Origin of the sequence: Kribbella koreensis, from assembly GCF_039525325.1 — a bacterium.
In the GTDB taxonomy this organism is placed as follows: domain Bacteria; phylum Actinomycetota; class Actinomycetes; order Propionibacteriales; family Kribbellaceae; genus Kribbella; species Kribbella koreensis.
In genome coordinates this window covers 55,537-112,425 of record NZ_BAAAHK010000017.1, presented here as the reverse complement: position 1 = coordinate 112,425, position 56,889 = coordinate 55,537, and the positions used below count along the sequence as shown (strand labels likewise).

Below are 56,889 nucleotides of genomic sequence, written 5' to 3'. Positions count from 1 at the left end.
CTCGCGAACCGCAGTACGCCGGCCTGCCCCAACCCCAGTCGGGCAAGGAACCTGTTCGCCTCGCGGGCGACCGGCGGAGCGACAACGGCGAGATGCGGGCAGTTCTCGTGCTCGGCCCACGCCGCCGCCTCGGCGATCAGCGCCTTGCCCAGGCCGTGCCGGCGGGCGTGGTCGCTGACGTGTAAGTACTCGACCGTCACGGTGACCTCGTCGTGCAGCGGGCTGATCGGGGTCTGGCGCAGGTACGCCATCCCGCCCAGCTCACCGTCGATCTCGCCGACCACCAGCCGGCCCGACGGGTCGTCGGCGTGCTTGGCCACGGACGCCTGCGCGGACTCCACGGACGGCGCGGTCAGCAAGCGGGCCTGATGCCCGGCTCCGACCGCCATCTCGCTCCACAGGGTCACCAAAGCGCCGGCGTCGTCCGGACGGGCGTCGCGCACCTCGATGGCTGGTGCCACGTGGCCCTCCTAGATTCTGATCCACCCCCGAGGTGAACAGATATGAGCGGATACGCTCATCCCCCGCGCAACAGTAGGGCTTCGAGGGTCCGATGCAAAGCTGACGCGAAGCGAAACGGGAGACCAGGTTTGTTCATCGGAATCGGTACTGTCGTGAACGTCGCGGCAGTGCTCGTCGGCTCGGTCCTCGGCGTCCTGATCGGTCACCGGCTGCAGCACCGGACCCGCGATCTGGTCACCGACGCCCTCGGCCTGGTCACGCTGCTGATCGCGATCAGTTCGGCACTGACCGTGGGCGACGACGTGCTGAGCGATGCCGTCGGAGACAGCGCTCCGGTACTGATCGTGCTCGGCGCGATGCTGATCGGCGGCATCACCGGCTCGCTGCTGCGGATCGAGCAGCGGCTGGAGGGATTCGGCGCCTGGATGCAGCACCGGTTCAGCCGGGGTGACAGCGAAAGCACTTTCGTCGAAGGCTTCGTGTCGGCGTCGATGGTGTTCTGTGTCGGGCCGTTGACCTTCCTGGGCGCGCTGTCCGACGGGCTGGGGCGAGGCGCCGATCAGCTGTTGCTCAAGTCGGTGCTGGACGGCTTCGCCTCGATCGCCTTCGCCGCGTCGCTGGGGTGGGGTGTGGCGGCATCGGCGGTCGTCGTACTGGTCATCCAGGGGCTGATGACGGCCGTAGGCGCCGTACTGGGCGACATCCTTCCCGACGCCCACGTGACCGCCCTGGGCGCCACTGGCGGCCTGCTGCTGGTCGGTGTGGCTCTACGGCTGCTCAAGATCAAGCAGATCGCCGTCGCGGACCTGCTGCCGGCGTTGATCGTCGCGCCGCTGCTGGTCCAGCTCCTCGTTGTCATCCGCAACTGACCAACAGTTGTTGCCTCAGACACCAAACGGGGACCTTGAACAAGTTATTACCTGTTCAAGGTCCCCATTGGGTGTTCAAGGCAACCAGTACTGCCGGGTGCTAGTCCTCGCCGAGGTACGCCTTGCGGACGTCGTCGTTGACGAGCAGCTCGCGACCGGAGCCGGACAGCACGATCTGGCCGACCTCGAGCACGTAGCCGTAGTCGGCCCGCTTGAGCGCCGCCTGGGCGTTCTGCTCGACCAGCAGGATCGTCGTACCCTGCCGCTGCAGCTCGGTGACCGTCGACATGATCCGCTTCATCATGATCGGCGACAGCCCCATCGACGGCTCGTCCAGCATCAGCAGCTTGGGCTTGCTCATCATCGCGCGGCCCATCGCGAGCATCTGCTGCTCACCGCCCGAGAACGTACCGGCCGGCTGCTTGCGCCGCTCCCCCAGGATCGGGAACAACTCGTACGCCGCGTCCAGGTCCTTGCGGATCGCGCCGTGGTCGTTGCGCGCGAACGCGCCGAGCAGCAGGTTCTCCTCCACCGACAGCCGGGGGAAGATCCGCCGGCCCTCGGGTGAGTGCGCCAGCCCCATCGTGACGATGTCGTGGGCCGGCACCTTGTCGATCCGCTGGCCCATGAAGGTGATCTCGCCACCACTGGGCCGGAGCAGGCCGGAGATGGTCCGCAGCGTCGTCGTCTTGCCGGCGCCGTTGGTGCCGATCAGCGAGACGACCTGGCCCTGCTCGACCGAGAAGCTGATCCCCTTCACGGCGACGATCTTGCCGTAGGAGACTTCCAGGTCCTTGACCTCGAGCATCGCGGTCATGCTTTGCCCTCCTCACCGGTCATGGGCGTGTCGTCCTCGTCGTCGTCCTCACCGGTGCCGATGTAGGCCTCGATCACCCGCGGGTCGGACTGCACCTCACCCGGGGTTCCCTCGACCAGCGCCTCGCCGCGGACCAGGCACAGCACCCGGTCGCACAGGTTGAAGATGAAGCGCATGTCGTGCTCGATGACGACGACGGACAGGCCCGAGTCCCGGATCTTGAAGATCAGGTCGCTGGCCTGCCGGGTCTCCTGCGGGTTCATACCGGCCGTCGGCTCGTCGAGCAGGATGAGCTTCGGGTCGGTGGCCAGCGCGCGGGCGATCTCGAGCCGGCGCTGGTCGCCGTACGGCATGTTGCGGGCCAGGTGCTCGGCCGACTTGCCGAGGCCGACGAACTCGAGCAGCTCCTGGGCACGGGCCCGGGTGGCGCGCTCCTCGCGACGGAACTTCGGCCCCCGCAGTACCGCGGTGAGCGCGCCCGCGCTGGTCCGGCAGTAGCGCCCGACCATCACGTTCTCCAGCGCGGTCATGTTCGCGAACAGCCGGATGTTCTGGAACGTGCGGGCCATCCCGGCCTTGACCACCGCGGTGGGCTTGGGCGCCAACGGCTTGCCGGCGAACCGGACCTGGCCGCTGGTCGGCTTGTAGAGCCCGGTCAGGCAGTTGAAGAAGGTCGTCTTGCCGGCCCCGTTCGGGCCGATCAGACCGACGATCTCGCCCTCGCGGACGGTCAGGTTGACGTCGTTGACCGCCAGCAGACCACCGAACCGCATGGTCACGCCGGAGGCCTCCAGGACCACCTGCGGACTGGCCGGTACGGCGTTGCTCACTTCCTCCGTGACGGTCATTTCGCCTCCTCGACCAGCTCGTGCTCGATCGCCACCGCGAGTTCCTCGTCCTCTTCGTGGAACTCCAGCTGCCGCCGTCTGCTCGCGACCAGCCCCTCCGGACGGAACCGCATCATCAGCACCAGCAGCAGACCGAACAGCAGCAGCCGGTACTCCGAGAAGAACCGCAGCTTCTCCGGCAGCAGCTTCAGGATCGTTGCTCCCAGCAACACACCGGCGATGGTACCCATACCGCCCAGGACGATCGCCGCGAGCAGGAACGCCGACTCGAGGAAGACGTACTGGTCCGGGCTGACCGCACCGTCCTGGTGGGCCTTGATGGTGCCGGCCAGGCCGGCCAGGAAGGCGCCGACCGAGAACGCCAGCAGCTTCAGGCCGAAGACGTTGACACCCATCGCCTCGGCGGCCTTCTCGTCCTCGCGGATGGCCACCCAGCCGCGGCCGATCCGGCTGTCGTTGAGCCGGGCGAAGACCAGGATGACGCCGCCGATCAGGATCAGCAGCAGGAAGTAGTAGTTCGAGAACCTGCCCAGATCGATCCCGGCGATGGTGTGCGTCGCGCCGAAGTTGAAGCTGCCGATCTCCAGGTCCGGGATGCCGGGGACACCGTTCGGGCCGTTGGTCAGGTTCGGGCCGTTGTTGCCGTCCAGGTTGAACATCGAGAACCGGAAGATCTCACCGAAGCCCAGCGTCACGATCGCCAGGTAGTCACCCGAGACCCGCAGCGTCGGCGAACCGATGATCAGGCCCAGCACCGCCGCCACGCTCGCACCGAGCAGGACGACCACCAGGAACGGCGGCTTCCAGCCGATGGTGGCGAACGCCGACTGCGACATCGTCGCCGCGACGTAGGCGCCGGAACCGAGGAAGGCGATGTACCCGAGGTCGAGCAGGCCGGCCAGGCCGACCACGATGTTCAGACCCATGGCGGTGGCGGCGAACACCAGCACCTGGGTGGCGATCGACATGTTCGCGTCCGACCCGTTCTGGGTGAACGGGAACAGGAACGCGACCAGGAAGGCCGACAGGGTGAGGATCTTCTTCTGCCGCTGGGCGACGTGACCGAACCAGGTCAGGATGCCGGTCCGCACCATCATCGCGATCACGCCGGCGGCGAAGACCAGGAACAGCACGAACGACCAGGCGTCGTCGCGGCCCAGCGCGTAGGCCGCACCGAACAGGACACCCGCCATCACGACGGCGATCGCGAGTACCTCGGCCCAGCCCGGCGCCCTGGCCGCGGCCAGGTCACGGTGCTCGCGCAACGGAACGACCCGCGCGCCCAGGAACAGCAGCAGCGCGCCCACGAAGGACACCCAGCCACCCGGGTTGACGTTGATCAGGCCGTCGGAATCGGTGGTGATGGCAACGAGCACCAGCACCATGTAGATCAGCATCCACAGACCGAGGGCGCGCAGTCCGAGCGCCGCGTCGAGCCATGGCCCGATGCGGGACTCGAGCGGTCCCTTGGCGGTGAGCAGCAGCAACAGGCCGATGACCGCGCCGATGATGGCCAGGATCTGCAGGCCGCCGGGGTAGAAGTTCAGCGACAGGTTGCCCAGGATCGACTTGTCGTAGCTCCAGGACAGGAAGGAGCCGATGATCAGCAGCGCCACCCCGGCCAGGCCGAGCGGCCAGCCCTTGGCCGCGTGCTTGGACGTGAAGCTCTCGGGCAGGTTGGGAATTCTCATGCGCGATCCACCACCCTCGCTCCGAGCAGACCCTGCGGCCGGAAGACCAGCACCAGGATCAGGATCACGAACGCCCAGACGTCCTTCCAGGTACTGCCGCCGAGGCCGAACTGGGTCGCCATCGCCTCGACCACGCCGAGCACCAGGCCACCGACCACGGCGCCCTGGATGTTGCCGATACCGCCCAGCACCGCGGCGGTGAACGCCTTCAGACCGGCCAGGAAGCCCATCCGGAAGTCGATGTTGTTGTTCTGCAGTCCCTGCGACACACCGGCGACGGCGGCCAGGACGGCGCCGAGCGCGAACGCCACGACGATGATCCGGTCGACGTTGATACCCATCAGCCGGGCGGTGTCCGGGTCCTGCGAGACGGCCTGCATGCCGCGGCCCAGGCGGGTCCGCGTGATGAAGTACCAGAGAAGTACCGAACAGATGATGAGCGCCGCGACGGTGAAGATCGCCGACCGCTGGATCGTCACGCTGCCGACCTCGACGGCCGTACCGCTGACCAGGTCGAGCTGCGGGAACGGGATCCGCTGCTTGGCGCTCGGGAAGTCCGGGATCTTCTCGTAGAAGAGCCGGATGAACTCCTGCAGGAAGACCGAGATGCCGATCGCCGTGATCAGGGGTGCCAGGCGGGGCGCGTTCCGCAGGGGACGGTACGCGATCCGCTCCATCAGCACCGCGGTGCCGACCGAGGCGATCATGGCGCCGATGATCATGATCGGCAGGATCCACACGCCGGTCTGACCGTCGAAGAACAACAGGTACGTCGTCAGTGCGCCGAACGCACCGATCATGAAGACCTCGCCGTGGGCGAAGTTGATGAGCTGAACGATGCCGTAGACGACGGTGTACCCGACCGCGATCAGGGCGTACAGCGATCCAAGGGTCAGCCCGTTCACGAGCTGCTGAAAGAACAGGTCCACGTCGACCTCCCAACTGGCTTGAGTTTGCGGCATGCCACGGGGGTGGGACGACGTGTGGCGTCCCACCCCCGGGTCATGGGTCGACTACTTGCTCTCGAAGTCCTTGGTCTCCACGGTGGCCCACTTGCCGGCATCCACCTTGTAGACGGTCAGGACCTTGGACGTGGTGTCGCCGTACTGGTCGAACGCGACCTTGCCGGTGACGCCGTCGAAGCTGACCTTGCTCATCGCGTCGATGGTCGCCTGACGGGCCGACTCGACGTCCTTGGCGTCCTTCAGCGAGACCTTCAGCGCGTTGATGATCGCGTTGGCCGCGTCGTAGGAGTAACCGCCGTAGGCCGCGTAGGGCTCCGGGTACTTCTGCTCGGCGTAGTCGGCGACGAACTTCTTCGCCGAGTCCAGCGCCTCGACCGGCGCGCCGACCGAGGTGGCCAGGTCACCGTTGGAGGTCTTGCCCGCCAGGGTGATGTACTTCGGGTCGAAGATGCCGTCGCCGCCCATCAGCGGGACGTTCAGGCCGGCGGCCTTCATCTGCTGCGACAGCGGTCCGGCGGCCGGGTACTCGCCACCGTAGTAGATCGCCTGCGGCGCGCTCGGCTTGATCGCGGTCACGACGGCCTGGTAGTTCGAGTCGTCCGGGTTGATGGTCTCGGCCTCGACGACCGTACCGCCCAGCTTCTTGAACTCCTCGGTGAAGGTGCCGACCAGGCCCTGGCCGTACGCCTTCTTGTCGTGCACCGTGGCGACCTTGGTGATCTTGGCCGTCTCGTACAGGTACCGGGCCGCGAACGGGCCCTGGACCGCGTCCGTGGTGCAGGTGCGGAAGTACGAGGCGTACGGACGCTTCGGGTCCTTCTGCCAGTCGACGCCCTGGGTCAGGCCCGGGCCGGTGTTGGCCGGCGAGACCTGGACGATCTTGGCGGTCGACAGGACCGGCTGGACCTGCTGGCTGACGCTGGTGTTCAGCGTGCCGACGACGCCGATGACGTCCTTGTCGCCGGCCAGCGACGTGGCGGCGTTCTTACCCGGGTCCGGCTTGGCCTCGTCGTCCTTCGCGTCGACCTCGAGCTTCCAGCCCGGGATCGCGTTGGAGTCGTTGGCCTGCTTGACGGCCAGCTCGACCGAGTGCTGGATACCCAGACCCAGCGCCGACAGGTCGCCTGACAGAGGTGCGATGACGCCGATCTTGGCGGTCTTGGTCGCACTGCCGCCGCCCCCGGCGTTGTCGTCCTTGCTGCGTGAACCGCAGGCAGTCAGGGCCAACGACGCCACGATCAGCGTCGCGCCGACCCGTACTACGGAACGCTGCTGCACTGTTCCTCCCATGTCTGGATAGTCCGAGCAAACCCTCGGACTCCCGCGATTGCCGCGAGCACCCGCAGGTTAGACCTCCGGAAGCGTCACAAGCGAACGTCACGGAGCGTGTGTTGTGAGGTCGTTACAGCGGTAAGCAGCATGAGCATCAGTGACGACTGTTAATGCCGTCTGCAGGGCGCTTTCCGGTGAGCGGAGAGTGACTCAGTCGTCACTGCCCGCCTCGTCAACGACCAACTCGGCGACCTGACGCATCGAAACTCTTTTATCCATGGCGGTTTTCTGGATCCAGCGGAACGAGTCCGGCTCGGTCAGCCCGAACTTGGTCTGCAGCACCGACTTGGCCCGGTCGACCAGCTTGCGGGTCTCCAGCCGCTCGGCCAGATCCGCCACCTCACGCTCGAGCTCGGCCAGTTCGACGTACCGCGAGGCGGCGATCTCGATGGCCGGCAACAGATCCGCCTTGGAGAACGGCTTCACCAGGTACGCCATCGCGCCGGCGTCCCGCGCCCGCTCCACCAACTCCCGCTGCGAGAACGCCGTCAACATCAGCACCGGAGCGATCCGCTCCCCCGCGATCTTCTCCGCCGCGCTGAGCCCGTCGAGCTTGGGCATCTTCACATCCAAGATCACCAGATCAGGCCGATGCTCGGTCGCCAGCCGAATGGCCTCCTCCCCATCCCCCGCCTGCCCGACGACGTCATACCCCTCCTCCTCGAGCATCTCCGCCAGATCCATCCGGATCAGCGCCTCATCCTCCGCAATCACCACCCGCTTAGCATTCACAAGGACCACCCTATCGATCCCCTCTCGCGCCGCCCGGGCGCAACCGCAGTTCGGGCGAATCGATTTGCCAGCAGGTCACCAAAACAAGGAAGATAGGTCTTGCTCGACCGCGTGCCCCTGCCGTGTCGCAACCTGCTCCGTGGGTTAGGATCTTGGGCGCAAAGCCCTGGTACTCCAACGGCAGAGAGAGCGCACTCAAACTGCGTACAGTGTGGGTTCGAATCCCACCCAGGGCACCGGATCAGCCTCGAATCCCCTTGGGTTCGAGGCTTTTGTCTGTCCCGGATGTGTCGGTGGCCGCTGGCACGCTGGGGTCATGTACGACCGGCGGACAAGAGAGCTGGCGCGAGACGCCGTGGCCTCAGGCGAGAGCCTGAGTTCCGTGAGTAGGCGGCTCGGAATGAGTCGCGCTACTCTCCGTGACTGGCGGGACCGGGTGGGCTCGGAGAGTGACCCGGTCGACTGCCCGCTCTGCACCAACGGGAAGCCACCGGCCGGACCATACGCGCATCTCCTGGGCCTCTACCTCGGCGACGGCTGCCTGTCTGCCGGGAAGAAGCAGGTGTATGCCCTCAGAGTTGCCTGCGACAACAAATACCCTCGCCTGATCCACGAGGCCGAGGCATCCATCCGAGCCGTCCACCCATTCCGCCCGGTCCATCGCGCCCAAGCAGTCGGCTACATCTCGGTCGTCTCCTACTGGAAGCACTGGCCGTGCCTCTTCCCCCAGCACGGGCCTGGACCCAAGCACCTCCGCCAAATCAAACTGGCTGCGTGGCAGCGTGATCTGGTCACCGAAGAGCCTGGAGGGTTCCTCAGAGGCCTCTTCCACTCCGACGGCTGCCGCGTGGCGAACTGGGCGACCCGTCGCGTAGCCGGCGAACTCAAACGCTACGAATACCCGCGCTACCAGTTCTCCAATGAATCTTCCGACATCATGGCGCTCTGCCAATGGGCCCTCGACCTATTGGCTATTCCTTGGCGAATGCCTCGCCCCAATGCGCTATCAGTGGCCAAACGCCAGGCCGTCGCTTCGCTCGACCAGCACGTCGGTCCAAAGTCCTGAGCACTTGACCGGATCGCTGGCCGCGCAGGCGGACTCTCGGGCCCGTCGCTCTCGCAGCCGAACCCGTAGACCTGCTGGCCCGCACCCCAAGGTAGGCAAACTGAAGCGGACGGCCACTTGACCGCCCGCCTCAACCACTACTCATGTATTTCTTTGTTCTTGCCCGGCTCTGGTTCGAGGTCAGTCGCGGTAGGCGGGGGCGGCGCCGCCGATGGCGTCGCCCATGCGGTGGACTCGGAGGGCGTTGGTGGAGCCGGGGATCGAGGGTGGGGAGCCGGCGACGATGACGACCAGGTCGCCCTTTTGGAGTTTGCCCAGTTCGAGGAGGCGTTGGTCTACCTGGCGGACCATGTCATCGGTGTGCTGGACGGTGGGGACGATGTGGGTTTCGATGCCCCAGACGACGGAGAGCCAGGCGCTGACCGACGGGACCGGCGTGAAGGCCAGGACCGGGATCTCGGTGCGGTAGCGGGCCAGGCGAAGCGCCGTGTCGCCGCTTTGGGTGAAGGCGACCAGGTACTTGGCCTCCATCCGCTCGGCGACGTCAGCAGCCGCCTTGGCGATGACGCCGCCCTTGGTGCGGGGTTCCCAGTCGATCTCGGCGACGCGGCCGAGGCCGTGCTGTTCGGTCGACGCGACGATGCGGGCCATCGTCTTGACCGTCTCGATCGGGAACCGGCCGACGCTGGTCTCGCCGGACAGCATCACCGCGTCGGCGCCGTCGAGCACCGCGTTGGCGACGTCGGACGCCTCGGCCCGGGTCGGGCGCGGGGCCGAGATCATCGACTCCAGCATCTGGGTGGCGACGATCACCGGCTTCGCGTTCAGCCGGGCCTGGTCGATGATCAGCTTCTGGACCAGCGGGACCTCCTCCAGCGGGAGTTCCACGCCGAGGTCACCGCGGGCGACCATGAAGCCGTCGAAGGCCTCGATGATCTCGTCCAGGTTGGCGACCGCCTGCGGCTTCTCGATCTTGGCGATGACGGGGATCCGCAGACCCTCTTCTTCCATGATCTTGTGCACGATCTGGATGTCGGCCGCGCGCTGGACGAAGGACAGCGCGATCATGTCGGCCGGCAGGTGCAGGGCCCAGCGCAGGTCCTCCGCGTCCTTCTCGGACATGGCCGGCACGCTCACCGTGACACCGGGCAGGTTGATGCCCTTGTGGTTCGACACCGGTCCGCCCACGACCACCCGGCAGATCACGTCGGTCTCGGTCACCTCCTCGGCGACCAGTGCGATGCGGCCGTCGTCGATGAGCAGCTGATCACCCGGATTGACGTCACCGGGCAGCCCGTCGTACGTCGTACCGCAGATGGTCACGTCCCCGGGGACCTCCCGGGTGGTGATGGTGAAGCGCTCGCCGTAGGTCAAGGTGACCTTGCCTTCGGCGAACTCCGCCAGCCGGATCTTCGGGCCCTGCAGGTCGACGAGGATGCCGACGTTTTTGCCGGTCTCCTCCGCTGCAGCGCGAATCCGGTGATAGATGCGCTCATGCTCGGCGTGGGCGCCGTGGCTCAGGTTCAGCCTTGCGACGTCCATGCCTGCTTGGACGAGTTCCAGGATGCGCTCAGGGGCGGCCGTAGCCGGGCCGAGCGTACAAACGATCTTTGCGCGACGCACGTCACAAAACCCTACTCCTACAAGACCACTGCGCCGCTGGTCCGCCCCCGTTACTGGGCGGTTAACAACTTGTGTCAGTTGGCCAGCGGCTTGTACGTACCGACCGTGATCTCCCCCGTCAGCTCGGCCGTGACGGTCTGCAGGCCGGTCGGCTGACCCTTCACATAAGTGATCAGAGTGACCTCGCCCGGACGCCGCAGGGTGTACCCGAGGGCGAACGCGTACGCCGCTCCGCCGGTCGTCCCGTTGGTGAAGGTGGTGACCGCTTTGCCGCCGAGGATCTTGGTGTCCGGCCCCACCTGGCGATGCAGGTGACCGGACAGCAGCAGCGACGCACAGCCACGATTGGCCGTGTCCTGGAAGGACGCCGGATCGTGGACGACGAAGGTCGAGATCCGCTTGTCCTCGGGCTGCTCACAGGCGACGTCGGCAAGGCGCTTCGACTGCTCCACCGTCGTTTCGTCGCCAGGCGTGTCCGCGCTGCCGAGACCGGTCTTGGTCGGGTCGCTGTCACCGAGGAACCGGATCCCCTCGACCTCGACCGGCTTGCTGTCGAGCACGGTGAACTTGTTCTTCCGCATCGCGTCCTCGATGTGCCCGCCGGCGTCGTGGTTGCCCGCGACCGCGACCACCTTGAGATCCTTGAAGTGCTGAGCGAGCGAGTTGATGCTGAACACCTCCCACGCCTGCCCCGAGGACGAGTCGTCGCCGGCGTCGATCAGTACCTTCGCCCCGGCGACCTTGGCGACCTCGGCCGCGAACGGGTCCATCCCGATGTTGTCGTGCCGGTCCGACACGAGCAGCGCGACGGTCTCCCCCTCGGCCGGCTGGTGGATCCGGCCGCCGACCCGGCTGACGCGATCGCGGAGCTGACCGTAGAACTCGGTCGACCGCTCGTACGTCTCGACCGCCGTACGGATCACCCCGACCCCGCCGGTGGTGGAGAAGCCCGAGGCGACCTCCACGTTCTTCAGCCGATCGTCGAAGGACAGCTCGGGGAGCAGCTTGGAGAGTGGTTGCCAGGTGGTCGGCGCCGCCTCGGGCGCGCGCATCGCGGCCGGGCCGAAGATCGACGCGATCGTGGTCAGCATGGCGACCAGTACGACGATCGCGCGGTGCTGCACCCGGCGCTCGGAGTTGTGCAAGGCCGCCCAGAGCTCCCGCCGTCGGCGGGGGCCGACCATCGCCCAGGTGGTGGCGACGACGACGGCCACCAGCAGGCCCGAGCCGGCGCCGGCGACCGCGTTGTCGACGGCCATCTCGCGGACCACCTGGCGGATCCGGGCGATCTCACCGTCGGGCTGGGAGGCGATCAAGGCGTCGCGGTTGAGCAGCTCGGTCAGGTTGTCGGCGTCGGTTTCCTGGATGTCGATGTTGAGACCGAGGTCCGCGGGCAGATCGGTCTGCAGGCGGAGGCGTGGCAGGACGGCGCCGAGGTCGAGGGTGGCGTGGTTGTCGAAGGTCGGGGACACGTTGGCGGCGTGTGCGCCGATGGTGACGCGCTCGGAGTCGTTGGCGAAGCCGAGCAGCCCGATCGACACCGACACCACCAGCCAGAGCAGCACCAGCGCGACCCATGGCGCCGCTTTGCGGAGCCGGGCCTTCGTCACCAGCCGTCGAAACACGGTCCCCAACCTATTGCCCAAGTTCAAACACCGCACGACACCCACGCCGTTTCAGGGGTCAACCCCTGAGATGGTGGGTTGCCTGGCCAGAATCTGGCGAGGCAACCCACCATCTGCGGGGTTAACCCCTCAGACGTGTCAGACCACCAGGGGGCGGGCTGTGGGTGGGATGGGGGTGGGGAGGGTGGAGGAGCCGGTGAGGTGGGTGTCGACGCCGGCGGCGCAGGAGCGGCCTTCGGCGATGGCCCAGACGATCAGGGACTGGCCGCGGCCGGCGTCGCCGCAGGCGAAGACGCCCTCGACCGAGGTCTGGTACGACTTGTCGCGCTTCACGTTGCCGCGCTCATCCAGTTCGACGCCCAGCTGCTCCAGGAAGCCCTCACGCTCCGGGCCGAGGAAGCCCATTGCGAGCAGGACGAGCTGGGCCGGGATAGTGCGCTCACTGCCCGGTACCGGGGTGAAGCGACCCTCGACGAGCTCGACCTCGACCAGGTCCAGACCAGAAACGTTGCCGTCGGCATCCGCCACGAAGTTGTTGGTGGAGACCGCGTAGACGCGCTCGCCGCCCTCCTCGTGGGCCGAGGCGACCCGGTAGATCATCGGGTACGTCGGCCAGGGCTGCCCCTCCGGCCGCTCGTCCGACGGCCGCGGCATGATCTCCAGCTGGGTGACGCTGCGGGCACCCTGGCGGTGTGCGGTACCGAGGCAGTCGGCCCCCGTGTCGCCACCACCGATGATCACCACGTCCTTGCCAGTGGCAACGATCTGGTCCTCGACCGTCTCCCCCAGCGCGACCTTGTTGGCCTGCGGCAGGTACTCCATCGCCTGGTGGATGCCGCCGAACTCGCGACCCGGTACCGGCAGATCGCGCGCCGCCGTCGCACCGGTCGCGATCACGACCGCGTCGTACCGCTGCTTGAGCTGCGTCCCGGTGACGTCGACGCCGACGTTGACGCCGGAGCGGAAGACGGTGCCCTCTTCCTTCATCTGCTGGATCCGGCGCTCGACCTGCACCTTCTCCATCTTGAACTCGGGGATGCCGAACCGCAGCAGCCCACCCGGCGCCGAGGCGCGTTCGTAGACGGCGACGGTGTGACCTGCCCGGGTCAGCTGCTGAGCCACAGCCAGACCGGCCGGCCCGGAGCCGACGACCGCGATCGTCTTGCCGGTCAGCCACTCCGGCGGCTGGGGCCGGACGTCGCCGGACTCCCAGGCCTTGTCGATGATCGCGACCTCGACGTTCTTGATCGTGACCGGCTCCTGGTTGATGCCCAGCACGCAGGCCGGCTCACAGGGAGCCGGGCACAGCCGCCCGGTGAACTCCGGGAAGTTGTTGGTCGCGTGCAGCCGCTCGATCGCGCCGGTCCAGTCGTCGCGCCAGACCAGGTCGTTCCACTCCGGGATCAGGTTGCCCAGCGGGCAGCCGGAGTGGCAGAACGGGATGCCGCAGTCCATGCAGCGGCCCGCCTGCTTGGTGATGATCGGCAGCAGCGCCTTGCCGGGCCCACCGGGGTAGACCTCTTTCCAGTCCTGCTTGCGTTCCTCGACCGGGCGGCGGTCGGCGACCTCGCGCGGGGTGGTCAGGAATCCCTTCGGGTCAGCCATCAGATGGCCTCCATCATCGCTCGCGTGGTGGCGTCCTCGTCCAGCCCGTCGCGTTCGGCAGCCGCCTTGGCTGCCAGTACGCGGGCGTAGTCACGAGGCATCACCGTGGTGAAGCGGGCAGCCGAGGCGGTCCAGTCGCCGAGCAGCTTTTCCGCCCGCTCCGAACCGGTCTCCTCGTGGTGCCTGCGGACCAGGTCGTGCAACAGCTCGGACTCCGCCTCGGTGAGCGGGAGCAGGTCGACCAGCTCCGGGTTCACCAGCGCGGGGTCCAGATCCAGCACGTGGGCCACGCCGCCCGACATGCCCGCCGCGAAGTTCCGGCCGGTGGCGCCGATGACGACGACGCGACCACCCGTCATGTACTCGCAGGCGTGGTCGCCGACGGCTTCGACGACCGCGGTGGCACCGGAGTTCCGGACACAGAACCGTTGCCCTGCGCCACCGTTGATGAACAGCTCACCGGACGTCGCGCCGTAGGCGATCACGTTGCCGGCGATGATCTGGTCGGCCGCGTCGAACCGCGCCTCGCGGTCCGGGCGGATGACCACCCGTCCACCGGACAGGCCCTTGCCGACGTAGTCGTTGGCGTCGCCCTCCAGCCGGAGCGTGACACCACGCGGCACGAAGGCCGCGAACGAGTTGCCGGCCGACCCGGTGAAGGTCAGGTCGATCGTGCCGTCGGGCAGTCCGGCCGCGCGGTACTTCTTGGTGATCGCGTTGCCGAGCATGGTGCCGACGGTCCGGTTGACGTTCCGGATCGCCAGCTGCGCCCGGACCGGCTCGCCGTTGTCGATGGCCGGCGCGCAGATCCGGATCAGCTCGTTGTCGAGCGCCTTGTCGAGCCCGTGGTCCTGGGTGACGGTCTGGTGCCGCGAAGCACCCTCCGGCAACGAGGGCACGTGCAGGATCGGCGACAGGTCGAGCCCGTCGGCCTTCCAGTGGTCGACCGCGCGCTTGATGTCCAGTACTTCGGCATGCCCGATCGCCTCGTCGAGCGTGCGGAAGCCGAGCTCGGCGAGGTACTCCCGGACCTCCTCCGCGATGAACTCGAAGAAGTTGACGACGAACTCCGGCTTGCCCGCGAAGCGCTCACGCAGTACCGGGTTCTGCGTCGCGACGCCGACCGGACAGGTGTCCAGGTGGCAGACGCGCATCATGATGCAGCCCGAGACGACCAGCGGAGCCGTGGCGAACCCGTACTCCTCCGCGCCGAGCAGTGCCGCGACGACCACGTCCCGGCCGGTCTTGAGCTGGCCGTCGGTCTGTACGACGATCCGGTCGCGCAGTCCGTTGAGCAGCAGGGTCTGCTGAGTCTCAGCCAGCCCGAGCTCCCAAGGCCCACCAGCGTGCTTCAGCGAGGTCAGCGGTGCCGCACCGGTACCACCGTCGTGCCCGGAGATCAGTACGACGTCCGCGTGCGCCTTGCTCACGCCGGCCGCGATGGTGCCGACGCCGACCTCGGAGACCAGCTTCACGTGGACCCGGGCCAGCGGGTTCGCGTTCTTCAGGTCGTGGATCAGCTGGGCCAGGTCCTCGATCGAGTAGATGTCGTGGTGCGGCGGCGGCGAGATCAGGCCGACGCCCGGCGTGGAGTGCCGGGTGCTGGCGACCCACGGGTACACCTTGTGTCCCGGCAGCTGGCCGCCTTCGCCGGGCTTCGCGCCCTGCGCCATCTTGATCTGGATGTCGTCGGAGTTCGTCAGGTACTCCGACGTGACGCCGAAGCGCCCCGACGCGACCTGCTTGATCGAGCTCCGCCGGGCCGGATCGTGCAGCCGGTCGGAGTCCTCGCCGCCCTCACCGGTGTTCGACTTGCCGCCGAGCCGGTTCATCGCGATCGCGAGCGTGGTGTGCGCCTCGGCGCTGATCGAGCCGTAGCTCATCGCACCCGTCGAGAACCGCTTGACGATCGCCGACACCGGCTCGACCTCGTCGACGCTGATCGGCTCGCGATCGGACTTGAAGCCGAACAGGCCGCGCAGCGTCATCAGCCGCTCCGACTGCTCGTCGACGCGGGCCGTGTACTGCTTGAAGATGTCGTACCGGCCCGTGCGGGTCGAGTGCTGCAACCGGAACACCGTCTCCGGGTCGAACAGGTGCGGCTCGCCCTCACGCCGCCACTGGTACTCGCCACCGACGTCGAGCTTGCGGTGGGCGCTGAGGATGCCGTCGGCCGGGTACGCCCGCAGGTGCCGGCGCCTGACCTCCTCGGCGATGACATCGAGACCGATGCCGCCGAGCTTGGACGAAGTACCGGTGAAGTACTCATCGACCAGGTCCGGGGACAGGCCGTTGGCCTCGAAGATCTGCGCGCCCGTGTACGACGCGACGGTGGAGACGCCCATCTTGGACATCACCTTGAGCACGCCCTTGCCCAGCGACTTCACCAGGTTGCGGACAGCCTGCTCGGGCTCGATGCCGGGCAGGTACGTGCCACGGCGGCAGAGGTCCTCGACGGACTCCAGCGCCAGGTACGGGTTGACGCCGGCGGCGCCGTAGCCCATCAGCAGGGCGACGTGGTGCACCTCGCGGACGTCACCGGCCTCGACGACCAGCCCGACCTGCGTACGGGTCTTCTCCCTCACCAGGTGGTGATGAACCGCGGCGGTCAGCAGCAGCGACGGGATCGGCGCGTTCTCGGCGTTCGAGTGGCGGTCGGACAGGACCAGGATGCGGGCGCCCTGGGCGATCGCCGCGTCGGCTTCGGCGCAGATCTCGTCGAGCCGGGCCTTGAGCGACGCGCCGCCGCCCTCGACCTCGTAGTGACCGCGCAACACGGTCGTCGCGAGGCCGGGCAGATCCCCGTCCAGGTTGATGTGGCGGAGCTTGGCCAGCTCGTCGTTGGTGAGCACCGGGAAGGGCAGCACCACCTGACGGCAGGACGCAGGACCCGGGTTGAGCAGGTTCGCCTCCGGCCCCAGGGACGAGGACAACGAGGTGACGAGCTCCTCGCGGATCGCGTCCAGCGGCGGGTTGGTGACCTGTGCGAACAGCTGCGCGAAGTAGTCGAACAGCAGCCGCGGCCGGTCGCTCAGGACGGCGATCGGGGTGTCGGTACCCATCGAGCCGATCGGCTCGGCACCCGACTTGGCCATCGGGGTGAGCAGGATGCGCAGCTCCTCCTCGGTGTACCCGAAGACCTGCTGGCGGCGGGTGACCGAGGCGTGGCTGTGGACGACGTGCTCGCGCTCGTGCAGGTCCTCGAACCGGATCAGGCCGGCGTGCAGCCATTCGTCGTACGGGTTCTCGCCGGCCAGCGCCGACTTGACCTCGTTGTCGGTGATGATCCGGTGGCCCTCGACGTCGACCAGGAAGATCTTGCCCGGCTCGAGCCGGCCCTTCTGGACCACGGTCGCCGGGTCGATGTCGAGGACGCCGGCCTCGGAGGCCAGCACGACGAGTCCTTCGTCGGTGACCCAGTACCGCGAGGGGCGCAGGCCGTTGCGGTCGAGGACCGCGCCGACCTTCGTACCGTCGGAGAAGACGACCGAGGCCGGTCCGTCCCACGGCTCCATCAGGGTCGAGTGGAACTCGTAGAACGCGCGGCGCTTGGGATCCATCGTGGTGGCGTTCTCCCACGCCTCCGGGATCATCATCAGCATCGCGTGCGGCAGCGAGCGGCCGCCGAGGTGGAGGAGCTCCAGGACCTCGTCGAACGAGGCGGAGTCGGAGGCTCCCGGAGTACAGATCGGGTAGAGCTGCTCCAGGTCGCCCGGGATCAGGTCGCTGGCGAGCAGCGCCTCGCGGGCCCGCATCCAGTTCCGGTTGCCCTGCACGGTGTTGATCTCGCCGTTGTGGGCGATGTACCGGTACGGGTGGGCCAGCGGCCAGGACGGGAACGTGTTGGTGGAGAACCGGCTGTGCACGACACCGATCGCCGAGGCGAGGTCGGGGTCGGTCAGCTCGGGGAAGAACTTGTCGAGCTGGTCGGTGGTCAGCATCCCCTTGTAGGTGATGGTGCGACCCGACAACGACGGGAAGTAGGTCTCCGTCTCCTTCTCGGCGCGCTTGCGCAGCCGGAACGCCATCCGCTCCAGCGCCAGGCCGAGCACGCGACCGGCCTTGGCCGCCACGAACAGCTGGCGGAACACGGGCATCACCGAACGCGCGGTGGCGCCCAGCAGGTCCGGGGTGGTCGGCATCTCGCGCCAGCCCAGGACGGTCAGGTTCTCCTCGGCCGCCAGCTCCTCGATCCGGGCGATCGCCTTGGAGGCGTCGTCGGGATCCTGCGGGAGGAAGGCGATACCGGTCGCGTAGCTGCGGGCGACCGGCAGCTCGAAGTCGCACACCTTGCGGTAGTACGCGTCCGGGATCTGGATCAGGATGCCGGCGCCGTCGCCGGAGTCCGGCTCGGCACCCGAAGCACCACGATGCTCGAGGTTGCGCAGGGCGGTCAAAGCCTTGGCCACGATGTCGTGGCTCGGTTCACCAGTCAGGGTTGCGACGAAGGCGACACCACACGCGTCGTGCTCGTGGCGTCCGTCGTACAGACCCTCGCTGGGGAATGGGGGGCGACCATACATTCAGGGGCTCCCGTCGTCCTACGGTCAACTGCTGGCCGCGGGACAACATTGGCCCAAGCCGGGAGTCCCGAGACTACCTCATGACGCCCATCAGGTGGACTGCCATTCCACCGTCGGAGCGCCTTTCACAGTCCACAATCACACCGAGTAAGCAAGCGCTCACTCCGCTTTCTCCCCATGGTGACATCATCCGGGTGAACAGGAGGGGTGAATTGCCTGTACTGGTGGTAGATCTAGTCGGATGCAGTGGAAGCCGGAGGCCGACTGGGTTGCCCTCACCGCGGGGACGGGGGTGTCCAACGGTGGGGTCTGGCTGACGCCTGACGGGATGGTGGTCAAGCGGTTGTTGCCGGGGGTCGGGCGGGTGGATCACTACGCGTACTGGCGGCGGCAGGCTGAGGTGGCTGGTAGTGGGGTGGTTGAGGGGACCGTGGGGTTGCGGGGGCCCCGGTGTGTGAAGGTGGAGAGCGATCCGGGTGGGATGGCCGTTTGGAGTGCGGCGGTCGAGGGGGTGGAGATTGCGCCGGTGGAGTTGGCGGCGGCGGTGGGGCGGTTCGGGCTGAATCAGTTCGAGCGGGCGGAGTGGTTTGCTCGGGGGATTTTGCGGGATCGGTTGGCGGGCGATGAGCGGGACGCCGGGTGGGCGCGGCTCGTGTTCGAGGATCGGTTGCCGGCTGGGCTTCGGCGGGACTGTGGGCTGTTGTGGGAGCGCCGGGGCGAGTTGATGGACGAGCTCGATCGGTTGCCGCAGCAGGTGGTGCATGGGGACGCGCATCCGGTGAATCTGATCGGGCGCGAGGGGGACGACGTGGTGGCGGTCGACTGGGAACAGTTCGGGGTGGGGCCGTTGGGGTTCGATCTCGGGTATCTGGTGGCGTCCACCGAGGCGGCGATCGATGGGTTGGTGGCGGCGTACCAGAGCGGGAGTCAGGAACGCTGGCCGAACAACGCGGTACGGCGTGGGGCGGTGCTGACCGCGGCAATCACGGTGGTCGCGCGGGCGGCTTGGTCGCTCTCGCAGGATGATCCGGGTGACCATGTCGAGCGGCTGTGCCGGTTGGATCAGGTGGTCGCGGAGGCTGCTCGCCAGGCTTTGTAGAACGCCGGGTAGCTCGGGTACCTGGTGGTGACGGCTTCCTGCAGTACGGCGTACTGGGCGTTGGAGCCCTTGAAGGCCGGGCGGTCGAGGGTGCCGTCGGCGAGGAAGATCAGCGCGGAGCGGGCCATCACGAAAGCGGTCGTGCGATCGTCGATCGGGGCGCCGAGCGAGAGCTCCTCGGGCGCCATGAACCGGGACGAGCCGAACATCCGTCCCATGTCGTTGCGGTAGGCACCGAGTTGGTAGTCGTCGAGGTCCATCGCGGTGAGCTGGCGGGTACCGAAGTCGTAGAGCAGCGAGCCGTCGTAGAAGTCGCCTTCGACCCATCCTTGCGTGGTGAGCAGGTCGTGCAGGTCGAAGAGCTGGTCGAGCGCGGCGGTGAGTTGGTCGACGGGCAGGGCGCGGAAGCGCTGGAACGCGCTGGTGGGGTTGTCCTGGCGGGTGCCGAGGTGTTCGCCATCGCGCCATTCGTAGGCCAGCAGCGGACCGGCGGGCGACTCGATCAGGCCGTGGTACTCCGGTAACAGCGGATGTACGACCGCCTCGGCCAGGCGGGCCGCGTTGCGCAGGCCGGCTTCGCGTCGCTCGAACTTGGAGAACGGCTCGGGGTCGGCCGGGTCGCCGGCTGTCTTGAGGAAGTACCGCTGGCCTGCGACCTGTACGCCGTACGAGACGTTGCCCGAGTCCTGGGTGTCGGCGCCGAAGCGCGCGAACACCTCGCCGAATCGGTGGACGAAGACTTCTGGCCGCTCATCGATCGCCGCAGGAAACACCCACGCGACACTAGCCGATACCGGGACCGACCAGGGTGCCGACGCCGTAGGTGAGGGCTGCCGCTGCGCCGCCTAGGAGGAGTTGGCGGAGGCCGGAGTACCACCAGGAGCGGGAGGTGACTCGGCTGACTACCGCGCCGCAGATGAAGAGGGCGGTGAGGGACATGATCAGGGCTGGGATTACTGAGTTGGCGCCCAGGAGGTACGGGAGGAGTGGGATCAGGGCGCCTACGGCGAAGCAGATGAAGGATGAGGACGCGGCGACGACCGGTGAGGGAAGGTCGTTGGGGTCGATGCCCAGTTCTTCGCGGACGTGTTCTTCGAGTGCCTGGTCCGGGTTGATGTGGAACTGCCTGGCTACCTGGTCCGCGAGATCCGGGTCGAGGCCTTTTTGCTGGTAGGTCTCGGAGAGTTCGCGTTCCTCGGCTGCGGGGTGGCGCTGGATCTCTCGGCGTTCTACGTCGATCTCGGCTCTGGCCAGCTCGCGTTGGGAGGCTACCGAGGTGTACTCCCCCGCGGCCATCGAGAAGGCGCCGGCTGCCAGGCCGGCCAGTCCGGCGAGGACGATGAACTTGGAGCCGCTGTCGGTACCGCCGTCCATGCCGGCGATGAGGGCGAAGTTGGAGACCAGGCCGTCCATGGCGCCGAAGACGGCTGGCCGGAGCCACCCACCGGTGACGTCCCGGTGGGTGTGGTCGCCGGCGTGTTCGGCGGAGATCTCAGTCACGAGGTCCTTCTGCGTCGACCTTCGTCACCGGGCTGTGAGGTCCCGTTTCCTCGATCACCTTCGACTCGGTGGTCGCAGAGGTGTCCGCGTCCGTGGAGTTGTCCGCCGGGGTCGGGTTTGCCTCGACCGCCGGGGACAAGTCCGGTGCAGGTTCGTCGGCGGCGGAGGTGGTGGACGTTGAGCCGTCCGCCTCAGTTGAAGCGGTGGTGGAGGTGTCCGGCGAGGCTGCGGTCGCCGGGGTGTCCGCGTCTGCGATGTCGGTGGTCTCGGCCGTGGTGGCGGACGGGGTGGCCGTGGCGGAGATGTCCTCCTGGCCGGGCTTGAGGCGGGCGCTGAGGATGAAGAAGGCTACCGCCAGGACGAACATGATCATCGAGGTCCACACGTTGAGGCGGAGGCCGGCGAACTCGTTGACTGTGTCGATGCGGAGGTTCTCGATCCAGGCGCGGCCGGCGGTGTAGCCGGCGACGTACAGGGCGAAGGCTCGGCCGTGGCCCAGTTTGAAGCGGCGGTCGAGGAGGATGACGAGGGCGATGACGCCCAGGTTCCAGATGGCTTCGTACAGGAACGTGGGGTGGAAGGTGCCGAAGTCGGCGAAGCCGGGCGGGCGGTGGCCGGGGTCGATCTCGAGGCCCCACCAGTGGTTGGTCGGGCGGCCGAAGAGTTCCTGGTTGAAGTAGTTGCCGAAGCGGCCGATCACCTGGGCCAGCGCGATCCCCGGCGCCATCACGTCGGCGACCGCCAGGAACGGCACCTTGTGGCGGCGGCAGGCGATCCAGGCGCCGAGGCAGCCGAAGCCGACCGCGCCCCAGATGCCGAGCCCGCCGTGCCAGATCTTCAGCGCGTCGATCGGGTGCTTGCCCTCACCGAAGTACAGCTCGGCGTCGGTGATCACGTGGTAGATCCGCGCCCCGACCAGGCCGAACGGGACCGCCCACATGATGATGTCGGCGAGCACCTCCGGCGAGCCGCCGCGGGCGACCCAGCGCCGGCGGCCCAGCCAGTAGCCGGCGAAGATGCCGATCAGGATGCAGATGGCGTACGCACGCAGCGGCAGCGGGCCGAGGTGCCAGACGCCCTGGCTGGGACTGGGGATGAACGCCGGGATGATCACGGCGGGCACGAGACTAGACATGGCAGTCGGACCCTACTCGACCCGCCCCGATCGCGACCACCAACCCCGTGGTCACGATCGGGAGACGGAGCGTCAGCTGATACCGCTGATGGCGGCCTTGAGGCCGTCGACGGTGAGTTGGTCACCCTGCAGCATCTTGTCGTTCACGAACACGGTGGGGGTGCCTTCCACCTTGCGGTCGTTCGACGTCTTGTTGATCGACTCCAGCCAGCCCGCATAGCTGTTGTCCTTGATCGCGGCCTCGAACTTGGCGTCGTCGATGCCGAGCTTCTTGCCCAGCTCGATCAGCTGGTCGTTCGTCCACGCCTTGGTGAAGTCGGCGTAGATCTCGTCGGCGTAGCTCAGCGCCTTGCCGCTCGCGGCGGCCGCGGCGAACGCGTTCGCCAGCCGGGGCGAGGCGCCCGGGTTCACGAACTTCAGCGGGTAGTACGTGAGCGTGATCGTGCCGTCCTCGACCAGCTGGTCCAGTACCGGCCCGGTCTCCTTCTCGAACTCGGCGCAGTGCGGGCAGCGGAAGTCCAGGAACAGGTCCACGTTGGTCGTCGCGCTGTCCTTGCCGACCCTGACACCCTCACCGGACGTCCCCGGACCGGTCAGTACGGCCGGCTCGGTCCGTCCGTTCGAGGTCACGTCGACCGACGAGTGCTTGCGCCAGTAGTCGACCCCGACGGCCGCGACGATCGCCAGCACCACCACGCCGACCACGACGATCAGCCCGACCGGCACCCGGCGCTTCTGCGGCTCCACCACCAACGGGCTGGCGGGCCTCTTCTTCTTGCTGTTGGTCACGACGCGACGACTCCTGTCGAGGGTTCCGATTCGAGCGCGAACCTGCTGAGCGGATTCAGGTACAGCCACCCCGCCGCCACCAGCAGACCCACATCCCGCAGGATCTCCTGCAGGTACTTCGTATCGCCGGGCGCGACCTGACCGCCACCGCCGAAGCAGCCGCAGTCGATCGCCAGCCCACGAGCCCAGGCCGACGACACCGCGGCGATGAACAACACCATGAAGACGCCGGCCGCCACCGCCGCAGGCCGAACACCGTAGCCGACGATCAGCAGCAGCCCGATCCCGATCTCCAGGAACGGCAACAGCAGCCCCACCACCCCGTCGAACCCCTGCGGCAACAGTTCGTACGCCCGGACCGCCTGCGTCGCAGCCTCCGGATCGGTCACCTTCAGCGCGCCTGCGACCAGCATCACCCCGCCCAGCAGCAGCCGCGCGGCCAGCGATACCCACAGCTTCACTGGTTGTCCTCCACCAGCTTGCCGAAGTCGTGCGCCAGATCACCGATCGCCGCGTTCGACAGCCAGAGCACCCCGGCCTTGTCGTTCTTGCCGAAGCCGAGCACCTGCGCGCCGTGGCCGACCTCGTACCCACCCGAGGGCAGCTTCTGCATCCCCTCGACCGGTACGCCGACCGCCTTCGCGATGTCCTTGATCGAGTCCAGCTGACCGGTCAGACCGATGAACGACGGGTCGAACCGGTCCAGGTACTTCCGGATCACCGGCCCCGTGTCGCGCGCCGGGTCGGTGGTGATGAACAGCAACTGCACCTGGTCGCGGACCGATTCGTCGAGCTTGGTCAGCGCCGAGGCCACATCGGCCATCACCGTCGGGCACACGTCCGGACAGTTGGTGTACCCGAAGAAGATCAGCGTGACCGGCTTCTTCGTCGAGGTGACCAGGTTGAAGTCGTTGCCCGACGTGTCGGTCAGCACCTTGGCCGGCAGCGCGTACGGCCGGTCCAGCGTTGCCCCCCGCAACCCGCTCGGATCACCTGCCGGGGTGCGGATGATCGCCCCGCCGGGGTTGTCGGCCGTCTGCTTCTGTCCGCCGCTGCAGCCCACAAGGGCAAGCAGAGCCACCGCGGCGAAGAAAACAGCCGCGTTCCTGGTTCGACTCACAGGCGGTTCAACGATCAACAGGCTTGCGTGGTTCCCGCCGGACGCCCTCAGCGAGATCTTCGGTCAGAGCCCGTACGCCGGCCGGGCCGCCCGCGTCCAGCGCCTTCACGAAGGCCGAGCCGACGATCACCGCGTCCGCGTACTCCGCGATGGCGGCGGCCTGGTCCCCGTTCGAGACGCCGAGCCCGACGCCGACCGGCAACCCGGTCGCCGCCTTCGTCCGGGCGACCAAGGGCGCCGCCAGGTCGGAGGTCTGGTCGCGGGCCCCAGTGACGCCCATCACGGCCGTCGCGTACACGAACCCCCGGCAGTTGCCGGTCGTCATCGCGATCCGCGCGTCCGTCGACGACGGCGAGACCAGGAACACCTTGTCCAATTCGTTCTTGTCGGCCGCCGCGATCCACTCGGCGCCCTCGTCGGGGACCAGGTCGGGCGTGATCAGCCCCGCTCCCCCGGCCGCCTTGAAGTCGACGGCGAACCGGTCCACGCCGTACCGCTCGATCGGGTTCCAGTACGTCATCACGAGCACCGGGACGTCGGAGTACGCAGCGAGCTTCTCGACCGTGGAAAGGACGTCGCGGATCCTCAGCCCACCGGCCAGCGCGGCCTCGGCGGCCCGCTGGATCGTGACGCCGTCCATCACCGGGTCGGTGTACGGCAGGCCGATCTCGAGCACGTCGGCGCCGCCGTCGACGAGCGCCTTGATCGCGTCGACGCCACCGTCGATGCTCGGGTACCCGGCCGGCAGGTAGCCGACCAGCGCCGCCCGGCCCTCGTCGTTGGCCTTCCGGATCGCCGCACCGGCGTTGCCCAAGGCAACCAAATCGCTCATGCCTTGCCGTCCCCGTCGATCAGGCCGAAGTACGTGCCGGCCGTGTCCATGTCCTTGTCACCGCGTCCCGACAGGCAGACCAGGTAGGTCGCGTCGGGGCCGAGCTCCTTGACGATCTCGAGCGTGCCCGCGATCGCGTGCGCCGACTCGATCGCCGGGATGATGCCCTCGGTGCGGGCGAGCAGCCGGAACGACTCCATCGCGTCCGCGTCCGACACCGGCCGGTACGACGCTCGCCCGGTCTCGGCCAGCCACGAGTGCTCAGGACCGACACCCGGGTAGTCCAGCCCGGCCGAGATCGAATGCGACTCGATCGTCTGGCCGTCCTCGTCCTGCAACAGGTAGGACCGCGCGCCATGCAATACGCCGACCTGCCCGGCGGTGATCGTCGCCGCGTGCCGACCGGTCTCGTACCCGTCGCCACCGGCCTCGATGCCGTACAGCTTCACGTCCGTGTCGGGCACGAACGCCGCGAACAGGCCGATCGCGTTCGACCCGCCGCCGACGCAGGCGATCGCCTCGTCGGGCAGCCGGCCGAGCAGCTCTAGCGACTGCGCCCGGGCCTCGTCGCCGATACCGCGGACGAAGTCACGGACCATCGCGGGGAACGGGTGGCCGCCGGCCGCCGTACCGAGCAGGTAGTGGGTGTTGTCGACGCTGGAGACCCAGTCGCGCAGGGCTTCGTTGATCGCGTCCTTGAGCGTGCGGCTGCCGGTCTTGACCGGGATCACCTCGGCGCCGAGCAGCTTCATCCGGGCGACGTTCAGCGCCTGGCGCTCGGTGTCGACCTCGCCCATGTAGACGACGCACTCGAGGTCCAGGTAGGCACACGCGGTCGCCGTGGCGACACCGTGCTGGCCGGCGCCGGTCTCGGCGATGACGCGGGTCTTGCCCATCCGCTTGGTGAGCAGCGCCTGGCCGAGCACGTTGCGGATCTTGTGGGCGCCGGTGTGGTTGAGGTCCTCGCGCTTGAGCAGGATCCGGGCGCCGGCCACCTCGGACAGCCGGGTGGCGTCGTACAGCAGGCTCGGCACGCCGGCGTACTCGCGCAGCATCCGGCCGAACTCACCGGTGAACTCCGGGTCGGCCATCGCTTCCTGCCAGGCGACCGTCAGCTCGTCGAGCGGCGCGATCAGCGCCTCCGGCATGAACCTGCCGCCGAAGCGGCCGAAGTGCCCGAGCTGATCAGGCAACACAGCAGTCATTGCTAGCCTCCAGAGATGAGTTTCCCCTGCCTGGGCAGGGGAAACTCAGACGTCTAGTGACGCTGCTGGATGGCGGGGTGCGATCCCGCAGCGACGAGATCGGCGACCGAGGCCCGCGGATCGCGGCCGGTCACCAGGGTTTCACCGACGAGGACGACATCGGCCCCGGCGCGCGCGAACTCGATTACATCATGCGGACCACGCACACCGGACTCCGCCACCCGGATCAGGTTGGTCGGGATCACCGGCGCGACCCGCGCGAAGGTCGAGCGGTCCACCTCCAGCGTCTTCAGGTTGCGGTTGTTGACGCCGATCACCTGGGCCCCCGCGTCCACCGCACGCAGGGTCTCTTCCTCGTCGTGCACCTCGACCAGCGGGGTCAGCCCGATCGACGTGGCCCGCTCGATCAGCGAGACCAGCGCCTCCTGCTCGAGCGCCGCCACGATCAGCAGGATCATGTCGGCGCCGGCTGCCCGGGCCTCCCAGAGCTGGTACGAGGAGACCACGAAGTCCTTGCGCAGCACCGGCACGTCGACCCGGCCGCGGACCGCGCGCAGGTCGTCGAGGCTGCCGCCGAACCGGCGCTTCTCGGTCAGCACGCTGATCGCGGCCGCGCCGCCCTCGGCGTACTCCGAGGCGAGCGCCGCCGGGTCGTCGATGTCGGCCAGCGCGCCCTTGGACGGGCTGGACCGCTTCACCTCGGCGATGATCGCGATCCCGTCACCACGGAACACCGGCATCGGGTCCTTGGCGTCCGGCTTGCGCTGGGCTTCCAGCTTGAGGTCGTCCAGGCTGACCAGCGCCTGGCGCTCCGCGAGGTCCTCCCGGACCCCGGCGAGGATGTCGTCAAGCACAGTCATGTCTGTTTCCGCCCGTCAGTGGTGGTCGTCGGACTTGACACCGAAGCCGAGCAGCTGCATCACCTTGCCGACCAGGCCGCCGGCGACGGCGATCCCGGCCGAGATCCAGAACAACAGCCAGTCCGGGCCCATCACCATGGCGATGGCTCCGAGGGTGAATCCCACCAGCACGATCACCACGGCGGTCCAGGCCGCCGGGGAGCTGCCGTGCAGGCCGCCACCGTGAGCTTCGTCGCTCTCGTACGTCACTGCTTGATCCGTGGTCGTATTGTCCATCGTTGGGCCACTCCTCGTCGTCGTCCCGTCCTATTGTGGCGGTTGCCTCCGACAGTCAGATCGTCGGGTCCTCACCTGCGTCGATCGCCTTCCACTGATCGGCCGGTGTCACGGCCGGATCGCGCTCGTAGCGCAGCGTGGGACGGCGCCATCGGTGTGCCGTCAGCACGGCAACGATGCCCGCCGCGAGCAGTGCCAGGCCGCCTGCCAGCGCCAGCCAAGGCGCCGGTCCGGTGCTCAAGGTCACCGAGTCCGTCACCGCCTGGCTGAGCTCCGGCCGCAGCCTGCCGAGCTCTGCCGCGTTCGGGCGGACCGTCAGCGCTACTCCGATGGCTCCGGCGCCCATGAACACGATCAGGCCGGACAGCACGCGGCGGAGCGCAGTACCGGCCAGCTTGGTGACGATCACGGCCACTGCGGAGGCCAGTGCCAGCGTCACGGGCGCGCGGGTTACGGCGTACCCGTTGAAGTTCACTACAGCTCGGCCGCTGCCCGGGTCGGCGATCGACCAGGTCAGGTACGCCGAGAGCGCCAGTAGCACGAGTGCTACCAGGGCAAGCAGATCCACCAGTCTTTGCGGGCGCATCAGACCTCGGAAAAGGTGCCGGCGACGGCGATCGCGTTGAGGACTGCGGCGGCCTTGGTACGGCACTCCGCGTCCTCCGAGGCCGGGTCCGAGTCGGCGACGATGCCCGCGCCCGCCTGGACATACGCCGTCGTGCCGCGCAGGACCGCAGTACGGATGGCAATCGCCGTGTCAGCGTCACCGGCGAAGTCGAGGTACCCGACCACGCCGCCGTAGACGCCGCGGCGGGTGACCTCGAGCTTGTCGATGATCTCCATCGCGCGCGGTTTGGGTGCCCCCGACAACGTTCCGGCCGGGAAAGCGGCTGTGAGCGCGTCGAAAGCGGTCTTGCCAGCCTGCAGCCGGCCGGTGACGGTCGACTCGAGGTGCATGACGTGGCTGTAGCGGCGGACGTCCATGAAGTCGACGACCTCGACTGTGCCCGGCGCGCAGACCCGGCCGACGTCGTTGCGGCCCAGGTCGACGAGCATCAGGTGCTCGGCCCGCTCCTTGGCATCCGCGCGCAACTCCTCCTCTAGCGCCCGGTCCTCCTCCGGCGTCGCGCCGCGGGGGCGGGTGCCGGCGATCGGGTGCAGGATCACCTTGTTGTCGGTGACCTTGACCAGTGCCTCGGGGCTGGAGCCGACGATGTCGAAGCCGTCCAGGCGGACCAGGTACATGTACGGGCTCGGGTTGGACCTTCTGAGCACCCGGTAGATGTCCAGGGCGCTCGCGGAGGTCTGCAGCTCGAACCGCTGCGAGACGACGATCTGGAACGCCTCACCCGCCCGGATCTCCTCCTTGGCGGTCTCCACGGCCTCCCGGTACTCCGCGCTGGACCGCTGCCGGTGCGGGTCGGGCAGCGCCAAGCGGTCGGCCCTGACGACGTACGACGGGGTCGGCTGCGCCAGGTCGTGCTCCATCGCGTCGAGCCGGCGGACGGCATCGGCGTACGACTCGTCGACGCGCTCGTCGGAGTCGTCCCAGTTGACCGCGTTCGCGATCAGCCAGATCTCGCCGGTCTCGTGGTCGAGGGCGGCCAGATCGGTGGCGAACAGGAAGGTCAGCTCGGGCAGGCCGAGGTCGTCGATCGTTGTGTCCGGCAACTTCTCGAGCCGGCGCACCGCGTCGTACCCGAGGAAGCCGACCATGCCGCCGGTGAGCGGGGGCAGGTCGGGCAGTCGTGGGGTGTGCAGGATCTCCAGCGTCTCGCGCAACGCCTTGAGCGGGTCACCGGTCTGCGGCAGCCCGACCGGTGGGTTGCCGGACCAGACGGCCTCACCGTTGCGCTCGGTCAGCGTGGCGGCGCTGCGGACGCCGATGAACGAGTACCGCGACCAGACGCCGCCGTTCTCCGCCGACTCCAGCAGGAACGTGCCCTCGCGCTCGGCGGCGAGCTTGCCGTAGACCCCGATCGGCGTCTCGGCGTCGGCCAGCAGCCGGCGCGTGACCGGGATGACCCGGCGGTCCTTGGCGTACTCGCGGAAGGTCTCCAGGTCCGGAGAGTTCATGCCTTGACCTCGATCTCACCGTGCTCGAAGCAGCTGCGGGTGCCCGTGTGGCAGGCCGGGCCTTCCTGGTCGACCAGGACGAGCAGGGTGTCGGCGTCGCAGTCCACGAGGATCTGCTTCACGTGCTGCCGGTGGCCACTCGTCTCACCCTTGACCCAGTACTCCTGCCGGCTCCTCGACCAGAACGTGCTCCGGCCGGTCGCGGCGGTCCGGCGTACGGCCTCGGCGTTCATCCAGCCGACCATCAGCACCTCGCGGGTGTCGTACTGCTGCACCACCGCGGGGATCAGGCCCGCCGCGTCGAAGGTGAGTTCCTCGGTGTCCACCCGTCCATTGTCTCGCACCGCGCAGGGCACCTTGACCGCACCCTTGCTCAGCCCGTGCGAGCGGCGGGCAATCCTGACAGGATGGCGCAATGACCTCCAGTGTTGCCCGGGTGCAGGGACTGTTGCAGGACCATCCACTGGTCGACGGCCACAACGATCTCCCGATCGCCTTCTACGAGCTGGCCGAGTACGACCTCGACAAGTACGACCTGAGCATCTCGGTGCCGAAGCTGAACACCGACCTCCCCCGGCTGCGGCTCGGGCAGGTCGCGGCCCAGTTCTGGTCGCTGTGGGTGCCGCAGGACGCGGACTCGGTCCGGCGTACGTTCGAGCAGATCGACTTCGTGCACCGTCTCGTCGCGCAGTTCCCCGAAGCGATGCAGCTCGCCGTCACGGCTGATGATGTCGACGCCTGTTTCAAGGAGCGCCGGATCGCTTCCCTGATGGGAATGGAAGGCGGCCACTCGATCGGCGAGTCGCTCGGCGTCCTGCGGGTGATGCGCTCGCTCGGCGTGCGGTACATGACGCTGACCCACAACAACAACGTCTCCTGGGCCGACTCGGCGACCGACGAGCCGGTGCTCGGCGGGCTCAACTCCTTCGGTGAGGACGTCGTCCGGGAGATGAACCGGATCGGGATGCTGGTCGACCTCTCGCACGTCTCCGCCGACACCATGCGGCACGCGCTGCGGGTGACGAGCGCGCCGGTGATCTTCAGCCACTCGTCGGCGCGCGCGGTCTGCGACGTACCGCGCAACGTGCCTGACGACGTCCTGCAGACGCTGAGTGGCAACGACGGCGTCTGCATGGTGACCTTCGTCCCGTACTTCGTGTCCCAGGCGTACGTCGACTGGGTGGCGGGCGCGCGCGAGGTGGCCGGCGATCTGGGCTTGGACCCGTTGGTGCCGGCGCAGCAGAAGAAGCTGAAGGAGGCGTACGACGTCCCGAAGCCGCGCGTGACGTTGGAGGACGTGGTGGCGCACGTCGAGCACGTCCGCGAGGTGGCCGGCGTCGACCACATCGGGTTGGGCGGCGACTACGACGGCTGTCCGGAGTTCCCGGACGGCCTGCCGGACGTCGCGTCGTACCCGTCCCTCTTCTACGCCCTCGCCGACCGCGGCTGGAGCGACGAGGACCTGGCAAAGCTTGCCGGCGGCAACATCCTCCGCGTACTCCGCGCCGCGGACGAGGCCGCCACCGTCTAGCCTGCGGACCGGTCCGGGGCGCGCATCAGAAGTCGCGGACCTGGTCGCGGGTCTGAGCCAGTGGAGTGAAGCCGGCGGACTCGTACGTGGCGACGGCACCGACGTTGAAGCACGGCGTCGATACCAGCGCGCTCGACGAGCCGAGCTCGCGGAGAGCTGCCGCCGCCGCGAGGGTGATCGCCTGGCCGTAGCCGCGACCGCGGTAGTCGCGGTGCACACCCATCGGCTCGAGCAACCCTGGCTTGCCTTCGCCGGCTGACCATACGGTCACGCCGGCGACGGCGGTGCCCTGCGCGTCGCGGCCGAGCAGGCAACGGGCGGTCGCGTACGGCGTACCGGCTGCCATCGCGTGCCAGCGGTCGTCGGAGAAGGTCGATCCGTCGAAGGATGCCCGCTGGATCGCCGTCCGCTCGGCCGCGTTCTCCGGCCCGACCGTCTCGATGGTGAGACCGCCGTCCTCGACCGGCTCGGCGAGATCGCGTCTGAGCGGCTGCCACGGCTCGTCCAGCGTCCAGCCGTCCTTGGTGAGGAGCTCCTGGATCACGCCGGCCTTCGGCGCCTCGAAGTACACCTTGCCCTCGATCAGCACCCCACGCTCGGGATCCGAGCAGTCGTCGACGATCCGCCGCGCCAACTCCTCATCACCAAGCGCCTCCGGCGCGAACGCCAGCCGCAGCAGATCCGGCTCGTCCAGCATCCCGATCGCCACCGGCTCCCCGTCCCGCTCCCACACCCGCACGGCGCCCGCGGTCCGCTCGCCGCCGAACCGCCAGTACCACCCGAGGTCCCCCGGATGCAGCTGAAACACCCCGCCGTCGCTCTGCCACTCCCCAAGCTTCGCCGCCACCCCTGAGAGCCCAGCCACCTCAGGCGTCCCCAACCAAATCGTCATACCCCCATCCCACACCACCCACCCCCCGCCCCGCACCCGACTTACCCCGGCCACGCAACTTTGTGCTCCACCTGAGCAAATCCGGCCGGCTGATTTGCTCAGGTGGAGCACAAAGTCGTCCCTATCCACAGGGGTGGGGAGAAGGGAATGCGGTGGAGGTGGACGCCGGGGAGGATTGACGGGATGGAGAGGCTTCGCCGTGAGGTGCGGGATCGATTGCTGGCCGCCTTCGGTGAGCCGCTGCGGCATGGACAGCTCCGCGACCTCGGCCTGGGTGATCACGACGTACAGCGGCTTGTTCGCAACGGCAGCCTGCAGCGGGCCCACGGGAAGTACCTCGACGGCGCCATGGACCCGCGGCTGGCCACGATCCGCGGGGCGCTGGCCGCGCACCCTCGCTCGGTCGTCAGTCACCAGACGGCTGCCGAGTTGTCCGGATTGCGGGTATGGAGCGACGGTTCTGCCCACGCGCCGGGACCGTCTGGCGCCGTCTGGCTCACCTGCGAGCCTGGCGCCGATCGGCGCAACAAAACCCGCGGCGACCTCGTACTACGCCGCGCCACTCTGCCGCCCGCCGACCTACTCCTCGTCCAAGGCCTGCCGACAACCTCCATCGCACGAACCACCGTCGACCTCGCCCGCCGGCTGCCCCTGGCCGAAGCGGTGGTCACAGTCGACCACGCACTCGCCCGGGAGTTTCGCCGCGAGGAACTCGAGTTGGTACTCCGGCGCCAACGGCACTGGCCCGGTATCCGTCGAGCGCATCGTGCCATCGCGTTCGGCGATCCCCGCTCGGAGTCCGCCCTGGAGTCGATCGCCCGGGCCAGGTTCGAGGAAGCCGGGCTCCCGGCACCCGTCCTGCAGGCACAGTTCTGGGACGGCCAGTGGTGGGCGGAGGAGCGAGTCGACTACTGGTGGCCGCAGTATCGGACCGTGGGCGAGGCTGACGGGCTGGCGAAATTCGAGGCGCCGACGGTCAAGCAACGCCGGCGGGCCCTGCGACGGGCCTTCGAGCGCGACCAGCGGCTCGCCGATCGCGATCTCGAACTGGTCCATTTCGGCTGGGAGGACGCCGTACTTCGTCCAGGCGACCTCGCCGACCGCGTGAAAGCCGCTTTCGCCCGCGGCGCACGTCGTACCGGCCCCACCCCCAGGTGGCGAACCACAGACCCCAACGACCCCCACCACTGGCCGCGACCCCGCACCGCCCCGGATCTCCCGGCCACGGGATGACCCACTTTGTGCTCCACCTGAGCGAATTCTTCGCGGCCGGATGCTCAGGTCGAGCACAAAGTCATCGGATGGGGCTGTTTGGGGATGGAGGGATGGGGCACGGGGCGGGTTCACCGCAATCGATGCTAGGAGAAGCAGTGCTTACCCTGACTGAGAACGCCACTCTGGTGATCAAGAGCATCACGGGCGTCGAGGGCGCTCCCGAGGGTGCCGGGGTCCGGATCTCGCAGGAGAACCCGGCCGACCCCGCACTGGCCGTCACCACCACCGAGTCCCCCGCCAAGGGCGACCAGGTACTCGAAGAGGCCGGCGCCCGAGTCTTCCTCGAGCCCAACGCGGCCGCCGCCCTGGACGACAAGATCCTGGACGCCGCAGTAGACGACAAGGGCGGCGTCGAGTTCCTGCTCGTTCCGCAGCCCGGCGCTGGTGTGCACTAACCGTTAGAAGTAACAACGCGCGCGGCCAGCTCCACCGGCTGCGCGCGTTGTCGTTGTCAGAGGGCTGAGCGTTGGGCTATCCAGCTGTCGTGGAGGTGGGTGTAGACGCCGCCGGCAGCTACCAACTCCGCGTGGGGGCCTCGCTCGACAATGCGGCCGTTGTCGAAGACCAGGACTTCGTCGGCTGCCTCGGCGGTGGAGAGCCGGTGGGCGATGGTGACCGAGGTGCGGCCGGTCATCAGGCGCTCCAGGGCTGCGTTGACCCGGACCTCGGTGCCTGGGTCTACGGCTGAGGTGGCTTCGTCGAGGACCAAGAGGTCTGGGTCGGCGATGTTGGCTCGGACCAGTGCGACCAGCTGGCGTTCGCCGGCTGAGAGGGACTCGCCTCGCTGGCCGACCGGGGAGTCCAGGCCGTCGGGGAGGGATTCGAGCCAGTCGGTCAGGCCCAAAGACTCGAAGGCATCCAGGAGCTGGGCGTCGGTGACGTCGGGCCGGCCGAAGCGGACGTTCTCGGCCAGGGACGAGTCGAAGAGGTAGCCGTCCTGCGGCACCATCACGACCCGTTCGCGCAGGGAGGCGAAGGCGATCTCCCGGGCGTCCACACCGTCCAGGAGGACGGCGCCGGAGGTCGGGTCCATCAACCGGGTGAGCAGCTTGGCGAAGGTCGTCTTGCCTGAGCCGGTCTCACCGACGACTGCCACCCGGCGGTGCGGTTCGAGACGGACGTCGACGTCACGGAGTACCAGCTCGCCGTCCGGATAAGCGAAGTTCACGTCGCGGAACTCGACCGTCACCGGCCCCCGCGACTGATGCACCCCCGCCTCACCCGGATCGACCACGTCAGCCGGCGTAGCGATCACACCGAGCACCCGCCGCCACCCGGCGAAGGCGCTCTGCGCGTCGGTCAGCACCTGCGTCGCGATCTGCACCGGGTCGGAGAACAACGCGACCAGGAACATGAACGCCAAGATCTCGCCCAGCGTCGCATGCCCGTCCACCCCGAGCAGCACACCCGCAGTCAGTACGCCGGCATTCGCCAGCCCCGCCGCCAGCCCACCGATCGAGAACGTGATCCCGGTGATCGCCTGCGCCTTCGTAGCAGTCTTCCGATAGTCCTCGATCGACGCGTCGATCCGCTCCTGCGTCCGCTTCTCGATCGCGTAAGCCCGCACGACCTGCGCCCCGACCACGGGCTCGGCGATCGCCGACAACATCTCCCCCACCTTCGCCCGCACCACCCCATAAGCCGCGGACATCAACCGCTGCAACACCTTCAGGCTGGCGAACAACGGCAGGAAGCAGATCAGCACGACCAGCGCCAACTGCCACGAGTACACGAACATCACCACGGTCGCGAGCAGCATCTGCCCGATGCTGACCAAGAAGATGAACCCGCCGAACTGCAGGAACTGCGACACCGTGTCCACATCGGACGTCACCCGGCTGACCAGCGCACCTCGCCGCTCGGTGCTCTGCGTCAGTACCGGCAGGTCATGCACATGCCGGAACGCCTTGATCCGCATCGTCGCCAGCCCGCGCTCCGAGTTCGTCGCGAGCCGCACCGTTGTCAGGTACGACGCGAAAGCCGTCACCAGCACCCCACCGAAGCACGCCAAACACATCCACGCCACGAACGACATGTCCGGCCCGCCAGGACCCGACAGCCCCTTGTCGATGGTCTGCTGCACAGCGATCGGTACGACGATCCGCCCGCCGGTCATCGTCAGCGCGAGCAACCCCGTGATCCACCACCCGCGCGCCAGCTCCGGCGACACCCGCAGCCCCTGGCGGAGCGTCTCCAGCCCGCCCGCGTTGTCCCCGGCATCGAGTCGGCTGGACGATACGGCGCTCACGCGGACGCTCCTTCGGAGTCGAGATCATCGAGTTCTGCCTCCAGCGCGGCCTCTTCCTCACGCCGCGCCGCGTCCTTCTCGTACGCGTCGACCAGGTCCCGGTACGCCGCCGAGCGCTCCTGCAACTCGACATGCGTCCCCTGGTCGGCGATCCGCCCCTCGTCGAGGAACAACACCTCATCGGCCAACGCGATCGTCGCCTTGCGATAGGCGATCACCAGCACGGTCGTCGCCGCCTCATCACCCTGGACGGCGGTCCGCAACCCAGCCAGAATCCGCGCCTCGACCTGCGGATCCACCGCGCTCGTCGCGTCGTCGAGAATCAGCAACCGCGGCCGCCGGACCAACGCCCGGGCCAACGCGATCCGCTGCCGCTGCCCACCCGACAATGTCGTACCGCGCTCCCCCACCTTCGTGTCCAGCCCATGCGGCAACGACTTCACGAACCCGTCGCCCTGCGCGATCCGCAGCGCATCCCACACGTCCTCGTCCGAGTACTCCCCGCCGAGCGTGATGTTCCCGCGAATCGTGTCGTCGAACAGCCAAGCAGTCTGCGCCACCAATGCAACCGACCCAGCCAACTCGTCCCGAGCCAGCTCCCGCAGATCCAGCCCGTCGACAGCGACCGCCCCTTCCTCGGGATCGACCAGCCGCGTGAGCAAGGTCGTCAGCGTCGACTTGCCGGAGCCCGTCGGCCCGACGACAGCCACCGTCCGCCCCGGCTCGACCACGAAGTCGACCCCGGCGAGCACATCGCGGTCCGGCAGATACCCGAACCGCACGTCAGTCACCTCGAGCCGAGCCGCCGAGGACGCCGTCAGCCGCAGCGACCCGTACTCCATCCCGCCCTCAGCCTTGAGCACCCGCTGCACCCGGTCCCACCCGACCACCGACCGCGGCAGCTCACCGAGCACCCACCCCAGCGCCCGGATCGGGAACCCGATCAGCGTGAACAGGAACGCCACCTGCACCACATCACCCGCATCGGCCGCGCCCGAGCGAACCCGCCCGACCCCGACCAGCAACACCGCCAGTACGCCGACGCGCGGCAACCCCTCGATCACCGGGTCGAACGCGCCACGAGCCTTGTTGACCGCGATGTTCGCATCCCGCAGCGCGTTGGTCGGCCCCCGGAAGCGCTCGGTCTCAGCCGCCTCACGCCCCAGCGTCTTCACCACCAAAGCCCCGTCGAAGGACTCGTGCGCGACCTCGGACACGTCAGCGCGCAGTTCCTGAGCGCGAGTGGCGAGCGGCTGCAGTGTGCGCTGGAAGATCACGTTCGCGACGAAGACGAGCGGGAACACCAGACAGCCGACCAGCGCGAGCCATACGTCGGCGGCGAACATCGCGGCGATCGCGAAGCCGAGCATCGCGATCACGCCGACGGCCATCGGCAGCGGGGCGATCGGATACCAGGTCGACTCGACGTCCGCGTTCGCGTTGGACAGCAGCTGGCCGGTCGGATGCTTGTGATGCCACTCGAGCGGCAGCTTCAGGTACTGCCGGGTGACGCGACGCCGGTACGTCGCCTGCAGCCGGAACTGCATCACGCCGGCCCCGATCCGCCGGCCGACCACGCCGATGGCGCGCAGGATCGCGATCCCGAGGAACAGCGCGATCAGCGACGCGACCGCGCCGAAGGTGGTGTCGCCCCGCTCCAGCGCCGGCCGGATCACGTGGTCGGTCGCCCAGCCGAGCCCCCAGCCGTCGGCGACCGTCATCGCGCCGTACAGCATGCTCGCGGCCACCGACCAGGTGAACACCCACGGCTCTTCCCAGATCGCCACTCGCAGGACCGCGAACCCTCGCCGGGTCACGCTCCCCTTGCTGGGAACCTTCGGCTGTGGCACGCAGACATCCTTCGAACGACACCGTCAGGACCGTAGCCAGCCACGAGGCTGACAACGATTGACATTCTGCCATTGCGCGCCGACAACTACGATCGAGTTGTGACCGACTACAGCAAGGTAGAACGACTCGCGCTGTGTGACCTGTTCGACGAGGCCGGGCCCGATCAGCCGACTCTGTGCGACGGCTGGACGACGTTCGATCTCGCCGCTCATCTGTACGTCCGGGAGAACGACCCGATCGCACAACCGGGCATCATGATCGCCGGGCTGGCCGACACCACCGCTCGCCGGATGGAGCAGGCGAAGTCGAAGTACGGGTTCGCCGGCGTCGTCGGCAAGGTGCGCAACGGGCCGCCGCGGCTCTCGATCTACGGCATCCCGGGGATCGGGCACAACCTCAACACCACCGAGTACCTCGTGCACCACGAGGACGTCCGCCGCGCCGTCCCCGACTTCACCGTCCGGGCGCTGCCCGCCGAGCAGCAGGACGGGCTCTGGCGCCAGGTCAAGCTCGCCGCCAAGTCGATGACCCGCAAAGCTCCGACCGGGCTCGTACTACGCCTGCCGGACGGCAGCGAGTCAGTAGCCAAGAAGCCGACCGCCGACGGCTCGGTCACCATCACCGGCGAGCCGGTCGAACTGGTCCTCTTCTGCTTCGGCCGCCAGCAGGTCGCCCAGGTCGAACTGGACGGCGAGCCCACCGCGGTCGAGCGCCTCCAAGCAGCGTCGTTCGGCATGTAGCCGGTCGCCGGCTGTGAAGACCGGCGTCATTCGGGATGTCGCCGGCTCAGTCGGTGACCGGCTCGCCCGCCGGTTGCTTCGCGGCGGCGGACTTCTTCCGCCAGCGCTGGATCATGCTGCTGACCACCGTGGTCAGCAGCACCAGCGCGATCGCCGCGACCACACCCTGCCAAGGCTTCGGGAAGAGCGCGTAGCCGAGCAGCCCGATCGCCATGTAGACGACCGCCCACAGCGACGACGAGATCAGATCCACCACCGCGAACCGGTGCCACCGGTACCCCGCCAACCCGGCCGCCAGCAGCACCGGCACCCGCCCGCCAGGGATCAACCGCGACGTCAGCAACACAGTGATCTCATGCTCCGCCAGCCGGATCCGCAATGCGTCCAGCGACGCGTTGTTCCGCAGCCACCCGACCCGTTGAGCAAGCTTCTCCCCGCCCGCCCGGCACCCGGCGTACACGATCAAGTCGCCTACATACGCGCCACCAGCGCCGGCGATCAGTACGCCCACCAGCCCGATCGGATTGCTGTGCGAGGCCAGTACCGCACCCGCCGACACGGCAGCACCGGTCGGCAGGACCGGCAGCACCGCCCCGATCAGCACCGCACCGGCCAGCGCCGCCAGGTAGACCCAGCCGAAGTCATCACTCAACATGCCCGGCCACCTCGGTCGACTCTGCGGGCGTCAGCAGATCCACCTGTACGGCGGGGTCCACCTGGGCCATCTCCTTCTTGAACTCTTCTCCCGGCGGCAGGAACAGATCCGGCCGCAGCCGGTCGCACCCGATCGGCCAGAACGTCCCGAAGTGCACCGGGATCGCGATCCGCGCCCCTACCCGCCGTACCGCCTCGGCTGCCCGGACTGGATCGAGGTGACCCGGCCCGAGCGACGGCCCCCAGCCACCGACCGGGATGAGCGCGACATCCACCGGAGCCACCTCCGCCGCCATCGCGTCGTACAGGTCGGTGTCTCCTGCGAACCAGACGCTCGATGAGCCCTCGACGCGGAAGCCAAGGGCCGGCCCGCGATGGGCGGACCAGGGCAACCGCCGGCCGTCATGGTCGGCGGTGACGACGGTGATGTCGAGCTTGCCGATCCGTAGTTGGTTGCCGGGGGCAACTTCGATGCAACGGTCCGAGTAGTGCGAGCCACTGTGGCTGTCGATCAGTTTGGCCGCACCCCGCGGGACGACCAGCGCGGCGTCCGGCGACACCTTCGGCAGCGACGTCAGGTGCAGATGATCAGCATGCAGATGCGACACCAGTACTGCGTCGCACCGCCCGGCCTCCGTCGTCGGCGCAGGGCCGCGACGGCGCCGGACGTGCGCGATCCGGGAGGTCAGCACCGGGTCGGTCAGCAACCGGGTGCCGTGCTCCTCGATGGTGGTGGTGCTGTGACCCCACCAGGTGATCCGCACTCTCAGGCCTCCACGCTTGCATCCGACGAACTCTCCACCTGGTCCTCGACCTCAGGTTCAGCTTGAGACTCGAAAGCGTCATCGGGCTTGCGCTGGCCGAGCTGGTCGAGCCAGCTGATCAGGAGGCGGTGTACCGCGTCGGAGCCTACGGGTGGCTCGTCGACGGCCCAGCGGCACGGGTGCACCAGGACGGCCTCGGTCTGCCAGCCGCCGATCCCGCCATGGCAGCCGACCAGCTCCTCGAACGCGGCCACCTCCCGCGTGTAGTCGTCGAGCCGGCTGATCACCACGACGTCCCCGTTGTGCGGCATCTCGGCCTGCCGGAGCATCGACGCCACCGCCATCGGACCGTACGGCTCCAGCGGGTCGACGCCCTCGATCCGGCCTGAGCGCAGTACGTGGACTCCGGCCCGGCCGATCGCGACCGGCCCTTCGGCAAGTGTCTCCACCACGACGAACCCGACCCCCGGGTGCGTCGCGAGCCCCGGGATCAGCCGAGGGTGGAGCAGCTCGATCTCCTCCAGTGGCACCCGCCCCGGAGTCCTGGCCAGGTAGATCAGCGCCAGGTTGCCCGACGCCGTGACGATCATCTGCTCGTCGGCCGCGATCGGCGGCTCGCAGTCGGCCGGCCCCAGCTCGACCTCGCCTCGCACGGCCTTGGCGTGGAGCGCCTTGCGGGTCACCTTGCCGCCCATACTGGTCCGCATGGTCAGCTCGGTCAGGAAGGCGTTGACCGGGCCCCAGCCCTCGGACCGGCCGGTAGCCGCCACTGGTTCCTTGGTGGTGTCGACCAGGTCGTCGACGACCTGTGTGAGGGTCCGTCCGTACCGCTGAAGGAAGGTCGAGCCCTGGCTCTGGCCGTGGTCGGACAGCACCACGATCTCGTACGAGTGCGGCAGGATGTCGATGATTCGCTGGAGCGCGCCGAGCACCCGGTCGAGCCCCTCGAGCGTCTGCAGCGACTCCGGCCGGGTCGGGCCGGCGTGATGGGCGACCTCGTCGTAGTCGACGAAGTCGCAGTAGATCGCCGGGGTGCCCTTGACCAGCTCGTCGGTGATCAACGAGACGTTCAGGTCACGCAGCAGGACGTTCGAGATGGCCCGCAGGAAGATGTACGACCCGCCACGGTTGACCCGCGGTACCAGGTTGCGAACCCGCTGCCGGCGGGCCTGATGAAGCTCCTTGATCATCTCGGCGCAACAAAGCACCAGCCCACGGGCGGCACCCTGCGGACTGGAGAAGAACCGGACGTACCCACGGCTGCGCCCGGTCGGCAGCGCGGCCCGGCTGAACACCAGCTCGCACTTGTCTGCATCACCGGACCAGTTGTTGCTGATGCTCGCGCCGCCATCGGCGAGCAGCCCGCGCCCGGTCGACATCCGCGCCTCGATCTCGGCGGCGTCCCGGGCGCGGTTGGTCACCATCACCCGGCCGGTCTCCTTCTCGTACCACCGGAAGGCCGGGATCTGGCCGGAGCCACCGTGCAGGATGCCCGCCTGACTGGCCGGCGTGGTCGCCGGTACGCCGGTATGCCACTCGACCATCGAATGGCGCCCTTCCCGGATCCAGCCACCCAGATGCGGCAGGTTGCCCGACATCACCATCCAGTTGAGCAGCGGCGCCGACAACCCGTCGATCTGGATGATCAGCATCCCGGTCTTCGGCGCCGCCTCGATCCGGCGGGCCCGGCGACGGACGACGCGCATCACCTCGGACACGTAGGCGTCGTCACTTCCGGCGTACGCGATCCAGCCGACGAAGGCGCTCACCGACGACATCACGATCGACACCACCAGCGCCGCCTCGGGACCGCCGTGCAGATGTACGCCCGGGTCGATCGTGACGCCGAGGTAGACGACGGCGAACTGGCTCAGCAGCCCGCCGACCAGCACCCCGACCGAGCCGATCAGAACCGCGATCCCGGCCAGGATCCAGCGCACGATCAACCCGATCACGGCCAGGATCACGACCAGCCGCAGGATCGGCCACGCGCCGTCACTGCTGCTGATCTGCGGCAGCGTCCAGAAGGTGATCAGGAGGGAGACCAGCGAGGCGAGCCCACCGAGGATCATCGCCTGCAGGCCACGGGTGGTACGGCGCAGGTCCAGCCAGACCGGCCTGCGCTGCCGCCGATCGCTGGAGACCTGCTCGGGTGGTTTAGCCATCAGGTACTTCGAACTCCCCGTTCGCCCATCACTGCCACTCCGAGCCTACGATCCCCGCCCACCGTTTCAGGGGTTAACCCCTGAAACGGTGGGTTGCCCAGCCAGATACTCAGGGGGCAACCCACCAACTCGGGGGTTAACCCCTGAGATGCTTCGGGGGCGGGGACGGGCGGCGGGGGTCGGGGGGCGGGGGGGCGGGGGGAGGTTTACTGGAGTTCGAGGTAGTCGAGTTCGGTGTAGAGGGTGCCTTTGGTGAGGCGGATGGTGTTCCAGCCGGTGGTGAGGGTGATCGGTACGGACGCCTGGTGCCAGTTGTCCCAGCCGGTGGCCGGGTAGCTGATCGAGCCTTGGCCGTTGCCGTTGACAACCACCCCGTGGCTGGCCGTGGCGCCCATACCGTTCGCATAGCCGACCGAGAGCGTGTAGCCGCCGACTGACGGCGCGAACACGGATACCTGGACCCACGAGTCCGCATAGTCGATGTACGCCGCGACCGCGCCCTGCGATGCGCCGACAGCCCCGGTGCGGACCGAGCAGTGGTTGAGGGTGCCGCTCTCGGCCTCGGTGCGGACCCGGCTGCCCCGGACGACCGGGAAGTCGTTGGCCCAGCCGAGGTCAGCGACGTACAGGTGTCGCGAGCCGTTGACCCAGCCGTGCAGGAAGACCTTGTCGCCGACGAAGTCAGCGCCGCCGGGACCACAGACGTGGTTGTCGAAGCTGGCCGTGGTCATCAGGGGGCGGAAGGCCGTCGTCCAGGGGCCGTTGAGGCTGGGCGAGGTCGCGTACGAGGTCAGGTAGTTGCAGTCGTTGTAGCCGCCACCGGAGTAGAAGAGGACGAACTGGCTCCCCCGCTGGACCAGGTCCGGCGCCTCGATCACGCCGCTGGAGGTGAGCATGGCGGTGTTGCCGCCGGTGAGGGCGGTGCCGTTGTTCGTCGTGCGGGTGAGCCAGAGGGTGGACGGCTGGCCGATCGCGTTGCCGTCGTTCTTCCAGGTCAGGTAACGGGTGCCGTCGTTCGCGACGAAGGTGTTGGCGTCGATCGCGCCGCCCTTGTCGAGCGGGCAGATCAGCGGCTGGCTGCCGACCGGGGTGAACGGGCCGAGTGCCGAGCCAGAGGTGGCGACGCCGATGCATTGGCGGCCGGACGCCTTGTGCCACGCGGTGTAGGTGAGGGTGAAGCTGCCATCCGGGTTGGGGTAGACGTCCGGTGCCCAGGTACGTCCGGCCTGGGCCCAGCTCGACGATGGGCCGCCGGGCATCGCGTCGCCGCGGATCGTCCACGGGCCGTTGGCGCTCGGAGCGGAGGCGACGGGGACGTGGCCGCGGCCGTTGTTGGTCGAGTAGGCGTACCAGGTGCCGTTGTTCTCGAAGACGTCCGGATCGGGGAAGTCCTCACCGATGACGTCGGCCGGGAACGCTGCCGCGGTGACGCGTTGAACGGCGGCCTGGGCGGGTGGAATCAGCATGGCCAGGGGGAGGGCTGAGGCGGCGATCGCCGCTAGGACTCTGCTGCTGCGCATGAGGGCTCCTCAGGTGGGGCGGTACCTGTGCGACCCACTTTTACATCGATTCACCTGAGAATCGAGAGCCTGAACCGGTCGATCGGGCATGATCACTGGACCGGACGGGCAGCGCGATGGAGACTCCGGGGTAGTTGGATTCCGCCGAAGCTTGAGGGGTTCTTGTGAGGAAATTACCTAGGGTGTCCGGCCGCGGCCTGATGGCCCTCGTTGCGGTTTCAGCGGCGACGGCCGGGCTGGTCGGGCAGTCGGCCGGTGCGCCGGCCGCGGTACAGCAGGTACAGGCGACCGGCTTGCAGCAGCAGTTGGACACGTTGCTCTCCGACTCGCGGTTCCAGGGGTCACAGGTCGGACTGGTGGTGCGGGACGCGACCACCGGCGAGACGCTCTACGACCGCAACGGCGGGTCGCGGCTGGTGCCTGCTTCCAACACGAAGCTGTTCACCTCCACGGCCGCGATGCACACGCTCGGCGCCGGGTTCAAGTTCCACACCGACGTCCTGGCGACCGCCCCGGTCAAGCGGAACGGGAAACTGCAGGGAGACCTTTATCTGAAGGGTTTCGGTGACCCGACCGCACTCGAGAGCGACTATGTCGGGCTGGCCAAGCAGATCGCCGCGGCCGGGATCACCAAGGTCGAAGGCAATCTGATCGCCGACGACACCTACTTCGACAACGTGCGGCTGGGCGACAGCTGGGCCTGGGACGACGAGTCGTTCTACTACGCCGCCCAGATCTCCGCCCTCACACTGGCCCCGAACGGCGACTACGACTCCGGTACGGCGATCGTCGAGAGCCGCCCCGGCGCAGCGGTCGGAGACCCCGTCCTGCTCGACCTCCGCCCGGCGAACGGCCTGCTCAAGCTGATCAACACCGCCACCACCGGCGCCGCCGGGTCGGCGAGCACGCTCTCGGTCCAGCGCGATCACGGCACCAACGTCGTCCGGGTCAGCGGCTCGGTACCGCTCGGCGCCGGCCTCGGCTCCACCTGGGTCACCGTCTGGGAGCCACCCTTGTACGCCGCTGACGTCTTCCGGCGGGCCCTCACCGCCGAGGGAATCAAGGTCGAGGGCAAGATCCGCGAGGCGGCGACCCCGGCCACGGCCCGGCAACTCGCTCGCGACGAGTCGATGACACTCGGCGAGCTGATGACGCCGTTCCTCAAGCTGTCCAACAACATGCACGCCGAGACGCTGGTCAAGGCGATGGGCGCGGTCACCAAGGCGAACGGCAGCTGGCCGACCGGCCTGGGCATCGTCACGGCGTACGCGAAGAGCGTCGGCGTGGACACCGCGACGATCCGGCTGTCCGACGGCTCGGGCCTGTCCCGCAAGGTCAACCTGACGCCCAACAGCATTACGAACATCCTGCTGGCCGCCGAGAAGGAGCCGTGGTTCCAGCAGTGGTACGACGCGCTGCCGATCGCGGGCAACGCGGATCGCTTCACCGGCGGTACGTTGCGGACGCGGATGGGTGGCACGCCGGCCGCGAACAACCTGCACGGCAAGACCGGCTCGCTGACCGGCGTCACGGCGCTGTCCGGCTACGTCACGAACAAGGACGGCCGCAAGCTGGTCTTCTCGATGATCAGCAACAACTACCTGACCAGCCCGCGCTCGGTCGAGGACGCGGTCGGCGTCACCCTCGCCTCCTGGACCGACCAGGCACCCGTCGCCGCGATCGAGCCCGCGCCGGCCACCAAGGCGCAGCTGAACGACGACGGCACCGGCCCGGACGACCCCGGCAACGACTGGATCAAGGGTCGCTAATGCATTAGACAGTGCGGCAGTCGTTCAGCACGATGAGGGAATGACTGCCGCACTGCCCACGGGCCACACCTTCCGCCGGCCGGCCAAGGACGACGCGGAGGCGATCTTCGAGCTGGTCGCGGCCCGCAACCTCGCCGCCATCGGGTCGGCCGACTTCACCCTCGACGACATGGCCGACGAGCTGAGCGAGCCCGGCTTCGACCTCGACCGGGACGGCTGGCTCGTCTTCAGCGGCGAGACCCTGACCGGCTACGGGACGGTCTTCGGGCAGGGCGATCACCACCTGCTCGACATCGACCTCTACAGCCCCGATCCCGCTGTCATCGATTGGCTGCTGGCCGAGATCCTCGTGCGCGCCAAGGAGCTGGGGCGCGAGCACGGGCACAGCGAGGTGTCGCTCGACCTCGGCGTCTATCGGACCGACACGGCGAAGCGAGAGTTGCTTGCCGACAACGACTTCGCCCCTGGTACGACGTACCACCGGATGCGCATCGATCACACGGGGCCGGTGGCCGCTCCGGAGGTACCGGAGGGTGCGGTACTTCGTCGCGGCGCGCCTGACGAGGAGACGCGGCGCGCGGCGCATGCGGTGTTCACCGAGACCTTCACCGGGCAGTTCGGATTCACGCCCCGGTCGTACGAGGAGTGGTTCGCGGCGCGGGACGCGCAGTCGACGTTCGACTGGTCGCAGCTGAGCCTGCTGGAGCTGGACGGTGAGGTCGTCGGGTTCATCGAGAGCAACGACCAGTTCGTCGAGGACGAGAACTGCAACTACGTCGGCCGGCTCGGGGTACTCAAGGAGGCGCGGGGTCGGGGGCTGGCCAAGTTCCTGCTGCGCGATGCCTTCGCCGTCGATGCCGCGGCCGGGCGGGCAGGCACGATCCTGCACGTCGATACCAACAACCCGACGCCCGCGCTCGACCTCTACCTGTCGGTCGGCATGGAGGCGGTCCTGGTCATCGACGTCTGGCGGCGCACGCTGCCGACCGCCTGATGGCCGGCCTGCCGCCGGGTGCGACCTGGCGTGCCATGCAGCTCTCGGATGCCGGCGCGATCCAGCAGTATCTGGCCGCGCGCAGCGTCGCGCTTATCGGCATTCACCAGTACAGCCCGGAAGGTGTCGACGACTTCCTGCGCAACCCGCAGCTCGCCCTCACCACCGACACCTGGCTGATCTCCGCCGACGACAAGATCATCGGTACGGCGGCCGTCGTCCAGCGGCCGGATTGCATCGGCATCGAGCTCACCACCGCCGACCGGTCCGTGGCCGACTGGCTGTTCGACCGCGCGGTCGCCCGGGCGGCGGAGGCGACGCGCGCCGCCGGCCTGTCCGAGCAGCTGGTGCGGATCGCGGTGCTCGGCGCCGACAAGCAACTGGCTGAGCTGGCCGCCGCCCGCGGGTTCACGCACGAGACCTCGATCCAGCGGATGAGGATCGCCCACACCGGCCCGCTCGACCGGCCCGACCCACCGACCGGGGTCGTGGTCCGCAACGGAGCCCCCGACGAGGCGGCCCGGCGTACGGCGTACCGGCTGATCGCGGAGTCCTTCGACGACCAGCCGTCCGCGAGCCCACCCGGCTACGACAAGTGGGTGGCGGCCCGCGAAGCCCGCTCCACCTTCGACTGGTCCCAGCTGACCGTTCTCGAACTGGACGGCACCCCGGTCGCTGTCCGCGAGTTCGACCGCAACTTCATCAGCTCCGACAACGCCGGCTACATCGGCCGGATCGGCGTACTGGCCCCGGCACGCGGGCTTGGGCTGGCGAAGTACCTCCTCCGGGACCAGTTCGCCATCGACGCCACCGCAGGCCTCAGCGGCACCATGCTGCACGTCGACAGCTCGAACCCGACGCCGGCGCTCGGCCTCTATCTCTCCGTCGGCATGCGCCCGGACATCGTCACCGACAGATGGCGCAAGACGCTGCGGGTCTAGTTCAGGACGACTCGGTTGCCGGTGGAGCCGGCGATGACCTGGCGGGTCGCCAGTTCCCAGTGGAGGTCGAGGATGCCTTTGAAGGGTTTGCCTTCGGGGCGGAAGCACTGCATGCCTTCGTCCGATTGCGGGAGGACGGAGTACTGGTAGGCGGCGATCCGGACGGTCTTGGCGTCTTGGGCGAGGACTCGGAGGACTACGTGGGGGACGCAGGTCTCGGTGTCGCCTCGGGTGGTTTCGACGATCAGGCGGTCGGGAGTGGCCGGGTCGGGATAGGCCCTGGTCACCTCGAGTTCGCGGTCGAGGGTCAGCAGGGTCGTGCCTTGCTTGAACTGTGGGGGCGGCGGGCCGACGTCCAGGAAAGCAGGGGGCGGCGTCGTTGTGGTCGTGACGGTCGGGCTCTCGTCGGCGCGTTGCCAGTTGACGGCAGCGACCGTGGCGACGCCGCCGATCACGCCGATGGTCGCGGCGACGGCCAGCACGATGCGGCCGCGTCGGCGGCGGTGGAGAGCGCGTTCGACGTACTCGAAGGGGCGCGACTCCTCGGGGGTGCGCTCGTCGACGTACTCGGTCAGCAGGTCGATCTCGGGATCAGGCATGGCCAGGCACCTCCTCTTCGACCTCCAGTAGCGGCGCGAGCGCCTGGCGGGCGCGGGCCAACCGCGACTTCACCGTGCCGGGCGGCAGTTGCAGTTCGTCGGCGATCTGCTCGATCGACAGGTCCGTCACGTAGTACAGGACCGCCACCGCCCGCTGTGTCGGAGTGATCCGCGCCAACGCGGCCGCCACATCCACCGCATCCCCATCAGGACCCTGTACTTCGGAAGCGCGGCCGGTCAGTTTGGCCATGGCGCGTGCTGCGACCTGCTGACGCCTGAGCCTGCTCACCAGGGCCCGGACCGCGACGGCCCGCACCCAGGCGTCCGGGTCGTCGTACCGGCTGATCTTGTCCCAGCGGTCGAGCAGTTTCACGTACGCGTCCTGGGCGAGCTCCTCGGCGTCGGCCCGCGAGGCGCCGATGGAGACGAGCAGGCCGATCAGGCGTGGCCAGGTCCGGCGGTAGAGCGCCGCCACCTCTGCCGCCGGATCGCCGTCGAGCTCCCTCACACCACTAACACGCGCTGCTCCCCCGGTCGGTTCCACATCCCGGCCGGCTTTTTCGTTCTTGCCTTCCGGAGATGTGAGAGATTACTCTCGAAACATGTCTCTCAGAAATCCGTACGGCGATTTCGAGATCACCGACCCGCAGGCGATGCGTGCGTTGGCGCATCCCGTCCGGCTCGCCGCACTCAGCTACCTGCAGAAGAACGGACCGGCCACCGCGACCCAGTTGTCGGTGCACGTCGGCGCCTCGCCGTCGGTGACGAGCTGGCACCTGCGGCATCTCGAATCGTTCGGTCTGGTCAGCGACAGCCCTCCCCCGGACGGCGGCTCCGACAAGCGCCAGCGCTGGTGGAAAGCGGTCGCCCGCGGCTTCCGCTTCGAGATGCCCGAGACGCCGGAAGGCGCCGAGGCCGGCCGCATGCTCCGCACCGAGATGATGAGCCAGGCGTTGGACCACGTCCAGCAATGGCTCTCCGACACCGAGCCCGTCCTGGACCCGGCCTGGTCCCGCTCCACCGGCTCCTCGAACACCCTCCTGACCATCACCCTCGCCGAAGCCGAGTCGATCGAGAACGCGATCGAGGAGCTCCTCGCCCCCTACGTCCAACGCGGCGAATCCGGCGCCCCCCAAGACGCCCGCCCGGTCCGCCACATCCGCATGTCATTGCCCGAAGCAACCACCTGACCCGCTGCCGCTCGACGAGCGACCACCGTCCGGCAGTGCCCACGCAACCACCTGACCCGCCGTGAGGATCCGCCATGACCACTCCAGCCCAACCACCCGCCGATACCGGCGTGCCTGCATCGGCGCCAGCCGCCCTGGCGGGCCAGGAGACATCACCGGGCTCACCTCCGCCCTCCGCGCCGGGCGAGGCGGGCGAGGCGGGCGAGGCGGGCGAGGCGGGCGCCGGAGGTTCCGCCAGCTTGTGGCGGGATCGGCAGTTCCGGCGGTTCTGGTCGGCCCAGAGCGTTTCGGAGTTCGGCGACCGAGTCAGCGAGCTCGCTCTGCCCTTGATCGCAGTGACGTTGCTCAACGCTTCGCCGAGCCAGGTTGGTTTCCTGACCGCAGCGGTCTGGCTGCCGAACCTCGCGTCGTTGTTCATCGGGACCTGGGTCGACCAGCATCGGGACAAGCGGCCGTTGATGATTGCGGCCGATCTCGTCCGGACCGTCTTGCTGTTGTCGTTGCCGGTGGCCTACTGGCTGGACATCCTCAGTCTGGGCCAGCTGTACGCGATCGCGATCCTCGCCGGCACCGCGCACGTCGTCTTCAACACCGCCTATGCATCCTTCTTCGTACGACTGGTGAAGCGCGAGCAATACCTCGAAGCCAACAGCAAGCTCGCCTCCACCAGATCGATCTCGTTCATCGCCGGTCCAGCGGTCGGCGGTCTGCTGATCCAATGGCTGACGGCACCGATCGCACTCCTCGTCGACGCGTTGTCGTTCCTCTTCTCCGCGTTCCAGGTCAGCCGCCTCAAGGTCGAGCCGGGCGCGGCCGACGACGGCGAGGAGTCGTTGCTGACCAGGGCACGGGCCGGGATGAAGTACCTGCTCAAGCACCCGTACCTGCGCGCCAGTCTCGGCTGCGCGACCACGGTGAACTTCTTCAACATGATCGGGATGGCACTGCTGGTGCTGTTCGCCAGCCGCAACCTGGGCCTGTCGGCCGGCACCATCGGTGTCGCGTTCGGTGTCGGCGCCAGCGGTGGGCTCGTGGGAGCGCTCGCCGCGAACCGGCTGGCCCGGCTGATCGGCGCCGGGCGGCTGATCGCGCTCGGCTCGGTCGTCTTCCCGGCCTCGTTGGGGATCGTCGCGCTCGCCGGCGGACCGGTCTGGATGCGGGCTGCCACAGTCGCCGCCGCCGAGTTCGTCGGCGGGTTCGCGGTGATGTGCTTCGACGTACCGCTGAACTCGCTGCAGGCCTCGGTCACCCACGACCACATGCGCAGCCGGGTGGCCGGCGCGTTCAGCAGCATCAACTACGGCGTACGGCCGCTCGGCGCGGTGATCGGCGGCCTCCTCGGCACCTGGCTGGGTGTCCGGGAGACGCTGCTGATCTCCGCCGCCGGCGGCCTGCTCGCCGTACTGTGGCTGCTCCCCTCGCCGATCATCCGGACCCGCGACCTCGACGGGCTCGAACCACCGGCGATGTGACGGTCAGTCCAGCTCGATCGGCTCGTCGAGCTTGGCGACCGTACGTCGCAGCGGGATCTCCTTGATGAACAGGACCGCGATCAAGCTGACCAGCGCACAGGCGGCCGCGATCAGGAAGATGCGGCCGGTCGCATCGCCGTACGACTGCCGGACCAGCTCAGCCAACTGCGGGGGCAGGTGGTTGACGTCCAGCAGGCTCGTACCGTCCGAGCCACCCTGCTGGAGCTTGGCCGCAGCTGCCGCGCCACCCGGTCCGTGCAGGAGGCCCTCGATCAGCAGATCCTTGACCCGAGTGGCCAGGACGGCCCCGAGAACTGCGACTCCGACCGCACCGCCGAGGCTCCGGAAGAATGCCACGGACGCACTGGAGGCGCCGATCTCGCTGACGTCGACGGTGTTCTGTACGGCGAGCACCAGGTTCTGCATCATCATGCCCATCCCGATGCCCATGAAGAGCATGCCGAGACCGACGTACCAGTACGGGCTGGTGTGGTCGATGGTGCCGAGGATGCCCAGACCGGCCGTGAGCAGGACGCCGCCGGCGATCAGGTACCGCTTCCACTTGCCGAACCGCGTCACCATCTGGCCGGCTCCGACGGAGCCGATGAACGAGCCGAGCATCATCGGGATGGTCAGCAACCCGGCCTCGGTCGCGCTGTAGCCACGGGCGACCTGGAAGTACTGACCGAGGAAGAGCGCGCTGCCGAACATCGCGACGCCGACGGCCATGCTGGCCACGATCGCCAGCGCGGTGGTGCGCTGCCGGACCACCTTGAGCGGAACGAGCGGCTCGCGAACCCGGTTCTCGACCATCACGGTGAGGATGCCGAACAGGATCGTGCCACCGACGAACAGCACCGACTGCCAGGAGATCCAGTCGAAGTCGTGACCGGCGAAGGTCACCCAGAGCAGTGGCAGGCTGGCGGTGATGCTGATCAGCACCGCGCCGACGTAGTCGACCTTGACCTCACGCTTGAACAGGGGCAGGTGCAGGTACTTCTGCAGGATGACCAGGCTGATCACGGCGAGCGGGACGCAGACGTAGAAACACCAGCGCCAGCCGAGCCAGGAGGTGTCGACGATGACGCCGCCGATGAGCGGGCCGCTCACGGTGGCCACGGCCATCACGGCACCCATGTAACCGGAGTACCGGCCGCGGTCGCGGGGCGGGATCGCCGCACCGATGATCGCCTGGGCGAGCGCCATCAGACCACCCATGGCCAGACCCTGCAGCACACGCGCGCCGATCAGGAACGGCACGTTGTGGGCCATACCGGCGAGTGCGGAGCCGACGACGAACAGGCTGATCGCCAACTGGACGAGCAGCTTCTTGCTCATCAGGTCGGACAGCTTGCCCCAGATCGGGGTGGACACCGTGGTGGCCAGCAGGCTCGCGGTCAGGACCCAGGTGTACTGCGTCTGGGAGCCCTCGAGGTCGGCGATGATCGTCGGCAGGGCATTGCTGACGATGGTCGAGCTGAGCATCGCCGTGAACAGCGCGGCGAGCAGCCCGACCAGGATCTCGAGGATCTCGCGGTGGGTGAGTTCCGGCGCAGCGGGCGCTTGCGGCCGGGTCTCGGTGACAGTCATCAGTCTCCAGTCGAGGGGTTTGATTGCTTCGCGAACTCAGCGGCCTCGGTGACGGCGGAGGCCACGCGGCGCAGGGTTGCGGCAGCCGCGGCCAGTTCGTCGTCATCCCAGTCCGCCAGTGCGGAGCGGAGTTGCCAGGCGTAGCCGGCGTACAGAGCGTGCAGGCGGTCTCGGCCGCGTTCGCTGAGCTGGATCAGGGACACCCGGGCGTCTGCCGGGTCGGGCCGACGGCTCACCAGTCCGTCGGCTTCCAGCGCGGTCAACTGCCGGCTCACCACGGAGGCGTCGACACCCAGCTTGGTGGCGATCTCACCCCCGCGCTGCTCGCCGTCCTTGGCCAGGACCTTCAGCACACTCGCGTCGGCGCGCCGCAGCCCGGAGTCGGGCCACAGGTGCCGGTGCTCGATACAACGCACGGCCCGGATCAGCGAACTGACTCCATCGAGCACTTCGTGGGCCGGCGTATCCCGCTCCACCTCCGGGACAGAGGTCTGCTGGACTAGTTGCATACCCCAACTATATACACATTTAGTTGGTTTCTGCAACCATATGCGCGTACCGCACAGCTCCACTTACTTTTAGTGACTGCCAGCCGGGCGTAGGGCGACGATGACGACCCAGGTCCGCATCCCGCTTGCGGAAGACTCTCCAACGGAGTGCTTAACCGTGCCAGACCCTCCGACTGGAAACGATCCCGCCTGCCAGCCGATGTACAGGCCAGAAGACTGAAACGATACGAGACATCTACAGGAGAGAAATGACGGAGCAACTAGGTTGGGGCCCGGTAGTAGTCGAGTTCCCCGACCAATCCGCCCGGATCGGGTACTACGACGATGACGATGTGGACGACGACGGCAACCCGATTGCCATCGTCCACTTCAGTCCTCCCCCGTTTCTTTTCACCAACAGATACTACCTGATCCCCCCTTCATTCCTTGCCCCACTGAATACCGATATTCTCTGGACTCGACGTCAACAATTGCAGAATCAGCTCGCGAGTGGCCATCTTCCGAGCAAGAAGGGGAAGCAGAAACCGGTCAAGTTCAAGAAGCTGTACGCCCTCTCGCTAGAGCTTTCGTTCATCGACTCGCTTTTGTCAGACAGGATGCTCAGTGCGAGAAAGAATGAGGGACGGGTCGGCGGACAGCGCGTATTCATCTCGCATTCCTCGCTGGATATGGAGCAGGCCACCTGGCTGTCTGTCGATCTGGCAAGCGAAGGACATGCTCCGTGGCTCGACGAATGGCAGATCAAAGTGGGTGAGTCGATACCCAGTAAAATCGCACATGGAATCGATGACTGCGACTATCTACTTGTTCTCCTCAGTCCAAATTCCGTCGAATCCGGCTGGGTCGAACGTGAATGGTCAGCGAAGTACTGGTCAGAAGTTGAACAGGGACAGGTCAGCGTCATCCCGGTACTCATCGATGATTGCAAGATCCCCACATTGCTACGCACCAAAAAGTACGCGGACATCAGGAACGACTACAGGACCGGCTTGGAGCAGATCCTTGAAGCCTTAGCAAGCTGAAAAGGCCAAAGGGCAGCGGGGTACAGCCGCTAGGTCTTAGCTCCGCTGTACCGATTAGGCTCGGTTGCTTGTCGAAATGCTTGAAGCCTCGGCGATGATGCATTCGGGGTCAACACAGCCAGCGATCCACAGGTCGGATGGCAGCCGACCTCGATAACTCCGGCTAGGCATGTGCGATATTGATGCCAAGGTCCACCTGCTGCTCCGCCCGCGTGCTCCCGTCAGCTCAGGTCAGGTTCAGGCGGGCCGAGAGCCGGTCCAGCCCGTCAGTAGCTGGAGCGCCTGGGCGCTGGGGGTGCCGGGTTTGGTGAGGTAGACGAAGAGGGCCTGGTCCGGGTCGCCGGGGAAGGTGACCACCTCGGACTCGACGGTCAGGTCGCCGACCAGCGGGTGGTGCAGGTGTTTGGTGCCGTGGGCGAACTCGACGACCTTCTGCTTCGACCACCACTTGCGGAAGAGTTCGCTCTTGATCGACAGCTCGCCGACCAGTTCCGCGGTCTTGGGATCGTCGGGGTAGCGGGCCGCGTCCATCCGGAGCGCGCCGACGAGTTCCGCGACGACGGTCTCCCAGTCGTCGGCCCACAGCGACCGGGCCGCCTCGTCGAGCAGCACCCAGCGGGCCGCGTTGCGTTGCTTGGCCGGCATCGCGGGGAAGTCCGCCAGAAGTGCCCGTGCAGCCCGATTCGCGGCCAGTACGTCGGTACGCCGTCCGAGCACGTACGCCGGGTTGTCACCAAGACTCTCGATGAGCGCGAAGACGCCCGGCCGGACCAGCTGCCCGGAGCGGCCGGATCGGGTCCGCGGCCGTGGTCGCACGGCGACTGTCTGGAGGTAGGTTCGCTCGGCCCGGTCGAGCTGGAGGGCACCGGCGATCGCGTCCAGCACAGCGTCGGACGGTTCGATCGGACGACCCTGCTCGAGCCGGGTGTAGTAGTCGACGCTGACGCCGGCGAGCCTGGCTAGCTCCTCACGCCGCAGCCCGGGGACCCGGCGCTTCTGCTCGTCGACGATCCCGAGCGTCGCCGGATCCAGCGCCGCGCGCCGCGCCCGCAGGAAGTCGCCGAGCTCCTCGTTCCGGGTCATCTCCCCATGGTGCCGCACTCCCCCGGATGCCTGGCGCCATGGAGCTGGCCCTCCGCGTCCTAGGCAGCCGCGTCCCAGGATCCGGCGGGCCGATTTCGACCGCCTGGCAGGCCGATCGGGCGGGTTAGCTCGATGCCGTACGCAACCAACCATGAGGGAGATCTGACATGTCCAGTTGGCTCATCACCGGCGCCACCTCCGGCTTCGGCCGGCTCGTCGCGGACCGGGTCCTCGCGGCCGGGAACACCGTGATCGCGATCGGCCGCCGCACGGATCGTCTCGACGACCTGGTCGCTTCGGCTCCGGTCGGCCGAGTGATCCCGATCGCGCTCGACGTGACCGCGGCCGACGCCGAGCAGGTCATCGCGGCCGCGGTCGAAGGTACCGGCCGGCTCGATGTCGTGGTCAACAACGCCGGCTACGGATTGTTCGGGTCGGTCGAGCAGACCGGGGCGGAGGCCGCGAAGGCGATCTTCGACACCAATGTGCTCGCCAATCTCGCAGTACTGCGCGCGACGCTGCCGGCGATCCGCGCGTCGCAGGGCCGGATCATCCAGCTGTCGTCGCTGATCGGATCGTTCGCGTGGGCGTCGTCCGGCTTGTACTCCGCGTCGAAGGCCGCCGTGGAGTTGTTCAGCGAAGCGCTCGCGCTGGAACTCGCACCGACCGGCGCCAAGGTGACCATCATCCAGCCCGGCACCTTCGCGACCGAGTTCACCACCTCGGCCCACGTCGTCGCGCCCAACGAGGTCTATCTGCCGACCGTCGGCGCGTCCCTCGACCACATCTCCAAGCTGCCTGTCGAAGCGCTCGGTGATCCGGACACTGTCGCGGACGCCATCCTCGCCGTCGCCGGGATGCCCGAGCCGCCGCTGCGCCTACCCATCGGCCAGGACGCGATCGACGGCATCGGCAACGCCCTCCGAACCCGCCTGGCCGACCTTGCGGTAGCTACTGACCACCACTGATCGCCTGACCGTGAAACCCATCGCCTCATAAAGCCGGATCGCCCCCGCATTGCCCTCGAAGACATGCAGGAACGACCGATCACCCCGCTCCGACGCCCCTCGGAACACCCGCTCCATCAGCACGCCGGCGAGTCCACGGCCCCGGTACGCCGGGTCCGTGCAGACTCCGCTGATCTCGGTCCACCCGGCCGGCCGCATCCGCTCGCCCGCCATCGCAACCAACTTCTCGCCATCCCGCACCCCGTAATACGCCCCCAACTCCCCGGTCCTCACCCCGAACGGCCCCGGCTCGGTCCGCTGCGCCAGATCAAGCATCTCCGCCGCATCCGCCCCGCTCAGCCGCTCGATCACCACGTCATCAGCCGCCGCCCGAACCGTCAGCTCGCCAGACGCAACCATCTGCAGTACGGCGAACCGCCGGACCTCCTCGATCCCCACCGGCCACCGCTCCGGCCCGTTCACCAGCACGATGGCGTCATCCCCCGCCAACGCGATCAGCTGCTCCCAGTCAGCCTCATCGGCATCCCCCGGCAACCCCATGAACGGCGAAACCTCCACCGGATACCTGGCCACCCGCCCGGCCGTGATCGCCAGCCCCCGATGGGTCCCCAGCAACGAACTCAACACCGGATTGTCCAAGACGTTGTCCACGCCGCGACTATAGGCATCTCACCCAGCCGCCCAGCCGCTCATCCTGGCCCTCCGCGACCCACCCCTGCGCGGCGGCCAGGGCCGATTACTAGCTCAGGTCGAGGTTCAGGCGGGCCAACAGGCGGGCCAGGGCTGCCAGGTCGGGGGTTTCCCAGCGGTCGAGGATGGCCCGGAACTCGGCTTGGCGCTGGATTCGCATGGCGCCGAAGCGTTCGGCGCCGGTTTCGGTGAGGCGGAGGAGGCGGGCCCGGCCGTCGTCGGGGTCGCCTACTCGCTCGATCAGGCCGAGGGTCTCCAGCTGGCTGAGGCCGCGGCTGACGGTGGACTTGTCGAGGCCGAGCGCCTGGGCGACATCGGAGGCCCGGACGCCGGCACGACCGGAGGCGGTGCCGAACTCGATCTGCGAGATCAGCGCGTAGCCGGCGGCGTCCATCTCGGGGTGCACCCGACGGGCCATCATCATCTGGGCCGAGCGCGACCGGCGGAACAGGTTGGACAGCTCGTGCTCGACGTCAGCGACCAGCCGCTGACTGTTCTCGGTCACCATGTCGCTCACCTGACCACGACGCCGGCGTCGCGGAGGGCCTTCTTCACGTCCGCGATCCGCAGGTCGCCGAAGTGGAAGACACTGGCCGCCAGTACCGCGTCCGCGCCCGCCTCGACCGCCGGCGGGAAGTGCTCGGGCAGCCCCGCTCCCCCACTCGCGATCAGCGGTACGTCGACCACCGCGCGCACCGCCCGGATCAGCTCCAGGTCGAAACCCTTTTTGGTGCCGTCGGCATCCATCGAGTTGAGCAGGATCTCGCCCGCTCCCAACTCGGCGCCGCGCCGCGCCCACTCGATCGCGTCCAGCCCGGCCGACTTCCGCCCACCGTGCGTCGTCACCTCGAAACCACTCGGCTGCCCGGCGGACCGGCGGACATCCAGAGAAAGCACCAGCACCTGATTGCCGAACCGGTGCGCGATCTCCTCGATCACGGCCGGCCGCGCGATCGCGCCGGTGTTGATCCCGACCTTGTCCGCCCCGGCGCGCAACAGTCGATCCACATCAGCCGCCTCGCGCACCCCACCACCCACAGTCAGCGGAATGAACACCTGCTCAGCCGTCCGCCCGACCACCTCGTACGTCGTCTCCCGCGACCCGGACGAAGCGGTGATGTCGAGGAAGGTCAGCTCATCGGCCCCTTCGGCGTCGTACAACCGGGCCATCTCCACCGGATCCCCGGCATCGCGCAGATCGGCAAAATTGACACCCTTGACCACCCGGCCCGCATCAACGTCCAGGCAGGGGATCACACGCACGGCGAGGCTCACGCGCCAAGGGTACCGACCAGCCCGGCAAGACTGCCGCCGATACCGATGGTTGAGCGACCTAGCCGGTAACGGCCAGCGGTCGGCTCGCCGCGGACGC

Annotated in this window: 54 protein-coding genes and 1 tRNA gene (2 of these 55 cut by a window edge); 15 read left to right on the top strand and 40 right to left on the bottom strand. The window is 68.2% G+C overall.

The features are described from left to right. A protein-coding gene (locus tag ABD116_RS30085) for a GNAT family N-acetyltransferase (RefSeq protein WP_343977796.1) crosses the window boundary here: on the bottom strand, positions 1-461 show its 5' portion. It extends 187 nt beyond the left edge of the window; the window shows 461 of its 648 coding nt (coding positions 1-461); it begins with the start codon at positions 459-461; the stop codon falls past the left edge of the window. Between the two features lie 129 nt (positions 462-590). Here ABD116_RS30085 and ABD116_RS30080 point away from each other — a divergent pair, with 129 nt between their 5' ends. Continuing rightward, positions 591-1,331, top strand: coding sequence for a DUF554 domain-containing protein (locus tag ABD116_RS30080; protein ID WP_343977793.1), 741 nt, complete (start codon positions 591-593; stop codon positions 1,329-1,331). A gap of 100 nt (positions 1,332-1,431) precedes the next feature. On the opposite strand, the gene ABD116_RS30075 is transcribed toward ABD116_RS30080, so the two are convergent. The 6 genes from ABD116_RS30075 to ABD116_RS30050 form a co-directional block, all read right to left on the bottom strand. Then, a complete protein-coding gene (locus tag ABD116_RS30075; RefSeq protein ID WP_343977790.1) occupies positions 1,432-2,148 on the bottom strand; it encodes an ABC transporter ATP-binding protein in 717 nt (238 codons plus the stop codon). Continuing rightward, positions 2,145-2,996 (bottom strand): ABC transporter ATP-binding protein, encoded by an 852-nt coding sequence (locus ABD116_RS30070; RefSeq protein ID WP_343977787.1) that lies wholly within the window; start codon positions 2,994-2,996, stop codon positions 2,145-2,147. The genes ABD116_RS30075 and ABD116_RS30070 overlap by 4 nt, the downstream gene beginning before the upstream one ends. Beyond that, a complete protein-coding gene (locus ABD116_RS30065; protein WP_343977784.1) occupies positions 2,993-4,687 on the bottom strand; it encodes a branched-chain amino acid ABC transporter permease in 1,695 nt (564 codons plus the stop codon). The genes ABD116_RS30070 and ABD116_RS30065 overlap by 4 nt, the downstream gene beginning before the upstream one ends. Then, a complete protein-coding gene (locus ABD116_RS30060; RefSeq protein WP_343977781.1) occupies positions 4,684-5,616 on the bottom strand; it encodes a branched-chain amino acid ABC transporter permease in 933 nt (310 codons plus the stop codon). Before ABD116_RS30060 ends, ABD116_RS30065 begins: the two co-directional genes overlap by 4 nt. Positions 5,617-5,700: 84 nt before the next feature. Beyond that, positions 5,701-6,942, bottom strand: coding sequence for a branched-chain amino acid ABC transporter substrate-binding protein (locus tag ABD116_RS30055; RefSeq protein ID WP_343977778.1), 1,242 nt, complete (start codon positions 6,940-6,942; stop codon positions 5,701-5,703). Between the two features lie 192 nt (positions 6,943-7,134). Further along, positions 7,135-7,716 (bottom strand): ANTAR domain-containing response regulator, encoded by a 582-nt coding sequence (locus ABD116_RS30050; RefSeq protein ID WP_425552182.1) that lies wholly within the window; start codon positions 7,714-7,716, stop codon positions 7,135-7,137. A 163-nt stretch (positions 7,717-7,879) separates the two neighbouring features. On the opposite strand from ABD116_RS30050, the gene ABD116_RS30045 reads away from it, so the two are divergent. Both ABD116_RS30045 and ABD116_RS30040 read left to right on the top strand, forming a co-directional pair. Then, positions 7,880-7,952 (top strand) — tRNA-Leu (locus tag ABD116_RS30045). 326 nt (positions 7,953-8,278) lie between these two features. After that, positions 8,279-8,782 (top strand): hypothetical protein, encoded by a 504-nt coding sequence (locus ABD116_RS30040; RefSeq protein WP_343977773.1) that lies wholly within the window; start codon positions 8,279-8,281, stop codon positions 8,780-8,782. 180 nt (positions 8,783-8,962) lie between these two features. On the opposite strand, the gene pyk is transcribed toward ABD116_RS30040, so the two are convergent. From pyk to gltB, 4 genes are all read right to left on the bottom strand, one after another. After that, on the bottom strand, positions 8,963-10,405 hold the full coding sequence (gene pyk, locus ABD116_RS30035) for a pyruvate kinase (RefSeq protein WP_343977770.1): 1,443 nt from the start codon (positions 10,403-10,405) through the stop codon (positions 8,963-8,965). Positions 10,406-10,479: 74 nt separating this feature from the next. Then, positions 10,480-12,030 carry a metallophosphoesterase family protein gene (locus ABD116_RS30030; protein WP_343977767.1) on the bottom strand — a complete coding sequence of 517 codons (1,551 nt, stop codon included), beginning with the start codon at positions 12,028-12,030 and terminating at the stop codon, positions 10,480-10,482. A gap of 138 nt (positions 12,031-12,168) precedes the next feature. Further along, positions 12,169-13,635: a glutamate synthase subunit beta gene (locus ABD116_RS30025; protein WP_343977764.1), complete on the bottom strand. Its 1,467-nt coding sequence runs from the start codon at positions 13,633-13,635 to the stop codon at positions 12,169-12,171. Then, on the bottom strand, positions 13,635-18,158 hold the full coding sequence (gene gltB / locus ABD116_RS30020) for a glutamate synthase large subunit (RefSeq protein ID WP_343977761.1): 4,524 nt from the start codon (positions 18,156-18,158) through the stop codon (positions 13,635-13,637). The genes ABD116_RS30025 and gltB overlap by 1 nt, the downstream gene beginning before the upstream one ends. A gap of 241 nt (positions 18,159-18,399) precedes the next feature. On the opposite strand from gltB, the gene ABD116_RS30015 reads away from it, so the two are divergent. Further along, positions 18,400-19,257: a phosphotransferase family protein gene (locus ABD116_RS30015; RefSeq protein WP_343977758.1), complete on the top strand. Its 858-nt coding sequence runs from the start codon at positions 18,400-18,402 to the stop codon at positions 19,255-19,257. On the opposite strand, the gene ABD116_RS30010 is transcribed toward ABD116_RS30015, so the two are convergent. From ABD116_RS30010 to hisI, 13 genes are all read right to left on the bottom strand, one after another. Then, positions 19,221-20,030: a hypothetical protein gene (locus ABD116_RS30010; RefSeq protein WP_343977755.1), complete on the bottom strand. Its 810-nt coding sequence runs from the start codon at positions 20,028-20,030 to the stop codon at positions 19,221-19,223. The two genes, ABD116_RS30015 and ABD116_RS30010, sit on opposite strands and share 37 nt — an antisense overlap. 10 nt (positions 20,031-20,040) lie before the next feature. Further along, entirely contained in the window at positions 20,041-20,757 is a 717-nt protein-coding gene (locus ABD116_RS30005; protein WP_343977752.1) for a VIT1/CCC1 transporter family protein, read from the bottom strand. After that, the gene (lgt, locus tag ABD116_RS30000; RefSeq protein WP_343977749.1) at positions 20,750-21,892 is read right to left on the bottom strand and encodes a prolipoprotein diacylglyceryl transferase; all 1,143 of its coding nucleotides are present in this window, start codon (positions 21,890-21,892) and stop codon (positions 20,750-20,752) included. The genes ABD116_RS30005 and lgt overlap by 8 nt, the downstream gene beginning before the upstream one ends. A gap of 72 nt (positions 21,893-21,964) precedes the next feature. After that, the gene (locus ABD116_RS29995) at positions 21,965-22,681 is read right to left on the bottom strand and encodes a DsbA family protein (RefSeq protein WP_343977747.1); all 717 of its coding nucleotides are present in this window, start codon (positions 22,679-22,681) and stop codon (positions 21,965-21,967) included. Next, entirely contained in the window at positions 22,678-23,142 is a 465-nt protein-coding gene (locus ABD116_RS29990; RefSeq protein ID WP_343977745.1) for a MauE/DoxX family redox-associated membrane protein, read from the bottom strand. The genes ABD116_RS29995 and ABD116_RS29990 overlap by 4 nt, the downstream gene beginning before the upstream one ends. Further along, positions 23,139-23,801 carry an SCO family protein gene (locus ABD116_RS29985; RefSeq protein WP_343977742.1) on the bottom strand — a complete coding sequence of 221 codons (663 nt, stop codon included), beginning with the start codon at positions 23,799-23,801 and terminating at the stop codon, positions 23,139-23,141. Before ABD116_RS29985 ends, ABD116_RS29990 begins: the two co-directional genes overlap by 4 nt. A gap of 7 nt (positions 23,802-23,808) precedes the next feature. Then, a complete protein-coding gene (gene trpA, locus ABD116_RS29980; protein ID WP_343977739.1) occupies positions 23,809-24,633 on the bottom strand; it encodes a tryptophan synthase subunit alpha in 825 nt (274 codons plus the stop codon). Next, positions 24,630-25,838, bottom strand: a complete 1,209-nt coding sequence (trpB, locus tag ABD116_RS29975; protein ID WP_343977736.1) for a tryptophan synthase subunit beta — start codon at positions 25,836-25,838, stop codon at positions 24,630-24,632. The genes trpA and trpB overlap by 4 nt, the downstream gene beginning before the upstream one ends. A gap of 53 nt (positions 25,839-25,891) precedes the next feature. Beyond that, positions 25,892-26,698, bottom strand: a complete 807-nt coding sequence (gene trpC, locus ABD116_RS29970) for an indole-3-glycerol phosphate synthase TrpC (RefSeq protein ID WP_343977734.1) — start codon at positions 26,696-26,698, stop codon at positions 25,892-25,894. 15 nt (positions 26,699-26,713) lie between these two features. Next, entirely contained in the window at positions 26,714-26,974 is a 261-nt protein-coding gene (locus ABD116_RS29965) for an HGxxPAAW family protein (RefSeq protein ID WP_343977731.1), read from the bottom strand. Between the two features lie 55 nt (positions 26,975-27,029). Beyond that, entirely contained in the window at positions 27,030-27,560 is a 531-nt protein-coding gene (locus ABD116_RS29960; RefSeq protein ID WP_343977728.1) for a Trp biosynthesis-associated membrane protein, read from the bottom strand. Next, positions 27,560-29,050, bottom strand: coding sequence for an anthranilate synthase component I (locus ABD116_RS29955; protein ID WP_343977725.1), 1,491 nt, complete (start codon positions 29,048-29,050; stop codon positions 27,560-27,562). The genes ABD116_RS29960 and ABD116_RS29955 overlap by 1 nt, the downstream gene beginning before the upstream one ends. Further along, positions 29,047-29,376, bottom strand: a complete 330-nt coding sequence (gene hisI, locus ABD116_RS29950) for a phosphoribosyl-AMP cyclohydrolase (protein ID WP_343977722.1) — start codon at positions 29,374-29,376, stop codon at positions 29,047-29,049. The genes ABD116_RS29955 and hisI overlap by 4 nt, the downstream gene beginning before the upstream one ends. A gap of 89 nt (positions 29,377-29,465) precedes the next feature. On the opposite strand from hisI, the gene ABD116_RS29945 reads away from it, so the two are divergent. After that, entirely contained in the window at positions 29,466-30,581 is a 1,116-nt protein-coding gene (locus ABD116_RS29945) for a dipeptidase (RefSeq protein ID WP_343977719.1), read from the top strand. A 25-nt stretch (positions 30,582-30,606) separates the two neighbouring features. Here the strand turns inward: ABD116_RS29945 and ABD116_RS29940 are convergent, their stop codons facing one another. Further along, entirely contained in the window at positions 30,607-31,473 is an 867-nt protein-coding gene (locus ABD116_RS29940) for a GNAT family N-acetyltransferase (protein ID WP_343977716.1), read from the bottom strand. 183 nt (positions 31,474-31,656) lie between these two features. Between ABD116_RS29940 and ABD116_RS29935 the strand changes: the two genes are divergently transcribed. Next, positions 31,657-32,706 (top strand): hypothetical protein, encoded by a 1,050-nt coding sequence (locus ABD116_RS29935; RefSeq protein WP_343977713.1) that lies wholly within the window; start codon positions 31,657-31,659, stop codon positions 32,704-32,706. 137 nt (positions 32,707-32,843) lie between these two features. After that, the gene (locus ABD116_RS29930; RefSeq protein WP_343977710.1) at positions 32,844-33,143 is read left to right on the top strand and encodes a Fe-S cluster assembly protein HesB; all 300 of its coding nucleotides are present in this window, start codon (positions 32,844-32,846) and stop codon (positions 33,141-33,143) included. Between the two features lie 56 nt (positions 33,144-33,199). On the opposite strand, the gene ABD116_RS29925 is transcribed toward ABD116_RS29930, so the two are convergent. Together ABD116_RS29925 and ABD116_RS29920 are read right to left on the bottom strand one after the other, a co-directional pair. Beyond that, positions 33,200-34,996 (bottom strand): ABC transporter ATP-binding protein, encoded by a 1,797-nt coding sequence (locus ABD116_RS29925; protein WP_343977707.1) that lies wholly within the window; start codon positions 34,994-34,996, stop codon positions 33,200-33,202. Then, positions 34,993-36,846 (bottom strand): ABC transporter ATP-binding protein, encoded by a 1,854-nt coding sequence (locus tag ABD116_RS29920; protein WP_343977704.1) that lies wholly within the window; start codon positions 36,844-36,846, stop codon positions 34,993-34,995. Before ABD116_RS29920 ends, ABD116_RS29925 begins: the two co-directional genes overlap by 4 nt. Before the next feature lie 99 nt (positions 36,847-36,945). Between ABD116_RS29920 and ABD116_RS29915 the strand changes: the two genes are divergently transcribed. Then, the gene (locus tag ABD116_RS29915) at positions 36,946-37,587 is read left to right on the top strand and encodes a TIGR03085 family metal-binding protein (RefSeq protein ID WP_343977701.1); all 642 of its coding nucleotides are present in this window, start codon (positions 36,946-36,948) and stop codon (positions 37,585-37,587) included. Between the two features lie 46 nt (positions 37,588-37,633). Here the strand turns inward: ABD116_RS29915 and ABD116_RS29910 are convergent, their stop codons facing one another. The 4 genes from ABD116_RS29910 to ABD116_RS29895 all read right to left on the bottom strand — a co-directional run bounded on the left by ABD116_RS29910 (position 37,634) and on the right by ABD116_RS29895 (position 42,690). After that, entirely contained in the window at positions 37,634-38,242 is a 609-nt protein-coding gene (locus ABD116_RS29910) for a DedA family protein (RefSeq protein ID WP_343977698.1), read from the bottom strand. Then, positions 38,232-39,005, bottom strand: a complete 774-nt coding sequence (locus tag ABD116_RS29905) for an MBL fold metallo-hydrolase (protein WP_343977695.1) — start codon at positions 39,003-39,005, stop codon at positions 38,232-38,234. Before ABD116_RS29905 ends, ABD116_RS29910 begins: the two co-directional genes overlap by 11 nt. A gap of 2 nt (positions 39,006-39,007) precedes the next feature. Then, positions 39,008-41,170: an alkaline phosphatase family protein gene (locus ABD116_RS29900; protein WP_343977692.1), complete on the bottom strand. Its 2,163-nt coding sequence runs from the start codon at positions 41,168-41,170 to the stop codon at positions 39,008-39,010. A gap of 206 nt (positions 41,171-41,376) precedes the next feature. Next, entirely contained in the window at positions 41,377-42,690 is a 1,314-nt protein-coding gene (locus tag ABD116_RS29895) for a family 43 glycosylhydrolase (protein WP_343977689.1), read from the bottom strand. 182 nt (positions 42,691-42,872) lie between these two features. Here ABD116_RS29895 and dacB point away from each other — a divergent pair, with 182 nt between their 5' ends. The 3 genes from dacB to ABD116_RS29880 are packed head-to-tail and all read left to right on the top strand — an operon-like array spanning position 42,873 to position 46,394. Next, the gene (gene dacB, locus ABD116_RS29890; protein WP_343977686.1) at positions 42,873-44,459 is read left to right on the top strand and encodes a D-alanyl-D-alanine carboxypeptidase/D-alanyl-D-alanine endopeptidase; all 1,587 of its coding nucleotides are present in this window, start codon (positions 42,873-42,875) and stop codon (positions 44,457-44,459) included. A gap of 40 nt (positions 44,460-44,499) precedes the next feature. Beyond that, positions 44,500-45,453, top strand: coding sequence for a GNAT family N-acetyltransferase (locus ABD116_RS29885; protein WP_343977683.1), 954 nt, complete (start codon positions 44,500-44,502; stop codon positions 45,451-45,453). Further along, the gene (locus ABD116_RS29880) at positions 45,453-46,394 is read left to right on the top strand and encodes a GNAT family N-acetyltransferase (protein WP_343977680.1); all 942 of its coding nucleotides are present in this window, start codon (positions 45,453-45,455) and stop codon (positions 46,392-46,394) included. The genes ABD116_RS29885 and ABD116_RS29880 overlap by 1 nt, the downstream gene beginning before the upstream one ends. Here the strand turns inward: ABD116_RS29880 and ABD116_RS29875 are convergent. Beyond that, positions 46,391-46,993: a hypothetical protein gene (locus ABD116_RS29875; protein WP_343977677.1), complete on the bottom strand. Its 603-nt coding sequence runs from the start codon at positions 46,991-46,993 to the stop codon at positions 46,391-46,393. The two genes, ABD116_RS29880 and ABD116_RS29875, sit on opposite strands and share 4 nt — an antisense overlap. Further along, entirely contained in the window at positions 46,986-47,501 is a 516-nt protein-coding gene (locus ABD116_RS29870) for an RNA polymerase sigma factor (RefSeq protein WP_343977674.1), read from the bottom strand. Before ABD116_RS29870 ends, ABD116_RS29875 begins: the two co-directional genes overlap by 8 nt. Positions 47,502-47,595: 94 nt before the next feature. Here ABD116_RS29870 and ABD116_RS29865 point away from each other — a divergent pair, with 94 nt between their 5' ends. Beyond that, positions 47,596-48,183 (top strand): ArsR family transcriptional regulator, encoded by a 588-nt coding sequence (locus ABD116_RS29865; RefSeq protein WP_343977671.1) that lies wholly within the window; start codon positions 47,596-47,598, stop codon positions 48,181-48,183. A 74-nt stretch (positions 48,184-48,257) separates the two neighbouring features. Next, positions 48,258-49,655: an MFS transporter gene (locus ABD116_RS29860; RefSeq protein WP_343977668.1), complete on the top strand. Its 1,398-nt coding sequence runs from the start codon at positions 48,258-48,260 to the stop codon at positions 49,653-49,655. 3 nt (positions 49,656-49,658) lie between these two features. On the opposite strand, the gene ABD116_RS29855 is transcribed toward ABD116_RS29860, so the two are convergent. Together ABD116_RS29855 and ABD116_RS29850 are read right to left on the bottom strand one after the other, a co-directional pair. Continuing rightward, positions 49,659-51,245, bottom strand: coding sequence for an MDR family MFS transporter (locus ABD116_RS29855; protein ID WP_343977665.1), 1,587 nt, complete (start codon positions 51,243-51,245; stop codon positions 49,659-49,661). Next, complete coding sequence (locus tag ABD116_RS29850; RefSeq protein WP_343977662.1) at positions 51,245-51,754, bottom strand: MarR family winged helix-turn-helix transcriptional regulator; 510 nt, start codon at positions 51,752-51,754, stop codon at positions 51,245-51,247. Before ABD116_RS29850 ends, ABD116_RS29855 begins: the two co-directional genes overlap by 1 nt. Positions 51,755-52,002: 248 nt before the next feature. Between ABD116_RS29850 and ABD116_RS29845 the strand changes: the two genes are divergently transcribed. Beyond that, entirely contained in the window at positions 52,003-52,776 is a 774-nt protein-coding gene (locus ABD116_RS29845) for a toll/interleukin-1 receptor domain-containing protein (protein WP_343977659.1), read from the top strand. A 237-nt stretch (positions 52,777-53,013) separates the two neighbouring features. Here ABD116_RS29845 and ABD116_RS29840 read toward each other — a convergent pair whose 3' ends face one another. Next, on the bottom strand, positions 53,014-53,859 hold the full coding sequence (locus tag ABD116_RS29840) for a helix-turn-helix transcriptional regulator (RefSeq protein WP_343977656.1): 846 nt from the start codon (positions 53,857-53,859) through the stop codon (positions 53,014-53,016). 167 nt (positions 53,860-54,026) lie between these two features. On the opposite strand from ABD116_RS29840, the gene ABD116_RS29835 reads away from it, so the two are divergent. Further along, on the top strand, positions 54,027-54,827 hold the full coding sequence (locus ABD116_RS29835; protein ID WP_343977653.1) for an SDR family oxidoreductase: 801 nt from the start codon (positions 54,027-54,029) through the stop codon (positions 54,825-54,827). On the opposite strand, the gene ABD116_RS29830 is transcribed toward ABD116_RS29835, so the two are convergent. From ABD116_RS29830 to ABD116_RS29815, 4 genes are all read right to left on the bottom strand, one after another. Next, positions 54,738-55,478 (bottom strand): GNAT family N-acetyltransferase, encoded by a 741-nt coding sequence (locus tag ABD116_RS29830; RefSeq protein ID WP_343977650.1) that lies wholly within the window; start codon positions 55,476-55,478, stop codon positions 54,738-54,740. The genes ABD116_RS29835 and ABD116_RS29830 overlap by 90 nt on opposite strands. Before the next feature lie 88 nt (positions 55,479-55,566). Next, the gene (locus tag ABD116_RS29825) at positions 55,567-56,025 is read right to left on the bottom strand and encodes a MarR family winged helix-turn-helix transcriptional regulator (RefSeq protein WP_343977648.1); all 459 of its coding nucleotides are present in this window, start codon (positions 56,023-56,025) and stop codon (positions 55,567-55,569) included. A gap of 5 nt (positions 56,026-56,030) precedes the next feature. Beyond that, positions 56,031-56,792 carry an imidazole glycerol phosphate synthase subunit HisF gene (hisF, locus tag ABD116_RS29820; protein WP_343977645.1) on the bottom strand — a complete coding sequence of 254 codons (762 nt, stop codon included), beginning with the start codon at positions 56,790-56,792 and terminating at the stop codon, positions 56,031-56,033. 58 nt (positions 56,793-56,850) lie between these two features. Next, positions 56,851-56,889, bottom strand: the final stretch of a protein-coding gene (locus tag ABD116_RS29815; protein WP_343977642.1) for a helix-turn-helix domain-containing protein. Its footprint extends 768 nt past the window's final position; the window shows 39 of its 807 coding nt (coding positions 769-807); its start codon lies beyond the right edge, outside the window — the gene reads right to left on this strand; it ends in the stop codon at positions 56,851-56,853.

What these genes read in the sequence shown, in the direction of transcription:
- ABD116_RS29935 (WP_343977713.1), top strand. Translation starts at nt 31,657, where the DNA reads ATGGAGAGGCTTCGCCGTGAGGTGCGGGATCGATTGCTGGCCGCCTTC.
- ABD116_RS29845 (WP_343977659.1), top strand. Translation starts at nt 52,003, where the DNA reads ATGACGGAGCAACTAGGTTGGGGCCCGGTAGTAGTCGAGTTCCCCGAC.
- ABD116_RS29840 (WP_343977656.1), bottom strand. Translation starts at nt 53,859, where the DNA reads ATGACCCGGAACGAGGAGCTCGGCGACTTCCTGCGGGCGCGGCGCGCG.
- ABD116_RS29880 (WP_343977680.1), top strand. Translation starts at nt 45,453, where the DNA reads ATGGCCGGCCTGCCGCCGGGTGCGACCTGGCGTGCCATGCAGCTCTCG.
- ABD116_RS29825 (WP_343977648.1), bottom strand. Translation starts at nt 56,025, where the DNA reads ATGGTGACCGAGAACAGTCAGCGGCTGGTCGCTGACGTCGAGCACGAG.
- ABD116_RS30055 (WP_343977778.1), bottom strand. Translation starts at nt 6,942, where the DNA reads ATGGGAGGAACAGTGCAGCAGCGTTCCGTAGTACGGGTCGGCGCGACG.
- ABD116_RS30025 (WP_343977764.1), bottom strand. Translation starts at nt 13,635, where the DNA reads ATGGCTGACCCGAAGGGATTCCTGACCACCCCGCGCGAGGTCGCCGAC.
- ABD116_RS29875 (WP_343977677.1), bottom strand. Translation starts at nt 46,993, where the DNA reads ATGCCTGATCCCGAGATCGACCTGCTGACCGAGTACGTCGACGAGCGC.
- ABD116_RS30070 (WP_343977787.1), bottom strand. Translation starts at nt 2,996, where the DNA reads ATGACCGTCACGGAGGAAGTGAGCAACGCCGTACCGGCCAGTCCGCAG.
- ABD116_RS30065 (WP_343977784.1), bottom strand. Translation starts at nt 4,687, where the DNA reads ATGAGAATTCCCAACCTGCCCGAGAGCTTCACGTCCAAGCACGCGGCC.
- ABD116_RS29865 (WP_343977671.1), top strand. Translation starts at nt 47,596, where the DNA reads ATGTCTCTCAGAAATCCGTACGGCGATTTCGAGATCACCGACCCGCAG.
- ABD116_RS29940 (WP_343977716.1), bottom strand. Translation starts at nt 31,473, where the DNA reads ATGACGATTTGGTTGGGGACGCCTGAGGTGGCTGGGCTCTCAGGGGTG.
- gltB (WP_343977761.1), bottom strand. Translation starts at nt 18,158, where the DNA reads ATGTATGGTCGCCCCCCATTCCCCAGCGAGGGTCTGTACGACGGACGC.
- trpB (WP_343977736.1), bottom strand. Translation starts at nt 25,838, where the DNA reads ATGACTGCTGTGTTGCCTGATCAGCTCGGGCACTTCGGCCGCTTCGGC.
- ABD116_RS29895 (WP_343977689.1), bottom strand. Translation starts at nt 42,690, where the DNA reads ATGCGCAGCAGCAGAGTCCTAGCGGCGATCGCCGCCTCAGCCCTCCCC.
- ABD116_RS29960 (WP_343977728.1), bottom strand. Translation starts at nt 27,560, where the DNA reads ATGCGCCCGCAAAGACTGGTGGATCTGCTTGCCCTGGTAGCACTCGTG.
- ABD116_RS29835 (WP_343977653.1), top strand. Translation starts at nt 54,027, where the DNA reads ATGTCCAGTTGGCTCATCACCGGCGCCACCTCCGGCTTCGGCCGGCTC.
- ABD116_RS30015 (WP_343977758.1), top strand. Translation starts at nt 18,400, where the DNA reads ATGCAGTGGAAGCCGGAGGCCGACTGGGTTGCCCTCACCGCGGGGACG.
- lgt (WP_343977749.1), bottom strand. Translation starts at nt 21,892, where the DNA reads ATGTCTAGTCTCGTGCCCGCCGTGATCATCCCGGCGTTCATCCCCAGT.
- ABD116_RS29850 (WP_343977662.1), bottom strand. Translation starts at nt 51,754, where the DNA reads ATGCAACTAGTCCAGCAGACCTCTGTCCCGGAGGTGGAGCGGGATACG.
- ABD116_RS29965 (WP_343977731.1), bottom strand. Translation starts at nt 26,974, where the DNA reads ATGGACAATACGACCACGGATCAAGCAGTGACGTACGAGAGCGACGAA.
- ABD116_RS29855 (WP_343977665.1), bottom strand. Translation starts at nt 51,245, where the DNA reads ATGACTGTCACCGAGACCCGGCCGCAAGCGCCCGCTGCGCCGGAACTC.
- ABD116_RS29885 (WP_343977683.1), top strand. Translation starts at nt 44,500, where the DNA reads ATGACTGCCGCACTGCCCACGGGCCACACCTTCCGCCGGCCGGCCAAG.
- ABD116_RS29860 (WP_343977668.1), top strand. Translation starts at nt 48,258, where the DNA reads ATGACCACTCCAGCCCAACCACCCGCCGATACCGGCGTGCCTGCATCG.
- ABD116_RS29945 (WP_343977719.1), top strand. Translation starts at nt 29,466, where the DNA reads ATGACCTCCAGTGTTGCCCGGGTGCAGGGACTGTTGCAGGACCATCCA.
- ABD116_RS29910 (WP_343977698.1), bottom strand. Translation starts at nt 38,242, where the DNA reads ATGTTGAGTGATGACTTCGGCTGGGTCTACCTGGCGGCGCTGGCCGGT.
- ABD116_RS29900 (WP_343977692.1), bottom strand. Translation starts at nt 41,170, where the DNA reads ATGGCTAAACCACCCGAGCAGGTCTCCAGCGATCGGCGGCAGCGCAGG.
- ABD116_RS29955 (WP_343977725.1), bottom strand. Translation starts at nt 29,050, where the DNA reads ATGAACTCTCCGGACCTGGAGACCTTCCGCGAGTACGCCAAGGACCGC.
- trpC (WP_343977734.1), bottom strand. Translation starts at nt 26,698, where the DNA reads ATGACTGTGCTTGACGACATCCTCGCCGGGGTCCGGGAGGACCTCGCG.
- ABD116_RS30075 (WP_343977790.1), bottom strand. Translation starts at nt 2,148, where the DNA reads ATGACCGCGATGCTCGAGGTCAAGGACCTGGAAGTCTCCTACGGCAAG.
- trpA (WP_343977739.1), bottom strand. Translation starts at nt 24,633, where the DNA reads ATGAGCGATTTGGTTGCCTTGGGCAACGCCGGTGCGGCGATCCGGAAG.